The following is a 49,104-nucleotide window of genomic DNA, read 5'->3' as shown; positions in this document are numbered from 1 at the left end:
GTTTTGGCGAGAGGGAAATACCCGGTCCCATTTCGAACCCGGTCGTTAAGCTTCTCAGCGCTGATGGTACTGCCCTGTTGGGTGGGAGAGTAGGTCGCCGCCGGACATCTTTTTGGGGTCGCCCCTTTTGGGGCGGCCCCTTTTTTTGTTGTTGGGGGGTGGGTGTGCCCCGCCCCGTCCGGGGGCTGGCCACCCACTCGTTTGGTCCGCGTGTTTTGAGTGTGGGCTTGTCAAGGGGTTGGTGGCTAGTCGGGTTGGGTTTCTGTGGATAACCCGGCTCGTATGCTCACGCGAACCGCGTGAGAACGCCCCCGGAGCCGGACGCTGAAACTCGGCCCGGTAACGGCCATTGTGGCTGCCGGGGGCCACACGTCTGAACAGGTTCCCCGGGCGGTCAGTTCCGGTAACGACTGACCGCCTCCGGGTGAATGACGAGACGCACCTGGTCCGTGGCCAGCATCCCGGCCAGTTCGTCGGCGCGGACCGGATCGTCGAGATCCCAGTAGCGAGCGGCCAGGCGGGCGCACAGGTCGTGTGCTCCCTCTGTTTCCACCGTGGTGCGGCCGGCGATCGACAGCCAGCGCTCGCGTTCACCCGCTGGGGCGGCGACGACGATCGAGGCGCGGGGGTCGCGGCGTAGGCGCCGTACCTTGAGCGAGTCCGGGGCCGTGAACAGCTGGATCGTGCCCTCGGCCGTGGCCTCGAACCACACCGGCCGGGGCTGGGGCGGGAGTGGTCCTGCGGCCACGGACAGAAATCCATGCAGCGGACGGTGCAGAAATTCGAGATCTTCAGCGGTCAGCCGACCGGCATCGGTGCTCATCACTGCCCTTCTGATAGCGGCGGAACGGTCGTTCGGTCGTTGAACCGGCATCGGCTCGTGGTCGGCCCCAGGAGGCCGGAGCCGCCGGACGGTCATCGCCTCCAGGCGCCCGCCGCCGCGGCCCGCACGACGTAGTCCTCGAAGGTCCGGGGCGCCCGTCCCAGCACGGTCGCGAGGTCGTCCGTCGTCGCGGCGATCAGTCCGCGCTCCATCATCACGAACATCTCGGCGATGTGGTGGGCGTCGTCTTTGCTCAACCCCTCTTCGACCAGCGCGGCGGCGTACTCTGCGGGGGAGATCTGCCGGTAACCGATGGACCGTCCGGACGCCCGGGAGATCAGCTCGACGGCCTCAGCGAAGGTGAGCGCGCGGGGTCCGGTCAGCTCATATGTCCGTCCGGCGTGCCGGCCGGGCTCGGTCAGCACCGTGGCCGCGACGTCGGCGACGTCCTCGACGTCGATGAACGGCTCGGGAACCGCACCGGCCGGGAGCGCCAGTTCCCCCGCCACCAGCGGGGCGTGAAAGACGTCCTCGTCGAAGTTCTGGTTGAAGTTCGACGGCCGCAGAACCGTCCATTCCAGCGCCGAGCCGCGCACGGCGTCCTCGGCCGAACGCATGTCCAGCCCGAATGTGGAGTCGCCCCAGGTGTCGGCGCCGCGCCCGGAGAGCAGGACCAGCCGCCGCACTCCGGCGGCCTCGGCGCGGGCGACGAACTCGTGCATCGGGCCCGGCACGCTCGGGGCGACCAGGTAGGCGACGGCGGCACCCCGCAGGGCGGCGTCCCAGCTACCGGGGTCGGACCAGTCGAACCGGGTCCGGCTCGATCGGGAGGCTGCGCGCACCGGTGTGCCGCGCAGCCGCAACCGGGCGACGATGCGGCGGCCCGTCTTGCCGGTCGCGCCGAGGACGAGAGTGGTGTCGTTGGTCATGCCCCTGATTGAACAGGGCCGACTCGGACAATCCCATGGGCGAGAAGCCGGATCTCCTGGGTATTCGTCTTACCTTGCCGGAGTGGGCGCGTTCAGTGACCTGTTCCGTGGGGCGTGGGTCCACGGCTCGCTGTTCGGTGGTTCGCCCCTGACACCGTGTGGCCGGACGTGCGCCGCGCCTGCCGCACGCCGAACCGGCGGCCCCGTGGACCGTGGCCGCGCTGGTCGGTGCGCCGGAGTGTCGCGTTCCATGCGGACCAGCGAGTCAGTGTCATTCCGGCGTCCACGACGCCGGCCGAGCCGCCGCATGGTGCACGCGCGGTCCCCGAGCCCGCGCCGGAGTATCGCGTAACCTGCGACTGTGCGTTCCGAAGTAGCGGGCGGTGCCCGGTCCAGGAGGGCGGCGGATGCCGTCGCTGAGCCCGGGACACCGCGGTCGTGGTACCGGGAGGCGGTGGTTCCGCCGGTCTGGCGGCACGTCGCGCGGTGCTTCTGGGAGCAGCGCATCGGGCCGGGGGAGTCCAGCTACCCGCAGCGGGTGCTGCCGGACGGCTGCGCCGACGTCCTCGTCGCCCCGTCCGGCCACGCTTTCGTGGTCGGCACCGCCACGGGCGCGACGGTCGCGTACGGGGCACCCGGCAGTGTGGTGCGAGGGCTGCGGCTTCGGCCCTCGGGAGTACGCGCGGTGCTCGGAGTGCCGGCGGCGGAATTGCGTGACCGGAAGGTGCCGCTGGACGCGGTGCTCGGGAGTCCGCTGGCCCGGGAAGCGGCCGATGCCGTTCTCGCGGCGGGTACGCGACGGTCGCGTCGCGTGACCGCGTGGCTGAGCGACGCGATGCCGAAGCCGCGGGTCGCGGCCGCCTGCCGGTGGTTGTGGTGCTCGTCCGAGGTGGACGTCGCCGATGTCGCGGTCGACGTCTCACTCTCCGCCCGGCAGCTACGCCGTGTACTGCGGGACGAGGTCGGCCTGGGGCCCAAGACGTTCCAGCGTGTGGGGCGGCTGCACCGGTTCCTGACGATCGCCGAACGCGCTGGGGAGCCGTGGGCGCTGGTCGAGAGCGCGCTCGCCGCAGGGTACAGCGATCAGGCGCACCTCGGCCGCGAGATTCAGGAGCTGGCCGGGACCACGCCGCTGCGGCTGCTGCGGGAACGCGAAGTGGGCTGGCGGATGGCGGAAACCGTTACCGGCTCCCCTTCGGCCGTCGTCCCGGCGGACCACGGCGCATGGTGATGGCGAGATTTCCTATGCCGTAAAGTGAGAGGGATCTGAGTATCACCCTGCGCTGCTACGGCCGAGTGGCAGCGCTTTTGACTGTTTACGGACGGGACATGACTGACGAAAGCCGATCGGGGGGCCGCGACGGCTCCGGAGCCCGCAATCACGGAGGTCATCGCTCCGGCGGCCGCCCGGGCGGCGGGGGCGACCGGTCCCGGTCCGGCTTCGGTCGAGGCGGGGAGCGCGGCGGTTACCGCGGCGGCTCGGGGCGCGGTGGCTGGTCCAAGGAGGGACCGCGTTCGGACCGGCGTGACGAGCGGGGCGACGGCCGTGGCGGAGAGGGCCGGCGCGACTGGCCGGACCGCCGTGGCGAGCAGCGTCCGGGAGCACGCGACGACCGACGTGGTTGGTCGCGTGACGGTGGGCGTCGGGACGACCGTGGTGGTGGTCGTGACGGGTACGGTCGGCGTGATGACCGGGGTGGTTGGTCGCGTGACGGTGGGCGTCGGGACGACCGTGGTGGTGGTCGTGACGGGTACGGTCGGCGTGATGACCGGGGTGGTTGGTCGCGCGATGGTGGGCGTCGGGACGACCGTGGTGGTGGTCGTGACGGGTACGGTCGGCGTGATGACCGGGGTGGTTGGTCGCGCGATGGTGGGCGTCGGGACGACCGTGGTGGTGGACGTGACGGATACGGACACCGTGACCGCGACGACCGTCCGGAGCGCCGCGGCCAGGGAGACCAGCGGCGCCGTGCGGAGCGCGGTGATCGCGGCTTCCGGGGCGACGACCGGCGGTCCGGAGGGCGGTTCGATTCCGGGCGCGGCCCGCGCCGGGACTTCCGTGGCCGTTCCGAGGAATCGCGTGAGCCCCGGGAGACAGGACCGGCGCTGGCCGACGACGTGACACCCGCCGAGCTGGACTCCGAGGTGCGTGGCGAACTGTCCACCCTGCCGCGCTCGCTCGCCGAGATCGTCGCCCGGCATTTGGTGGCCGCCGGACGGCTGCTGGAGGAGGACCCGGAGCGGGCCTACGCGCACGCCGCCTACGCGCGCAACAAGGCGTCCCGGGTCGGAGCGGTCCGTGAGGCGTCCGGGCTGGCCGCGTACCGGGTGGGGCGCTGGCAGGAGGCACTCGCCGACCTGCGCGCCGCCCGCCGGATGACCGGGCGATCCAGCTACCTGGCCGTCATGGCCGACTGCGAGCGCGGCCTGGGCCGACCGGAACGGGCACTGGAGATCGCCCGTTCGCCCGAAGCCCGCGACCTCGACATCGCGGATCGCATCGAACTCCGGATCGTGGCGTCGGGAGCGCGCCGCGACATGGGCGAGCTGCCGGCCGCGCTGGCGGAGCTGCAGGGGCCCGAACTCAAGGAGCGACGCGCCCGTCCGTGGGTGGCCCGGCTCTTCTACGCTTACGCCGACGCCCTGCTCGCGCTGGACCGGGAGGGCGAGGCACGGGAGTACTTCGCGCGGGCGTCCGCCGTCGACCAGGAGGGCGTGACGGACGCGGACGAGCGTCTGGCCGAAATCGAGGGCATGGAGATCGTCGACGTCGGCGACGACGTCGTGTGGAGCGACGCCGAGGACCCCGACGCGGGCGAGGAGCCGACCCCGCCGGACGCGGAAGCGGCTGCCCTCGTGGACCGGGAAGACCCGGAGGAGGTGTCACCGGCCGCCGATGCCGAGGTGGAGTCCCGCGCGGAGGCGCCGGCACCGCGGACGGAAGCCGAGGAGCCGGAGGCTCCCGCAGCGTCCGAAGGGGCGACCGCAGCGGGCGCGGAGCCGACTCACGACACCGATCCCGGACACCTGGAGCAGCCGTCCCCGGCGAGCGACGCGGGCACGGAGTCCCGCGCGGAGGCGCCGGCCGAGGCGGCGGACTCCGAGGCCGGCCGGGAGGGCGACGGCCGTCCGTGATCCGTCCTGCGGTGGCCGGCAGGTCCGGCCACCGCAAGCGGGCCGCTGCAGGAACCGCAAGACGGCCACGGGGGTGGCGATCCGTGCCGATGATTCGGCCCGCTGCCGGGGGCACACCGGCCCGCACCACCATGTGATCCCGCCGGAGAGCGGTCGTTCCGTACATGCCGACGGCGGCCCGACGGCGTGGGCGCGGGGGCCAGCGGTCCCGGCCGCGCCCACTGCTGATCGGTCGGGGCGGGCGCCTCGTAACCGCTGGAACGGCTACGGGGTCTCCGGTGTCCGGGTTCTTCGTGGCCGATGAACGCCCGACCGGGGACCTCGCTTACTTCCGGTCGCGACACGCCGGTCCTGCCGGACCACGCGGCAGCCCCGGGGTTCCCGGTGCCGTGGCGTGACCCGTGAGCATCAGATCGGGGCGAGGCGGGTTTTGAGCAGGCAGAACTCGTTGCCTTCGGGGTCGGCGAGCACGTGCCAGGGCTCCTCGCCGGTCTGGCCGATGTCGGCGGGGCGCGCCCCGAGTGCCAGGAGACGTTCGAGTTCGGCGTCCTGGCCGCGGTCGGTGGGGTTGACGTCGATGTGCAGCCGGGATTTCCCCTGCTCCGGCTCGTCCCTGCGGCTGAGGATGATCGTCGGCTTGGGGCCACCGAACCCTTCGCGCGGCCCGATCTCCACCGTGCCGTCGTCCTCGCGATCGAGCACGACGAAGTCGAGGACCTCGCACCAGAATCGCGCCAGGTTCTCGGGATCGCGGCAACCGAGCACGAGCTCGCTGATTCGGCATGCCATTGACGGAACCCACTCTCTGCCTGAGAACCGCGGGGCGGGCCACACGCGGATCTCATGGCTCCCAGCGGCGAGAACAAGTCTCGCGATGGTAGCCGAGGAGGCGAGCGGGGGGAAATGATTTCCGGCCGTGCCGTGACCGGCCATCGCGCGGTGGGAGCCGCCCGGGCCGCGCGGCGCTGCGGCGGCACACTCCGCGGCCTGGCGAACGGGCCCGCACCGCCGGCAGGCGGTGCGGGCCGTCGTCGGCTTTCGGGGTCAGATCCGCGGGCCGGCCGGGACCGTCTCCTGCATCAAGGGGGCCAGCTCCTCGGCGTCCAGCTCGGGTTCGGTGTCCAGATCCGCCGGGGGCAGGCCCTGGCAGGTGAGGTCTTGGGGCACCACGCCGTCGACGAGGTAGGAGTCCACGGCGTCGCTCACGCACTCCAGGCCGCCGGGCAGGTAGAAGCCGTGCCCGCCGTCACCGGCGACGGTGATGAGGGGGCCGTCCAGTCGCGCGGCCATGGCGACGCCGCTCGCGTAGTCGGTGTTGGCGTCGAACTCGCCGGCGATGATCAGCGGCTCGGAGTAGCCGTCGCGCTCCAGCTCCACCTGGGGCTCGGGACGGTCGAGGGTGCTGAAGGTGCACGGCTGCGGGAGGGCCCAGTAGGCGCCGACCCCGTACGGGTGGTTCTCCCGGTACTCGCGCGCGTCCGCACGGTACTGGGAGACCCGGCGCGGCCAGGCGGCCTCGCACACGACCGCGGTCATCAGGTCCTCGGTCAGCCCGGTGTCCTCCTCCTCGGCGAGCGCCGTCATCTCGGCGGTGAACTCCGTGGGCAGCGGCTCGTCGCGGACGAAGTAGCCCAGGTACTCGGAGGCGAGGTCCCAGTCCTGCTGGTACCGGGAGAGCATGCCGAGTTCCAGGTCGAACATGTGGCTGTCGTAGACGATGCCGGGGAAGTCGGTGCGCGGTTCCTCGCGCAGCCGGTCCGAAGTGGCGTCGAAGGTCGCGTAGACCTCCTTCTGGGTCGCACCGAACCCGAGGACGTCGTCGTGCTCGGCCGCCCAGGCGGTGTATCGGTCCATGTTCGCGCTGTAGGCGGGGGCCTGCCTCAGGAACACGCCTCGCCAGGTCTCGTCGGGGTGGACCGGTGAGTCCAGGACGGTGCGGTCCAGCCGCTCGGGGAACAGGCTCCCGTAGACGGCGCCCAGGTAGGTGCCGTAGGAGTAGCCGAGGTAGTTGATGGTCTCCTCGTCCAGCGCGGCCCGGATGACGTCCATGTCGCGGGCGGTGTTGGCGGTGGTCATGTGCGGCCGGATGTCGCCCTGGGCCCGCTCGCAGTCGCGCTGGTAGCCGATCGCGGCGCGGGTGGCGCTGGAGATCTCGGCGTCGGTCGGGCGCGTGTAGATGGGCGGGGTCTCGGACTCGCAGTCCAGGCGGGGAGAGGAGCCGCCGCTGCCGCGTGGGTCCATGCCGATGATGTCGTAGACCTCGGTCACCCGGGTGTCCTGGTAGTAGCCGGGGAGGCTGCGCCCGTGGCCGCCCGGGCCGCCGGGGTTGGTGAGCAGGATGCCGCGCCGCTGGCCGGGGTCGGCGGCGGCCGCGCGGCTGATGGCCACGGTGACGCGTTCGCCATCGGGGTCGGAGTAGTCGAGCGGAACCTGCACGTCGGCGCATTCCAGCCCCTGGAGGAAGTCCTCGGTGCAGGGAGCCCACGCGACCTCCTGCTCGTGGAAGTCGGCGAGGGCGGGGTCGTCGGCGTTCGGCCGGGGGTCGGCGGCGGCCGGTGGGGCCGCCGCGAGGGACGCGGCCAGGGCGGTCACGAGGACGCCTGCGGCCATGGTGCGAGCGCATGTTCTGCGCACGGGGGGTCGCCTCCGCATTCTGGCCCGTTCGAGGGGAACGGGATCGGGTGTATGGGGAGAAGCAACCGTACGTTTTGCTCGTATGCCTACGACACTTGCAAATGTCACGTATCGCGCATGTGACCACATACGGTCACATGCGGAGGGTTCGGACTTTCGCGGGTTCCCGTGCACCGCCGGGGGGTGACGATCAGGTGACACACCGCCGGGTGGCATCGGGCGCCGTGGTCGGCGAGACTGGGGGCATGCCCGAGTCACCCGAGGTAGAGGCGGTGCGCGGCTTCCTGGCCGAGCGCGCGGTGGGGCGCGCGGTCACGCGGGTGGACGTCACTGCCGTGTCGGCGCTGAAGACCTACGATCCGCCGGTCTCGGCGCTCGGCGGCCTGACGGTCACCGGGGTGGCACGGCACGGGAAGTTCCTGGATCTCGACGTCGACGGCCTGCACCTGGTGGTCCATCTGGCGCGGGCCGGCCGGCTGCGGTGGAACGACGCGCTGCCGGTGCACCCGCCCCGGCCCGGGCGGGGGCCGCTGGCGTTGCGGCTGCACCTCGATGACGGGTCCGGGTTCGATCTCACCGAGGCGGGAACTCAGAAGCGGCTGGCGGTGTACCTGGTGCGGAACCCGGGCGACGTGCCGGGTGTGGCCGGCCTCGGGCCGGATCCGCTGGGACCGGACTTCGGCGAGGCCCGGTTCCGTGAGCAGCTGGCGGGACGGCGGGCGCGCGTCAAGACCGTGCTGCGGGATCAGGAGGTCGTCGCGGGCATCGGCAACGCCTACTCCGACGAGATCCTGCACGCGGCCCGGATGTCGCCGTACGCCATCGCCGCGGATCTTACGGACGAGCAGCTGCACCGGCTGTACCTGGCTCTGCGCGGGACGCTGGCGGCCGCCGTGGCGAACGCGCGGGGGCGGGCCGCCGCCGACGTCGAGCGGGGCCGGCACGGCGGGCTGCGGGTGCACGGCCGCACCGGTCAGCCGTGTCCGGTGTGCGGGGATACGATTCGGGAGGTGTCGTTCGCCGACTCCGCCCTGCAGTACTGCCCGACCTGCCAGACGGGCGGCCGGCCGCTCGCCGACCGCCGCATGTCCCGGCTGCTGAAGTAGCCGCCCGATCGAGGCCGCCATTTCCGAGAAGTCCTTTCGAGCGCCGCTGAACGGCGCGACCGTCCGGCTCGGGACGCTGCCACCCGTGCACGACTCGGTCGTGGTGCTGCTGTTCGCCGGGGACCGGCCCGTGCTGGTCCGCAACCGGCGGCGCGCCTGGGAGTTCCCGGGCGGCCACGCCGAGCCGGGCGAGACGGTGCTGGACACCGCTCGCCGAGAGGCGCGTGAGGAGGCCGGGGCGGAGCTGGGCGAGGTGCACGTGGCGGGCTACTACGTGCTGGCGAGTGGGCACGTCACGGTGGTCACGCATGCTCAGGTCGCGAGCCGTGCCCCGCTGACCGGACGGTTCGAGACCGTGGAGGTGCGGGAGTTCGAGGTGCTGCCGCCGGACCTGTCGTGGGACGACGGGTTGTACGCGCACCTCCTCAACGTGATCGGGCTGCCCGGGGCGCCGTAGCGGGCGTGGCGGCTACCGCGTGGCGGCGCCGCCGGGAACGGGCCCGGCGGTGAGGGTGAGGCTGGCCGGGATCGCGTCGAAGGCGCGCCGGAGTTCGGCGGCGAGCTCGGCCCGGGTGGCGGAGCCGGGGCGGGACGCCCAGGCGTCGAAGGCACAGTCGGTGGCGGCCAGGAGCATGCCGAGGGCGAGGCGGGGCCGCGGGTCGCCGGCGTCGGGGAGGGCGAGTTTCTGGCGCAGGATCCCGATGGCGCTCTGGCAGGTGCGGTTGCAGAAGTGCAGGCCGTGCGCCTCGATGGAGGGCACCCGCGCGACGAGGCGCCGGCTCGCTCGGACGCGGTCCGTCCAGCGGTCGGCGCTCATCCCCTCCAGGGCGGTGAACAGGGTGTCCTGAAGCTGCTCCAGAACGGGACGGCCGTCGGGTTCGTGTGACCGGAGTTCGTCCAGCACGGCGTTCCACAGGTCCTGGGTAGGGGCCATGGCGACGTCCTCTTTGCTGGCGAACGTGCGGAAGAAGGTGCGCTTGGACACCTCGACCGCGGCGCAGAGTTCGTCGAGGGTCGTGGCCTCGAAGCCGCGTTCGGTGAACATCTCCAGTGCGGTGTCGATGAGCGCCTCGCGGGTGCGCCGCTTCTTGCGTTCGCGCAGCGGCAGCCGTTCGGCGGGCGGGGACATGGGGCTGGTCACCGCCCCAGTGTACGCGCGGTGACTTTTGCTCCTTGTAGGCTTATGCCACTCAGTGGCAAAAACGCCGCGAGCGATGAGGAAGGTGTATGCGGTGCGTGCACTACTGGTCGACCGTTCGGTACCCGGCGGTCTGCGACTCGGTACGGTTCCCGATCCCGAACCCGCCCCGAACCAGGCGCTGGTCCGGGTGACGGCGACCTCGCTCAACTACGGGGAGGTGAGTTTCGGGCCGGAGCACGCGCCTGAAGGCGCCGTGCTGGGCTGGGACGCGGCGGGCGTGGTGGAGCGGGCCGCCGCGGACGGCTCGGGCCCGGAGGTGGGCACCCCGGTGGTGACGTTCGCCCTCGACGGCGCGTGGGCGGAGCTCCGGGCCGTGGACACCGATCACCTCGGCGTCGTGCCCTCGGACGCCGACCTCGGCGCGATCAGCACGGTGCCGGTGGCCGGGGGCAGCGCGTTGCGCGCCCTGCACCGGCTGGGGCCGATCCTCGGCCGCCGGGTGCTGGTCACCGGGGCCACCGGCGGTGTCGGACGCTACGCGGTGCAGTTGGCGCGGCGGGGCGGTGCGTACGTGGTCGCCTCGACCGGCGACCCGGACGCGCACGGCGCCGACCTGCGGAAACAGGGTGCGCACGAGGTGGTGGCCGGGCCGGCCGGCGTCGCCGAGCCGGTGGACGGGGTCATCGAGCTCGTCGGCGGGCCCCAGCTCGTGGACGCCTACGACCGGCTCGCCGCGGGCGGCACACTGGTATCGGTCGGGCACGTGACGGGCGAGGCGGAGCACTTCCCGTTCGGGGCGCTCTTCGGCAACGAGGGGCGGCATGACCGCTCGATCACCTCCTTCTACCTGGCGGAGTGCCCCGGGCTGGCCCGGGACCTCGCCTGGCTGGCGGAGCAGGTGGCACGAGGCGAGCTCGACCCGCAGATCGTGTGGCGCGGCGGCTGGGACCGGGTCGAGGAGGCGACCGCGGCCTTGCTCAGCCGTCGGCTGCACGGCAAGGCCGTGCTGGAGATCGGCTGACCGGCACCGGACCGGGCGGTCCCGGCGCTGTCCGCCGGGACCGCCCGGGTGAACTCAGAGGTCGATGCCGAAGGTCATCTCCAGCGCTTCCTCGACCATCTCCTCGGCGTCGCCTTCGACGACGGCCTCGGCGAACTCGCCCAGGTCCTCGAAGTCGGGGTCCATGGATCCTCCAGGGGGTGAAGTGGTACGGTCGCGGATCCCGTGCGGGTGCGCCCGCCGGGGCCGCCCGCCGACCGCGCGCCTGGAACCGCCCGGGCCGCCGTCGGCTGCGCCACATCTTTGCGCATCCGGGCGCTCGGCTGCACACCGGAACCCGCCGGTTTCGGCGGCGGGTGGCGCGTCTCAACCGGCGCGCGTGTGCAGCACCTCGGTGGCGAACGGCCGGTAGCCGAGGCGGGCGTTGATCGCGAGCATCGGCCCGTTCCCGGCGTCGTTGACGGTGAACGCGGTGCGGACCCCGCGCTCCCGGGCCTGGTGCAGCGCCACGGTCTTGGTGTAGCCGGCCAGACCGCGGCCGCGCGCGGCCGACACGGTCCCGGTGAACGCGGACGCGCAGGCGTGCCGGTCGTCGGTGGTGATGGCGGCCACGCCGACGGCGCGCCCGTCGAGCAGCGCGACCAGGCTCAGTTCGCGATCCAGGTCGGGATCGTCCCACAGCCGGTCGCGCCACACGTCGTAGGAGAGCCCGTCGAAGGAGACGGCGCTGGGCTCGTCCGCCAGGCAGGCGGTCTCGATCTCGTGCAGTGGCCGCGGGTCGTCCGCGAAGTCCGCGTAGCGGAGCAGCCGCACCCCCGCGGGCGTGGGCGGAGCGGGCGGCAGCATGCCGAGGTCGAGCCGCTGGGCGCGCGACTCACCGTGCTCCGCGAATCCGTACCTGCGGGCGAACGCGCGCGAGGTGTCGTCGTCAGCGCCCCACAGCCGCGTCGCCACCGGCTCCAGGACGCGCAGGCGCCTCTCCACCGCGTCCGCGAGGGCGGTGCCCACGCCGCGGCCGCGGTGTTCGGGGTGCACGGCGAGCCGCACGTACGTGTGCCCGGACGCCGCGCTGAACCAGTCGGGTTCGACCGCGGCGTAGCCCGTGACGGTCCCGTCGTACTCGGCGACGAAGGTCGCCGGCAGGTCGCCGGCCGCTCCGGCCGAGAACCGCCGGCGGAAGCCCGCCACGCTGGTGACCACCTGTGGCTGTGCGGCGCGCGCCACCGCCGCGACCGCGGGCGCGTCGGCGGGCTGGAACGGCCGGATCCGAGGAGTCATACCGGGCAGCCTAGCCGTGGGGCCCGCGCGTGGCCGGGGACGGTCCGGAGTCCGGGCGTCCCCGGCCACCCGGTCCACCATGGGGTCAGGACGCGCGGCGGTCCCGGGGGCGTGCCGCGGCGGTCACGGTGATCGCGAGCGTGCCGATCAGCGCGAGCCAGGCCAGCACGTCTCCGGCGGCGCGGTACACCGAGCCGGTGCCGGCGGTCGGGACGTCGGCGTACCAGACGCCCGAGTCGTGGGTGGTGTCCTGGGTCGAGAGGACCCGGCCGTAGGAGTCGAACGCGGCCGACTGCCCGTTGAAGTCCTGCCGCACCAGGTTGTAGCCGTTCTCGATCGCGCGGAGACCGGCCATTCCGGTGTGGGTGCGCCCCATCTCCGGCCAGTCGCCACCGGGGACCAGCAGGATGTCGGCGTCGATGCGGGCGAGGTCGGGGAAGTCCGCGTCAAAGCAGATCACGGTGGCGATGCGGCCGTGGGGCGTGTCGACGACGGGGACGACGCCGTCACCGGGTTCGTAGATCTCCAGCCCGGGGATCGGGCGGGCCTTCTCGTAGGTCGCGAGGAGCCGCCCGTCCGGGCCGAAGAAGTGCGTCTCGTCGCGGCCGTGCGGGGCGTCGGGCAGATAGGTGAGGTCGGCGGTGAGGAGGTAGACGTCCTCCTCGTCCGCGACCCGGGCGGCCTGGGCGAACAGGTCGTCGAGGACGCCCGGCGCGGCGGCCGTCACGGCGTCGTGTTCCACCAGCCGGGGGTCGGTGACCGCGAGGCGGGAGTGCCCGTGGATCTCCGTCTCGGCGTCCATCGCGGCCCGGCTGGGATTGATCCCGGCGACGCGCACGCTGTCCGCCCCGGTGGGCGCGGTGCCGAGGCGGAGCTGGCCGCCCAGGACCGCGAGGCCCAGAACGGCGGCGAGGGCGGCCGTCGACCGTACCGCGAAACGGGTCCGGCCCTCTTCCCAGAGCGTGTTCAGCACGCTCCCCGAGAGTCCGATCAGGAACGCGATCGCGTACGGGCCGGTGATCGCGGTCAGCTGGAGCAGCGAGTTCGCGTCGTGCTGGGTGGCCGCCCGCAGGCCGTAGGCGGTGCCGAACGGCCCGAAGGTGCCGAGGAGGAACTCCACGGACATCAGCGCGGCGGGAAAGAGGAGGATCCGCCCCCAGCGGTTCGCTCGCGGCGCGGCGAGCCGGTCGACGACGTAGGGGAGGGTGTAGGCGATCCCGAACGCGAGGCCGCCGACGGACACCAGCGGGGTGACCGGTACCGCGAGGGCGGCCATCCACCAGAGCACCGAGGCGGTGCTGACGATGGCGATCACGGGCAGGCCGAGCGCCGCCGCCGATCGGCGGCTGAAGCGGAGCAGGAACACCGGTGCCGCCCACGCGAGCAGCGGCAGATCGAAACGGGCGCCGACCGACAGCAGAGCGGCGGCGGCTCCGAGACCGAGCCAGAGGGCCGGGGATCGGTGCCGGAACGCGGTCGTGGTCGAGGGCATGGCTGCGGAACCCCTTCCGGGGAGGAGAGCGAATAGTTCGAGACTCGAAGTATTTGCACCGTAGCATGATTTGAGACTCGAACGAATTGGTAGGGTTCCGGACATGAGCGAGAGCCAGGGGGAGGACCCGCTCGTCGTCGCCACGCGCGCGAACCACGAGATCTTCATGCTGACCAGCAGTCGCCTGGAAGCGTTCCTCGCACGCCACCGCCTGACCTACCAGACCGCGCAGGCGCTGTGGGTGATCGATCCGGACGAGCCGGCCCCGTCGATGAAGGTGATGGCCGACCGGCTCTACTGCAACGCGCCGAACCTGAGCTTCATCGCGCGGCAACTCGCCGACCGCGGCTATCTGGAGCGCGTCGTCGACCCGGACGACCGGCGTTCCCGCGTCCTGGTGCTGACCGACGAGGGGCGCCGGGTGCGTGCCGCGGTGATCGACGCGACGCTGAGCGCCAGCCCGTTCGCGCAATGCGAACCCCACGAACTGCGTGAACTCGCCGCCGCGCTGGAGCGCCTGCGGCGCCGGGCGTCCTGACCCGGGCGCGGTGCGGGGGCGTCCGCGGCCGGGGAGCGGCGGCTCCGTGCGGGCCCGCCGCGCGCGGCCCACAGCGGGCGCGACGGGCCGTCGCCGGTTCCCCGTTCGGGGCTCAGGCCGTCCCGCGTGCCAGCAGCCGGCTGTGGATGCGCGCCTCCGGACTGGTGGCCCGCAGCGCGTCGGCGAGTGCCGTGCCGACGGCCAGCACGTCGTCGTCGGTCAGCGGGTCGAGCGCGTCGATGACGAAGACGCCGCGCGTGGTGGACTCGGTCAGCCGGGTGCGCACGCACTGCCGCCAGTTCCACCGGCGGCAGGTGACGCCCGCGTCGTCGCGCCAGACGACCTCGCCGGGCGCGGGGTGCTCCACGGCGGTCTCGCCGGCGTTCACGGTCTCGAACGTCTCCTCGCCGGTGGCGCGCACCAGCCGCAGCGGCCCGGAGTAGCGGTCGGCGTCCTCGCCGCCGAGCGGGGCCGTGTGCGCGATGGAGACGGCGTTGTAGGCGTCGGTCAGCCGGTTCACGCGGGGCAGGCCGTCCGCGACGCGGCGCAGCAGCGCCTCGACGCTGGTCCGGGTGCGCTGCGGCTTGGCGCCGAAGGCCCGGAAGGCCGCGCGCCAGGCGGCCACGTGCGCAAGCTCCTCGGGCGCGGCGCCGGCGAGACGCCCGCGCGCCTCCTCCTCGGCGTGCGCGAGAAGCTTCTCACTGATGTCGTCGCTGGGACCGGGGCGCAGGTCCTCCGCCACGAGGACGAGGGCGCGGTAGTCGGGCCGCAGGTCGAAGACGCTGTCGTCCACGCGGGCGTGGCCGAGCCACGCCGCGAGGTCCTGGGTCATGGTGCCGCCTTTCGGGATCGGTCACCAGGCTCCACCGGGAGGTGCACGGTCATGACGAACTCGCAGGCCTCGTCGCCGGCGCAGGCGTAGCCGTGCGCCACGTCGGAGTCGAACGTCGCGGTGGCGCCGGCCGGGACGGTCTCCTCGGCCGTTCCGATGATGAGCGCCAGCTCTCCGGACAGCACGGTCACCGTCTCGTGCACTCCGCGAGCGTGCGGCGCGCTGTGGTGACGTTCGCCCGGCAGCATGCGCCACCGCCACACCTCGACCGGCGCGGGCCCGGCGGTGGTGAGCAGCAGCCGGACCTCACCCCCCGCCGGACCGCGCCACAGCGGGGCGACGTCGTCGGCGTGCACGACGCGCAGGCGCGGAGCGCCCGCGGGTTCGACGATCGCCGACACGGGCACGGCGAGCGCGTCGGCGAGCCGTACCAGGGTCGAGAGGCTGGGATTGCCCGCGCCGGTCTCCACGGCGACGAGTGCGCCTTTGCTGATCCCGGCGCGGGCCGCGAGCTGGTCGAGCGAGAGTCCGTGGCGAGCGCGGGCGGAGCGGACGTTGTCCGCGACCACCGCGGCGATGGGCCGGCCCGGCATCGCACTCTCCTCGGTCGTTCTGGTGAACATTCGGTCGTTATGTTGACCGAGTCTAGCGGGGCTCGCCGTACCGGCGTCCGGGCGGGCCCGCCGTGATCGCCAGGGGGCCGTCGGCCGGAGCGCCCGGCCCGGAACGCATGCCCTGCCCGCGCCTCCATCGGTCGTAGCGGATGTCCCTCCGCACGCGGATGTCCAGGGCAGCGACCGACGAAAGCGCCGGCCACGCCACCCCGGAGCGGCAGATCAACGTGAACTCGTTGGCGGCGGTTGGTGGCGGTCGACGGCGACTGGTCTCGGTGATCGTCAGCGGCCGGCGAACGTTCGGCGGGGTGCGTCGACGGGCCGGTGGTGCCGGATCGGGGTGTTGCGGGCAAGGACCCGCTGCCGAGTACCGCGGTGGCGCGCCCGGGATGCCGGTCATCGACCGCGGCCTCTCCCGCCACGGGGAACCGCACGGCGGAACCGCGGGCGGCGGCAACGACGTGCGGTGACCGGGCGCGCAGGTGCCGGTCGCGGGAACTCCCACCAACGATCGGGCTCGCCGTCGAGCGTTCGCGGACGGACCCGACGCCGGTGCGGCAGCGGAGGCCGGCGGCGGCGCCCGCGCGCGGTGGGCGTCCGCGCGGTGGTCAGACCGTGTCCCGTGCGGCGCGCTGGTCCGCCGCCACCCGGTCCAGCCAGTGCGTGATGCCCCTGACGTTGCCCTCCACGCCGCTCAGCAGCTCAAGGACCTCCTGCGAGCCGGCCTTCTCGGGGGGCAGCGCGGGAGTCCGGTAGCGGCTCATCACCCGCTCGCGGACCATGGCGACCGCGTGGTCGAGGTCGCCACCGGTGTCGCGTGCCTCGCGGACCGTCTCCACCCACAGGCGGAGTTCGGTCCCGGCGGAGTCGAGCGTCTCCTCGACCGTGGTCACCGCCCCGAAGTGCGAGAACATCAGGCGCTGCGCGGCGATGTCGCCGAACAGCCGCAGCGACCCGAGCGCCGCCCCCAGGTCGAAGTCGGGCGGCGGTGTCGCGGGCCGCACGTCACCGGTGTCGGGGCGGTAGACACCGAGCGCGTCGCCGACGTACAGGTCGCCGGTGACGGAGTCGGCGAGCCCCACGTGGTGCTTGGCGTGCCCCGGGGCGTAGTGGGTGGTGAGGCGGCGGCCCCCGCCAAGGTCGATCTCGCCGGTCTCGCCGACGGCGCGGATGCGGGCCGCCTCGGCCGGACGCATCTCGCCGAACAGCACGTCCAGCCGGTCGCCCCAGACCTGGCGGGCGCTGTGCATCAGCCGTGCCGGGTCGGCGAGGTGCCGGGCGCCGCGCTCGTGCACGACGACCTCGGCGTCGGGGAACATGGCGGCGACGTCGCCGATCCCGCCCGCGTGGTCGAGGTGGATGTGGGTCACCGCGATCGTGGCGAGGTCGCGCGGCCCGACGCCGAGGGCGGCGAGCGCGTCCCGCAGCACCGGAGCGGATCCGGCGGTGCCGACCTCCACGACGCATGGCCGCTCGGTCCGGATCAGGTAGCTGGAGGTGATGCCCGGATAGCCCGCCATGCGGGTGTCGATGGCGAAGATCTCGTCGCCGAGCGGGACGATGCCCTCCGGGAGTCCCGCCGTGTCCACCGCGTCCTGCACCGCCACGTCTCCTCACCCTCGGACCGCCGCCGCCGGATCGTCCGGCCGATGCCGCCGACCGCCGCCGTCCCGAATCGTGGCACGCCACGGGACGCGGGCGGCGGTGATCTCCGGCCGCATCTCCACGCTAGACGAGGACGGCCGATACCGCCGCCGCGGGGCACCGGTCAGAGCCACCCGGAGGCCGGACAGCGCCGCCACGGTGGCCGCGAGCGAATGGCGGGAGGAGAGCCGGATCGGAGCCCGGCGGCGTGGCCCGCCGGCCGGGAGCCGGACGCGTCGGACGTATCCGGAAAGTCATCTGAGCAGGATGGGCGGTGTCGAATCGGCATCATCGATGCGTGGCGCCCGGTACCCGCCCGGAAGGTTCGCGCCGACTCCACGCGCTTGTGGGGAAGGCGGCCTTCCCGGTGTCCAAGGGGCACTGCTCGAACGCATGCTCCCCACTTCGGCCACCGGAGGAACGGCGGCCCACTCGAAACGCGCCCTCGTCAACGGCGTCGTCCGGCCGGTCTGCTCAGGGGCCGGATGGCCGCGGCGATGTGCCCGGCGTGGCGGCCCGGGAGGACGCCGGGGGCGTCGCCGCGGTGTGCCGGGCGGATGAGCGCGTGGCCCAGGGCGGCCGTGGCCCTCTCGGCTCCGCGGCACCTCACCGCACACGGATCGGGCACGGCCGGGGCGCGCGCTGTGGCACATGGAGCGTGCTGCCGCCCGGACGCGTTCGTCCGGCTCCTTGGGGCGGCCGAGGAGAACGCGGTGACGACTCGCTCTCGGCGCCGGTGACCGGCCTGAGCCTGGCGCCCAGGGAGCAGGCGGGGCGGGGCGTGTGCGTGCCATGACCGGTCATCTCGCCCAGGCCGGAGCGGTTCACCGTCACGCGGGAGGCTCCGCGCATCGGGGTGCCGTCCATCGACCGCGGCCTCTCCCTTGGGCGCGCGGCACGCCGATCTCCCGGGGACGGCCCGGCGGTAACAGTGACGCGACCAGGCGACACTCCCGGTGACCTGCACTGATGCGAGTTATCCACAGGCGGAGGATTTGGCTTTCCGAGGAGGACCCCGCACCCCGATCCTGGAAGCGGAAAACGGCATTCCGCCGGCGCCGCGGGTGCTACCGACTCATCACCGGAGGTCCAGCATGCAGCAGTCCAGCACCGCCCCGTCCGCTTCTCCCGTCACTCACTCCGCTTCCCGTACCCCTTCCCGCACCGCCTCCAGCACCGTCTGCCGTCCCACGTTGCCGGGTCTGGCGCCGCCCCCGGTGTCCGGTGGCGGGGGCCGGCCCGCCCGGCGGCAGGCGGTGAGCCGGGTGGCCGACGGCCACCTGCACCGCAATGAGGTGCTGCTCGTCGGCCGGGTCACGGCCGAGCCGTCGGTGCGCGAGCTGCCCAGCGGCGACCAGCTCGTCACCTGGCGGGTGTCGGTGAGCCGGCCGCCCGCCGAGCAGCGTCCGAACCAGGCGGCCGATCCCGTCAGCTGCGTTAGCTTCCAGCCCGCCATCAAGGAGGCCACGCGCGACTGGCGCATCGGCGACCTCGTCCGGGTCAGCGGATCGCTGCGGCGCCGGTTCTGGCGGGCGCCCGGCGGGTCGGCGAGCGTGTTCGAAATCGAGGCCCGGACGGTCGCGCGCGTCGCCGCCGTACCGGACGACGGCCGTACCGCTCCGGCGCCGGATCACCAGCCGAGCTGAGCCAGCGGCTCCCGCAGCCGCGCCTGGTCCACGGGCTCCGCAGTGGACCAGGCGGCGGCGCAGAGGGCGCGCAGCCCGTCCAGCCGGTCGCCGCCGCCGGTCAGTTCCAGCCGGCCGGCCCGCGCCAGCGCGGTCCAGCCGCCGCACCGTCCCCGGCCCGCCTCGGCATCGGTCCGGGGATGCAGCAGGTTCAGTCCGCCGAGGTCGTACGCCAGATAGGAGGGACGGTGCCGTGGCCCGGCCAGCAGGAGTTCCGCGGGCGTCGTCACTCCCGAGAGCACCAGCAGGCTGTCGGCTCCCCGGTTCGTGGCGCCCTCGATGTCGGTGTCCAGCCGGTCGCCCACCACGAGCGGGTCGGCGGCGCCGGTGCGGCGCACCCCCTCCTCGTGCAGCGGGCGCTCCGGCTTGCCCGCCACCAGCGGCTTGGTGCCCGACGCCTGCGCGATCACCCGCCCGAACGAGCCGTTGCCCGGCTGGACGCCCCGATCCAGGGGAGCGGTGCGGTCGGCGTTGGTCAGGACGAACAGCGCACCGGCCATCACCGCCAGCGCTCCCTCCACGAGCAGGTCGTGACCGAGCCGCGGCGAGTAGCCCTGCACCACGGCCACCGGCCGCTCGGCGGCCACCGTGACCGGGCGCAGACCGTGCCGGCGCAGCGCCTGGCGGAGCCCGGTGTCACCCACGGCCAGCACCGCCGAGCCCGCCGGGAACCGCTCGGCGACCAGGCGGGCCGCCGCCTGCGCGGACGTCACCACCTGCGCCGCCGTCGCGGGAACGCCCATGCGCGTGAGCCGCTCTGCGATGGCCGCCGGCGTGCGGGAGGCGTTGTTCGTCACGAACGCCACCTTCATCCCGCCGGCCTGCGCCTTCTCGACCGCCTCGGGCGCGGCCGGCACCACCCGCCCGCCGATGTAGACGACACCGTCCAGATCCAGCAGCGCGGCGTCGTAGCTGGCGTGCAGCGGCTGGTCGGCGGCCTTCAGCGGGACGGCGGTCATGGGGTACCTCCGGGCGGGACCCGCCCGTGCGGGCGAGGAGAGAGCGGACTCCGGCGTGATGGGAAAACGACAGCGGGCAGCCGGCCCGGGCACGGCCGCACCGACCGTCCGCCGGATGGGCGCGGGCGAACACGTGCGCCGCGCGTCTCGCCTGGACCCGGCCCGAGGCCGCCGCCGGCACGGATCGAGCGCGGGCCGCACGGCCGTGTGCCCCTGCGGGGACGGGAACCGGCCGGTTCAGCGGGTAAGGCCGTCACCTGCCGGGCCCCTTTCGACGGTGCAGGAGGGTGCGGGTACCGCCCCGGGACCGGCGGACGGCACCGGCGCGGCGTCTGCGCCCGGGGCGTCGGCACCGGAGGTCCCGGTGTCCTCACAGCAGGGTACGCATGACCAGCCCGGTGCGCGGCTTCGGGCCGAAGGAGGTCGACTTGCGCGGCGTGAGTTCGCCCACGGCGGTGACCGCGTACACGTCCGCCACGCTCAGCGCCGGCAGGATCACGGCGCTGTCCCGGTCCGGTCGCAGCGCCGCCACCGCTCCCGCGGGGTCGTCGTGGACCAGCCGGGCCGTCTCGTCCGTCCGGTTCCACAACGGCAGCAGCACGCGGGTCAGCACCGCGGTGGGGAGCGCCCGCCAGGCCGGGGACCGGCCCGGCATGGCGGCGGCCAGCCGGCCGGGATCGAAGCCGTGCAGCAGATGGCCGGCGCCGCCACCGACCAGCAGCATGGCCGGGCCGTCCGCGGCGGCCTTGGCGAGGCGGCCGAGCGCCGCGCGCAGGCTGTCGTCGCCATCGACCTGGACCGGTTCGACCTCCGCCACGGTGCCCGCCGCCCGGGCGGCACCGGCGGCATCGAGATCGGGGAGCACCCGGTGAATGGCGCCCACCCGGGGCGGAGTGGCGTCGGAGTCGACGAGGAGCGCCAGGCCATGGTCCCACGCCCCCGGCCCCTGCTGGGCGGCGCGCAGGCGCTGGTAGGCGGCGTAGCGGTGGTGGCCGTCGGCGATCAGCGCGGTCCGGGTGGCGAAGTCGGCGGCGATGTCGGCCTGGAGGCGCGGGTCGGCGATCGCCCACACCCGGTGGGTCACCTGGTCATCGGTGGTGGTGCGGACCAGCGGCGTGGTGGTGGAATCGGCCACCGCGTCGACGGTCCGCGACGCCAGGCCGCGCTGCGCGCCCGTGCCACCGCGATACAGCAGGAAGATCGGCTCCAGGTTCGCGTGGGCGGCGGCCATGAGCCGGGCGCGGTCGGCCACCGGCTCGCTGAGCACGTCCTCGTGCGGCCGCACCGCCGCACTGCCCGGCCGGGGCAGCCGAAGCGCGCCGACCAGCCCGCGCTGCCGGGTGCCGTCGGGTGCCGTCTGCTCGTAGACGTACAGCAGGGGCTCGCTGTCGCGTACCAGGACCCCGTCGTCGATCCAGCGCTGGAACGTCGCCGCCGCCCTGGCGTAGCGATCCGGACCGGCCAGTGCCCGGGTGGACCCGTTCGCCGCGGTGGCGGCGGGCGGGACGGTCAGGCGTACGGCGTTGTGGGGTTCCGCCCGCATGAGGCCGGACACGGCCGCCGCGTCGAGAACGTCATAGGGCGGCGCGAGCGCGAGCGCGATGTTCGGCGGGGGCGGGTCGACGGCCGGCCGGGCGCCGGGGGTCGCGTACCGCAGCCCCCGGAAGGGGGCCAGCTCCAGGGCGTCATCCGCGATGTCTCCCACGACCGAACGATACCCGCCGGGGCGGCCACGGCGCCGGTGATTCGGGACCGCGCCGCCGCAGCGGTCGGGGCGATGCGCCGGTCAGAGCAGCTTGCGCAGCCGCATCATGTCGCCGAAGCTCGCGTCGAGCTTCACCCGGCCGGACAGCAGCGCCTTGCCGAAGTCCAGGCGCTCCTCCGCCATGTCGACCAGGTCGTCGCTGTCGGCGGTGATGCCCACCTGCGCCCGGGAGCCACCGGCACCGTCCGCCCGCTGAGAGACGTCGACGAGCCCGTTCAGCGTCAGCCGCATGTCGAAGACGGTGTCGAGGTCACTGACCTTGACACTCACCGAGCGTTCCACGATGTGCTTGCGCCGACGCTCCTCGTCGAGTTCGAGTATCCGGTCGGACACCCGGTCGATCGCCGCGCGGCATTCTTCGATGCTGGCCATGTTCCCATGATGCCCTAATCGTCCGACCAGGGACGTCAGCCGCGGCACGGTGGTGCGTCACCGCCCGCCGTGCCACCGGCGGTCGGCACGTGCCCCGCTCGCGTCGACCAGCCGCGCGGCGACGGCGATGCGGGTACGGTTTCTGCTGGGGTCACGCACGGTGGTGGCGCGCGGCCACCGGCCCGTACCGGCGCCTGCCCGTTGCCAGGCAGCCGTCCCTTTCGTACCTGACTTTCGCGAGGAGCACATTCGATGGTCGTCGACGCGGTCCGCACCTATCTCGATGCCGCCAGCGGCTTCACGGAGCTGACCCGAAAGCGCGCGGTGGCGGCGGCCAAGACCCTGCTCAAGGAGAGCGACGAACGTTCCGGCGGCGCGCTCACCCGGGCCGGGGACACCGCCCGTTCCACCATGGAGAGCGTGGAGAGTTCGGTGCGGCGCACCCGGGTGGGGCACAACATCCAGTCGCTCGCCGCCGACCTGCTGGAGACGAGCAGGGCCAACCGGGCCGCGCTGAGCAGCCTCGTCGAGGGCGAGGTCGAACGCTTCATCGACCGGCTGGACCTGGTGCGCCGCGACGAGCACGACCGCCTGCTCCGCCGGGTCGCCGAGCTGGAACGCCGGCTCGCCTCGCAGTCGGCGGCACAGCGGACCACCCGGCGCGCGGCCACCGCCCCGGCCACGGCCGGGCCCGCGGCACCCGCCGGACCCGCGGCCGAGGCGCCGGCCGCCGCCTCGGGCCCGGCTGTCCCCGCCGACCCCTCGACCGCCGAGGCCGACGGAAGCCGCGAGACCGACGTCCGGCTCCCCCCGAGAGTCACCGGCGACGCCCCGCCCGCGCGGCCGGACGAGGCCCCCGGCGACTCGGCGATCGCCGCGACCGAGCCGTCCCCGGCAGGCGAGCCCCCCGCCGCCGATGACCGACCGGCGGAGGCCGCCCCGGCACCGGCCGACGACGCCGCCCAGCCGTCCGGCGGCGCGGCCGAAACGGCGGCGTCCACCCCGGCCGAGCCCGCCGCCCCGGCCGAGCCCGCCGACCCCGCCGGGTCGTCCGATCCGGCCGGCCAGGAGCCGACCGCGGCCCCCGAGAAGAAGCCCGCGGCCAGGTCGGGACGGTCGAAGCCGACCGGCACCCGGACCCGCAGCGGCGGCAAGAGCGGGACCAAGCGGACGGGCGGCCGCAAGACCGCGGCCAAGAAGGACGGCGACGAGAAGTAACGCGCGGGCCGACGGCCGGACAGCCCGAGGGAGCGGCCGATCCGCACGGCGCCCGGTCGCCGCGATCGGCCAGGAGGCCCACCGACCGCGGGACCTCCCGCCGCCTTGGCGGCAGCCCGGCTACCCTGCCCGACAGGGACGCCACGGCGGACTCCCCGGTGACGGACGCCTGCACGGCGCGGAGCCGCCCGGCCCCGAGACACCGCCCGGCACCCGCCCGGCCGTACCACCGACGACCGCGGTCTCCACGGAGGTATCCCCATGACGAACGGACACCCGTCGCCCGCGGACCTCGACCGGCCCCGCCCGGTCCCGGCTCCGCCCGGAGCCGCAGACGACGGCCTGGCCGACCGCACCGTCGCCCAGGTGCGGGCCCGGCTGGCCGAACTGGACGGTCTGGAGACGGCGGACCACGTCGCCGTCTTCGACGCCGTGCACCGCGAACTGGCCGACGTCCTCGGCCGCCTGGACCGGGACCCGGAACCGGGCGGCCCCGGCGGGAAGCGCTGACCGGCCCGGCGACCCCGGTCGCGATGCGTCGGCGTTCGGCCGAACGCTTCGCCCTGGCGACGGGCCCGATCCGCCCGGCCGGTGGCGGACCGTCCCCGGCGCCGTCAACTCGCGCGTCACTCGTTCCGAACCGGTCGAGGCTCCGCTCGGGGGCCGCCCCACGGACCGGCCGGCACATCACCGGACGCCGCAGGTCACGGCGGCCTTTCACGCCGGGCTCGGCCGAGTGGCCCCGCCATCGGCGAGACCTCGGCGTACCCGGAGATCCCGGCGGGCTCCGGCCACCGTTCGATGACGGCGCGTGCCGAGAGCAGCGGCGCGACCGGTGGCACGCCGCCGAAAGTGGCCGACCCGGCGGCGATCGCCCCCAAAGCCGCGCCGCCCGCGAGGCGACGGCGGCACCCGCCGAGCGTCATGCCGGTCGAGCCGAGCGCGAGCGGATACCGGCCGGCGCCCGAACACGTCGCGAACCCGCACCGTGGTCCGAGGCGGCACGTTAGGGCCGCGGCCGTGCAGAGCACGCCTCCGGCCGGCGGTGAGCGGATGCGCGCAGCCGCTCTCGGCGGGCCCCTCACGCGGGGAGCCACGCGCCGGGTGGGTGCCGTCGGTCGACGGGATGCGCGGTTCGCTCCGTCGAGCTCGGCGTCGGCCGGTGTCCGCGACCGTCCCTCAGGGGGCAGGCCCCGGGGTGCCTTCGGCGGCCGATGGGCGTCCTCGATCGCGCAGCCGTCCGTTTCCGGCCGTCCGGTACTCCGCGGCCCGGCCGTGACGGCGTACCATCGCCCGCCGATCCGCCGTCACCGCTCCGGCGCCGTGCGGCCGTGCGCCGGGACCGTACCGCACCCCCGCCGACCGGTGTCCGCGCCGGTGGCTCCCGGCGGACCGGCGGAGAATGGGAGGTGCCCGTTGCCGATAACATCGCGGGCGCCGCCCGGGATCTCGCGCCGGGCGGGTGCACGCTTCTCCGAGACGGGCGGATCTCACCACCATGGCCAAACGCACTCGACTGGACGCCGAACTGGTCCGGCGCGGCCACGCGAGGTCTCGCGGGCAGGCCGCGGAACTCATCGCGGACGGGCGGGTCCGGGTGGCCGGGGCGGTGGCGACCAAGCCCGCCACGCAGGTCGGGACCGACCAGGCCATCGTCGTGGCCGAGGTCGACACCGACCCGGGCTACGTGTCCCGGGGCGCCCACAAGCTCGTGGGCGCGCTCGACGCGTTCGGAATCGACGTCTCCGGCCGCCACTGCCTGGACGCCGGTGCCTCCACCGGTGGCTTCACCGACGTGCTGCTGCGCCGCGGCGCGGCCCGTGTGGTGGCCGTCGACGTCGGCTACGGCCAGCTCGCGTGGTCGCTGCGCAGCGACGAACGCGTCGACGTGCGGGAGCGCTGCAACATCCGCGACCTCACTCCCGACCAGGTGGGCGAGCCGCTGCCCGGCCTGGTCGTCGGCGACCTCTCCTTCATCTCGCTCACCCTGGTGCTGCCCGCGCTGGTGCGCTGCGCCCGCGCCGACGCCGACTTCGCGCTGATGGTCAAGCCGCAGTTCGAGGTGGGCAAGGAGCGGGTGGGCGCCGGCGGCGTGGTGCGCGACCCGGAGCTGCGGGCCGACGCGGTGCGGTCGGTGGCCGCGCACGCGCGCACACTGGGCCTGGGGTGCCGGGGGGTGACCGCCAGCCCGCTACCCGGACCGTCGGGGAACGTCGAGTACTTCCTGTGGCTGCGTGCCGGGGCGCCCGCCCTGGAGGAGGCGGACCTGCGGCGCGCGATCGAGGAGGGCCCGCGCTGACCGGCCGCGGCCGGTCAGCGGCCTGCGGGCGCTCCGGCCGGCCACACACCCGCGAGCTCGACCTCGCCCGGGCCGTCGGGCGGCGGCGCGAAGGCCGGTGGCTGCGGGCGGCGGGGAGGGGCGAGTTCGGCGGCGATCCACTCGGCCGACGCCGCCTAGATCGTTGATGGGAAACAGTGGGTGCTGCTCAGTGGTCGTGGGCCACGAGTGAGTGCTTGACGGGTGCTTCGATGAGCCGGTTGTGCCGGATCGCGGTGTTGAGGGCGGGGATGCGCCGGTAGGTGCGCGCCCAGAGTCCTTCGGTGGTGCGCGTCTGGTGGCGTTGCGGGCCGGGCTGGTTCTTCGGCGTCCGGATGACCGCCTCGATGCGCATGTGCGGCCGGCCCGGGTAGACGCCGGGGGCGTCCTGGTCGCGGCGGGCCGGGCGGATGAGCACGTGGCCCAGGCCGGCGGCGGCCTTCTCGATCCCGGCCCCGGCGAAGCCCGTGCCGTACACGATGGGGGCGCGGCCCCGGCGCCCACGGCTGCACGTGGAGCGGGTGCACCGCCTGCGCGCGCTCGTCCAGCTTCTTGGGGTCGGCCAGGGAGAACGCGCGTACCGCGCCGTCTGTGGTGGTGACCAGGAGGAGCTTGGCGCCCCGGTGGAAGGCGTGGTGGGGCTCGTCCGTGCCGTGCCCGGCCTCTTCGTCCAGGCCGGAGCGGTTCACCGTGACGCGGGAGGTTCCGCAGCGCACCGGGGGTACGTCCATCAACCGGAGTTTCCTGGTAGGCGGGGGTGGTGCGGGCCGGCCACAGGACCACCGCGAAGAGCACCGGGGCCGGGGCGGGCAGGTGCCGGTTGTCCTCGGACCGGCAGGGCGGGCGCGGGGACGGGTGCCCGATCCGGGAGGGGGCCGCGCGCGGCCGGTGGTGCTCGGTATCGCGGCGCGGTGGAATCTGGGCGGTGGCGACTTGGACGGGTTCGGCGTTGGTGAGCAGGTGGGGCCGCCCGGGTCTGCGCACCGATTGGCGGGAGGGCGGGACGTGGTCGTCGATTCGGTCCGCAGGCGCCGCAAACCCGTCCCCGCTCGGCTGCCCGCCGACACCGAGCCGGCCTGCGTGGCCGTGGCCCAGCTCCTGCTGAGCCGCGATCCCGAACGCCGGTGGCCGCGCCCGGCCCCGGGCAGGATCGGCCACCTCGCCCCCGCCCGCCCCGCAAACCGGAGTACAACCGGCACCCGCACGCCCTGGCCCCCCGTGCTCCTCGCCGCCGCACAACGGCAGCCCCGGGCACCCCCCACCCGGCGCGAGAAGCCGCGCCTGATGGACGGCACCCCGCTTCGCCGCGAAGCCTCCCGCGTGACCGCGAACCGCTCCGGCCCGCGCGAGATCACCGGCTACGGCACGCGTAAGTCCCACCACGCCTGGCGGTCATCCGGACGCGGAAGAACCAGCCCGGCCCGCAACGCCACCAGACGCGCACCACCGAAGGACTCTGGGCGCGCACCTGCCGGTGCATCCCCGCCCTCAACGCCGCGATTCGGCACAACCGGCTCATCGAAGCGCCCCTCAAGCACTCACTCGTGGCCTACGACCACTGAGCAACCCCCATCAACGATCTAGGCCGACCGGTACTGCGGCCACCCGGGTGAGGTCGCGGGCGGCGGGGGGGCGATTCCCGCGACGGCGATGGCGGTGGCCTCCGCGACCGCCCGTACCGTGCCCACCGCCCGGGTACGCCGAACAATGGCGTCGGCCAGCCGGCGGCCACGCCGGGCGAGGACGCGGCGCTCGGCCCGCTCGCGGCCGAAGGCGCGCACCACCTGGCCGCAGCCGATCCGCTCCACGGCGTGCGCCGCCACCCGCGCTTGCCGGGACCGGGCGGCCCGGTCGGCGGCGCGCAGCCAGGACGACGGCCCCACCGAAGCGGGCCGTTCACCGGCCCGGCATTGCAGCCGGGGTTTCTGGACGCCGGTGGGAGTGGTCGTGATCGGTGAGCGCTGGCGCGCGTCGCCGGTGGCGCGGCGTCCATCAGCCGGTCGCCTTCGCGGGCACGGGCCGTTTCCGCACGGACGCACGGGCCGCGAAGGCGGCGCGCCCGGCGATCCGGTCGGCCGGGCGACCGCGCCGCCCGTCCCGGCGTGGCCGGTGTCCGGCCCGCGAAGGTGAAGCCGATCCGCCGCCCGCGTCCGTCCCCGGCCGGAACAAACCCCGACGCGCGACCGTTGTCCCGGTCGCGCGCGTCCGGTGTGACCGGTGTGGTGCGGAACGGCCCGGCGGAGCGGCGGTTCCGGTAGCGTGACCCGGCCGGAGCCGTTCCGGTCGGTCAGCCAGGACGCCATCGCCATGCGCGTGAACGGACTGACGAGGAGGACGTGTCCATGACCAGCGCGGGCGGAGGCGCCGTGAGCACACCTGTCGGCAACGGGGACCGCAGCATCCTGCTGCTGGCCCACACCGGCCGTCCCGCCGCCGTCCGGAGCGCGCAGCTCGTCCACGAGAGCCTGACCGCCGCGGGGCTCACCGTGCGGATGCTCGCCCACGAGGCCGACGCCTTGAAGCGGGCGGGCACCGACCTGGAGCCGGTGGACATCGTGCATGTGGCGCCCGAGGGGGCGCGCGGGGTCGAGCTGGTCATGGTGCTGGGCGGCGACGGCACTCTGCTGCGTGCCGCGGAGATCGCCCGCTCGGCCGGGGCGCCGCTGCTCGGCGTGAATCTGGGGCACGTCGGGTTCCTCGCCGAGGCCGAGCGCGAGGACCTCAGCGCGACCGTCCGCAGCGTCGTCGACCGTGACTACGCGGTCGAGGAGCGGATGACCATCGACGTCGCCGTGTACAACAACGGACGCAACGGCGGCTCCCCGCCGGTGCGCACCTGGGCGCTGAACGAGGCGACGCTGGAGAAGGCGAGCGCCCGCCGCATGCTGGAAATGGTGCTGGAGGTCGACGGCCGCCCGCTGTCGCGCTGGGGATGCGACGGAGTGGTCTGCGCCACACCCACCGGTTCCACGGCGCACGCCTTCTCGGCCGGCGGGCCGATCGTCTGGCCGGAGGTGGAGGCGCTGCTGGTCGTGCCGCTCAGCGCCCACGCGCTGTTCGCCCGGCCGCTGGTGGTCTCGCCCGACGCCACCATCGCCCTGGAGGTGCTGCCGGACACCACCGACGGCGTGCTCTGGTGCGATGGACGCCGTATGGTCGAATTGCCGGCCGGGGCGCGGATCGAGGTTTCGCGTGGCCACACGCCGGTACGGTTGGCCCGCCTGCAGCGGGCGCCGTTCACCGACCGGCTGGTCGCGAAGTTCGGTCTGCCCGTGGCGGGCTGGCGCGGGCGCGCCGAACGTCGCGACGGCGGTCGGTGAGCCGCGGTACGGTCCCCGCCGGGCTCCGATCCGGAGCCCGGCGGGGACCGCGCCGCTGAACGCGCGGCAGACCACAGTGGCGGTAGCAGGAGAGGGTTCGGTGCTCGAAGAAGTCCGCATCCAGGGTCTCGGAGTCATCGACGACGCCGTTTTGGAACTCTCACCCGGGTTCACGGTGGTCACGGGCGAGACCGGCGCAGGAAAGACGATGGTGGTCACCGGCCTGGGCCTGCTGTTCGGCGGTCGCGCCGATCCGCAGCGCGTCCGGCCCGGGGCCGAGCGCGCCGTCGTGGAAGGCCGCCTCACCGTCCCTCCGGACGGGAGGGTGGCCGAGCGCGTCGCCGAGGCCGGTGGCGAACTCGACGACGACGTTCTCATCCTCACCCGCTCGGTGTCCGCGGAGGGCCGTTCGCGCGCCACGCTCGGTGGCCGCTCGGCGCCGGTCAGCCTGCTGGCCTACCTCGCCGACGACCTCGTGGCGGTGCACGGCCAGTCCGACCAGCAGCGGCTGCTGCGCACCGACCGCCAGCGGGCTGCCCTGGACCGCTACGCGGGGGAGCGGCTCGCCGCCACCGCCGGCGGCTATGCCGCGGCCTACCGTCGGCACCGGGAGGTGGCCGACACGCTCGCCGAGCTGACCACCCGGGCCCGCGAGCGCGCCCAGGAGGCCGACCTGCTGCGGTTCGGCGTGGAGGAGATCACCGCCGCCGACCCCAAGCCGGGCGAGGACGCCGAACTGCTCGCCGAGGAGACCCGGCTGGCGCACGCCGACGCGCTGCGGGTCGCCGCGACCACCGCGCACGAGGTGCTGGTCGGTGACCCGGCCAGCGACGTGGAGATCGACGTCACCGCGCTGCTGGCCTCGGCCCGCCAGGCGCTCGCCGCCGTCCGGGAGCACGACCCGGCGCTGGCCGCGGTGGCCGACCGGCTCGACGAGGTCGGCTACGTGCTCAGCGACGCCGCCACCGAGCTCGCGTCCTACCGTGAGTCGGTCGACGCCGACCCCGCGCGGCTGGCCGCCGTCCAGGAGCGCCGCTCACTGCTGACCCAGCTCGGCCGCAAGTACGGGCCCACCACCGATGACGTGCTCGCGTGGGCCGAGGACGCCGCCAAACGGCTCGCCGAGCTCGACGGCGACGACGAGCGGATCGAGGAGCTGCGCGAGGAGGAGGCCGCGCAGCGCCGGCGCATGACCGAGCTGGCCGACCGGCTCACCGAGATCCGCACCGAGGTCGCCGAGCGCTTCGGCGCCGCGGTCACCGAGGAACTGACCGCGCTCGCCATGCCGCACGCCCGGGTCAGCGTCCGGGTCACCACGGGCGAGGAGTTCGGGCCGCATGGCCGCGACGACATCGAACTGCTCCTCGCGCCGCACCCCAGCGCGCCGCCGCTCCCCCTGAACAAGGGCGCCTCCGGCGGTGAGCTCTCGCGGGTGATGCTCGCCATCGAGGTGGTGTTCGCGGGCGCCGACCCCGTTCCGACGTTCGTCTTCGACGAGGTGGACGCCGGCGTCGGCGGCAAGGCCGCGGTGGAGATCGGCCGGCGGCTGGCCCGGCTGGCCCGCCGCGCCCAGGTCATCGTGGTCACCCACCTGCCGCAGGTGGCCGCGTTCGCCGACGCCCATCTCGTGGTGGAGAAGTCCAACGACGGGATGGTGACCGCGAGCGGGGTCACCCGGCTCGACCGTTCCGGGCGGGTCCGGGAGCTCTCACGTATGCTGGCGGGACTGGAGGACTCCGAACTGGGCCGGGCGCACGCGGAGGAGCTGCTCACCATCGCGGCGGCCGACCGCCCGGGCGACACCGGGCGGCACTGAGCGCCACCGGGCGGCTCCAGGGCCGCGCACGCCGGACGCTCGGCCGCCGGCGCCGCCGCACCCCTCGCGCGGCCGGTTCGGCCGTTCGACACGGGAGCGTGCACCGTGGGACGTGTTCTTGGGGGGCCGGCCCGCCGCGGCGGCCCGGAGCCGATAGCACCGGCTCATGCCGCCCCTGACCGCGCAGGCACCGGCACCGGGCACACAAAAGTGACCCAGTGTGAACACGCCGGTACCGGTCGTGTTGTCCACGAAGCGCGGCGGGCTCTGGCAAGATGCAGGCAATGAAGGTCCCGACGGCGCTAGGCGCCAGATTCCCGAAACTCCGTCGTGCCAGGCTCGACGGATCCGTCGGCGTAACCGCACCCGCCAGATCGGACCGTCGGACCAAGAACCTCACCAAACGGCTGCGCCCCGGCGAGATCGCCATCATCGACCACGTCGACATCGACCGTGTCAGCGCCGAGGCGCTGGTCAACTGCGGGGCGGCCGCGGTGCTCAACGTCGCCAGCAGCATCAGTGGCCGCTACCCCAACCTCGGCCCCCAGCTGATCCTGGCCGCCGGCATCCCCCTGGTGGACGACGTCGACCCCGAGGTGTTCGCGCGGGTGCGGGAGGGGGAGGAGTTACGGCTGGAGGGCGGCACCCTCTACCGCGGTGACGAGGTGCTGGCCAAGGGGGTCGAACAGGACGCCGCCTCCATCGAGGCGGCGATGGCCGAGGCGCGCGCCGGCCTGTCGGTGCAGCTGGAGGCGTTCGCCGCCAACACGATGGAGTACCTCAAGCGGGAGCGCGAGCTCCTGATCGACGGCATCGGCGTGCCCGACATCCGGACCCGGATCGAGGGCCGGCACGTGCTGATCGTGGTGCGCGGCTACCACTACCGCGAGGACATCGCGGCGCTGCGGTCCTACATCCGCGAGTACCGGCCGGTCATCATCGGGGTGGACGGCGGGGCCGACGCGCTGATGGAGGCCGGCTACCGGCCGGACATCATCGTCGGTGACTTCGACTCCGTCTCCGACAAGGCGCTCACCTGCGGCGCCGAACTCGTCGTGCACGCCTACCGCGACGGCCGTGCCCCCGGGCTGCAGCGCGTCACCGACCTCGGCCGCGACGCGATCGTGTTCCCGGCCACCGGGACCAGCGAGGACGTCGCCATGATGCTCGCCGACGACGCCGGGGCCAGCCTCATCGTGGCCGTCGGCACCCACGCCACCCTGGAGGAGTTCCTGGACAAGGGACGCGCCGGGATGGCCAGCACCTTCCTCACCCGCCTGCGGGTCGGCAGCAAGCTCGTCGACGCCAAGGGCGTGAGCCGGCTCTACCGCAGCCGGATCTCCCCGTGGACCCTGCTCGCCATGGTGGCCGCCTCCCTCCTCACGATCGTGGTGGCCGCCTACAGCTCCCCGGCCGGGCAGGTCTACCTGAACTTCCTCGCGGCCCGCTGGGACGCGTTCCTCTACTGGTTCACCGGACTGGGCTCGTGATCGACTTCCGCTACCACCTGGTTTCCATCGTCGCCATCTTCCTCGCCCTCACCGTCGGGATCGTCCTGGGCACCACCATGCTCCAGGACCCGCTGCTGAACACGCTGCAGTCGGAGACGTCCGACCTGCGCGAGCAGAGCGAGGAACTGCGCGCGCAGAAGGACATCGCCGACCAGATCAACGCGGGCGACGACCAGCTCATCGGCGCCTTCGCCGACGAGATGCTGGCCGACCAGCTGAACGAGGCCCGCGTCGTCATCGTCGAGACCCCGGGAGTCGACGACGAGATGCGCGCCGGGCTGACCGCGCGGATCGAACAGGCCGGTGGCACGGTCCCGGGGCGGCTGTCGCTGACCGACAGGTTCCTCGACCCCGAGCAGTCGGCCTTCGTCACCGAGCTGACCGACCAGCTCGCCGAGGGCGTCGAACTGCCCCGCGGCAACGCCTACGAGCGCGCCGGGGCCGAACTCGCCCAGGCGCTCATCGCCGCGGACCCGGAGGCCGAGGACGCGGAGCCGGCCGACGACGAGCGGCCCGGCGACGGCGACGAGGAGAGCGAGCGGGAGCCCGCCCTCGACCCCGAGGCGGTCCTGGCCGGGTTCGCCGAGGGCGGGTTGCTCACCCAGCAGGGCGAGCCGGCCCAGCGCGCCGACATCGTCCTGGTGCTCGCGCCCGCCGAGCCGTTCGCCGCGGCCGCCGACGGCCAGGCGCAGGGACAGGAGGACGACACCGCGGCGACCGGGAACGCCGCCGTGCTCGCGTTGACCCGCGCCTTCGACGCGGAGGCCGGCGGCGCCGTCCTGGCCGGCGGCACCAGCGCCGTCGACGCCGGGGGCCTGCTGGCCCAGGCGCGCGCCGAGGAGGTCGGCTTCACCACGGTCGACACGGCCGGCAGCACCTCCGGGGACGTGGTGACGGTGCTGGCGCTCGCCATCACCCTGCAGGGCCGCAGCGGGCACTACGGCATCGGCGAGGGGGTCGACAATTACCTTCCCGACCCGCTGCCGCAGCCCAGACCGAACGACTCCCAGGAGTCCGGCCGGGACTCCGGTGCGGACACGGACGCGGATTCGGAGTAGCCCCCATGCGATTCCCCCGTTCTCCACGCCTCGCGTGGTTCTCCCGCCGTCCCGCCGCCGAGGCCGCGTGCTCGCCGGTCGCGCTCGCCGCGCCGCGCCGCGGACCGGTGTGGGGCGGGCTCGCCGGCGCCGCGATCGGAGCCGTCGCGGCGCGCACGCTGTACTCGGCGCTGACCCGGCCCGGGGCGGACCAGGCGCGCGACGACGTGGTGCCCGCCCGCCGGGTGGCCAGGGAGACCTGGAGCCGGACGAACTTCCGCGGCGAGCCGGTCACCCTGCTGGAGGGCCCGGCGCTGGCGGCCGGCACCTGCGCCGCCGCGGTCCTGGCCCCCGGTCTGCCGGTCCGGCTGCGCGCCGCGACGGCCATCGCCGCCGCCGGGGCGGGCGCGTTCGGCGCCTACGACGACGTCGCCGGGTCCTCGGGATCGCGCGGCTTCCGGGGGCACCTGGCCGCGCTGCGGCGCGGCGAGGTCACCACCGGCGCGGTGAAGATCCTCGGCATCGGCGCCACCGGCCTGGCGGCAGCCGCGGCGCTGCCCGGCCGCCCGGCGGACGTGCTGATCAACGGCGCGCTCATCGCCGGCTCGGCCAACCTGGTCAATCTGTTCGACCTCCGTCCGGGGCGCGCCGCCAAGGTGGGGCTGATCGCCGGCACCCCGGCGCTGGGCGACGCCACCGCCGGTGCCGTGGCCGGGCCGGTGCTCGGCGCGACCGCCGCGCTGCTGCCCGAGGACCTGGGGGAGCGGGCGATGCTGGGCGACGCCGGGGCCAACACCCTGGGCGCGGTGCTGGGCGTGGCCGCGGCGGCCCGGCTGCCCAGAGCGGCCCGGCTGGGGCTGCTGGCCGGAGTGGCCGGCCTGACCGCCGCCAGCGAGGTGGTCAGCTTCACCAAGGTCATCGGCGCCACGCCCGCGCTGCGGTGGCTGGACGAGCTGGGCCGCCGGCCGGCCGCGGACGGTGGTCAGAGCCGCCCGCTGCCCGCCGACCTGCTCGCCGAGCCGCTGGTGCCGCGTTAGCCGGGCGGCGACATCGGGGGTCCCGCAGCGGGCCCCGGTTCCCTCCCACAGGGTCCGCTCCGGCCCGCCGTCCCCGCGTGGTCCTCCCACGGTGCGGGACGGCCGGCCGTGGTGGCCCGGCGTGTGGTTCGGGCGGCGCCTGGACGGCGGTCACTACCCTCGAACACGCAGGTCCCCCCCCACGTGAACCCACGCAGTACATCTGGAGCAGCCAACCCGTGACTTGGGAACGCATCCGGCGGCTGAGCGCCGGGGTCGCCGGAGCGGCCGTGCTCATCGCCGCGGTCACCCTGGTGGCGCGCGTGGCCGGGTTCGGGCGGACCTTCGTGTTCTCCCAGACGGTCGGGGACAACTGTCTGGGCACCGCCTACTACACCGCCAACCAGCTGCCCAACGTGCTGTTCGAGATCGTGATCGGCGGCGCGCTGTCCGGGATGGTGGTGCCGGTGCTCGCGGCCGCCGCCGAGCGGGGGGACCGGGCGGAGGTGCGGCACACGGCCTCGGCGCTGGTGACCTGGGTGGTGCTGCTCGCGGTGCCGCTCAGCCTGCTGCTCGCCGCCGTGGCGGGACCCGCGATGGACCTCATGCTGGGCGGCGCCGCTGGCTGCGACCCCGCCGCGCTGCGGGCGCTGTCGGTGCGGTTCCTGCTGGTCTTCGCCCCGCAGATCGTCTGCTACGCGCTCGCCGCGGTGCTCTACGGGATCCTGCAGGCGCATCGCAGGTTCCTGGCCCCCGCGCTGGCGCCGCTGCTGTCCAGCCTGGTGGTGATGGCGGCCTACATCGTGTTCGTCCCGCTGAGCGAGGGGCGGCGCGACGATCTGGCCCGCCTGCCGACGGCCGCCGAACTCGCGCTCTCCGTCGGCACGACCGCCGGTGTGGTGGCGCTGCTGCTCACTGCGCTGGTGCCGGCCGCCCGGCTGCGGCTCGGGCTGCGGCCGAGGCTCACCTTCCCGCCGGGTGTGGCGGCGCGGGTGCGTTCGCTCGCCTTCGCCGCGCTGCTGCCCCTGGTGGCGATGCAGCTCAGCCTGCTGCTGGCGGTGGCGCTGGCCAATCGCGGCGGTGGTGGTGGCGCCGTGGTGCTGTACCAGTACGCCTGGAGCCTGTTCACGCTGCCCTACGGCGTGATCGCGGTGCCCATCGCCACCAGCGCCTTCACGGCGCTGTCGGTGCGGCACGCTGAGGGGGACCGGGACGGCTACACGTCGGTGGTCGCGGCCACCTCGCGCGCGTGCCTGGTCAGTACCGCGGCGGTGGCGACCGCCCTGGCGGCGGCGGCCGGGCCGCTCGCCGAGGTGTTCGCGGGTGGCGACCCGGCGGCCATGCGGCGGGCCCTCCTCGCCTTCGCCCCCGGCATCGTCGGGTTCGGGCTCGTGGCGTTGCTCAGCCGCGCGCTGTACGCCTCCGGCCACGGCCGCCCGGCCGCCGCCGCCCAGGTCGCGGGCTGGCTGGTGGTGATGGCGGCCGGCGCGGCGCTGGTCGTCCTGCTCCCGAGCGGCTGGGCGGTGGCCGGCCTCGGGGCGGGTACCTCGCTCGGGCTGTCGCTGGCGGCGGCGCTGCTCGCCGCGGCGGTCGGGCGGGCGCACGGGCGGGCGGGATTCGCCGGGCTGGGCCGGGCGCTGCTCGCGGCGGCGGCCGGCGCGGCCTGCGGCGGGGCGGCGGGAATCGCGGCGGCGAGCGCGCTGGACGCCGTGGGCGTGTGGGCGAACGCGGGCGTGAGCGTGCTGGCGGGCGCGGCCGGCATCGCGGTGTACGGCGCGGTCGCCGCGCTGATCGACGGCAGGGCGGTGCGCGCCGCGCTCACGCGGCGTGGCGCGCCGGGCTCCGGAACGCGGAGCGACACACGAGGGCACGAGGTGGAGGACGCATCCCATGGGTGACCTGCGGATCGCGCTGGTCGTCGCGACCAGCGGCGGAGGTGTCGGCAACCACGTGCGGTCGCTGGCGGGCGGGCTACGCTCCCGCGGCCACCGGGTGGCGGTGGTCGGCCCACCCGCCACCGAGCAGCGGTTCGGTTTCACCGGCGCCGGGGCGCGGTTCGCGGCGGTCGACGTCGGCGCGCGGCCGCGGCCCGCCAGCGACCTGGCCGCGGTGCGGCGGCTGCGGCGCCTGCTCGCCGACGTCGACATCGTGCACGCTCACGGCATTCGCGCCGGGGCGTTGTGCGCGCTGGCGCAGGCGTCGCCGCTCATCGTCACGCTGCACAACGCGCCGCCCGTCGTGGCCGGCCCCATGCGGATGGTGTTCCCGGCCCTGGAGCGGGTGGTGGCCCGCCGTGCCGACCTCGTGCTCGGGGTCTCCGCCGACCTGGCGCAGCGGATGCGTGATCGCGGCGCCCGGGCGGTGGAGCGGGCTCTGGTGACCGCGCCGCCCATGGGACCGCCGCGTCGCTCCGCGGCCGAGGTGCGCGCCGAACTCGGCGCCGGTCCGGAACGCCCCCTGCTGCTCGTCGTCGCCCGGCTGGCCGCCCAGAAGGGCCTGGACGTGCTGCTGGACGCCACCGCGCGGCTGGCCGGGCGCGACCCGGCCCCGCTGGTGGCGGTCGCCGGTGACGGCCCGCTGCGGGAGGGGCTGGCGGCGCGGATCGCCGCCGAGCGTCTGCCGGTGCGGCTGCTCGGCCACCGCACCGACATCGCCGACCTGCTCGGTGCCGCCGACATGTTCGTGCTGCCGAGCCTGTGGGAGGGGCCGTCGCTGGTCATCATGGAGGCGCTGCGCGCCAACCTGCCGGTGGTGGCCACCCGGGTCGGCGGCATCCCCGACCTGTACGGCAAGGTGGCGCTGCTGGTGCCGCCGGGGGACGCGGACGCCCTGGCCGGCGAGGTGACGCGGGTCCTGGACGATCCCGCGCTGGCCGGGCGGATGCGCGACGCGGCCCGCCTCGCGGCGGTCACCCTGCCCACCGAGGACGACACGGTCGAGCAGGTCCTCAGCCTCTACCGGCGCCTCGCCGCGCACGACGGCGTGCTGCCCTGACCCGGGGCGGGCCGGCCGGGCACCTGTCCGTGAGGTAGAACACACCTTCCGGTATGTGGATCGTACCGTTCAGTGGGTGTACCCGGCCGGATTCGGATGGCATCATGGACCCGGATCCCGAATGCCGAGCGTGTAGATCGGCGTGCGCGGGGTCAAGACAATCAGTGAGGGGAGTATCCCTTCGCGGCGGTGTCGTCATCACGGATCGCGATGAGGCGAACCCGGTGCCGCCGGTCCACGGTCACGGCCGTGGGCGGGAGAGACCTCCGGTAGCGACTGTGCCCGTATCCCCACGGGCTGGCCCGGCAACCGGAGGAGAGTCCTTATGGACGTCCCCATGTGGGTGTGGCTTGTCACCATCGGCGCGATGGTGGTGATCCTGGCGGTCGACCTCGCCATCGTCGACCACCCCTGGAGCAAGAAGAGCGGTCCCAAGGAGTTCGGCCTCAAGCAGGCCGGCTGGTGGGCGGCCTTCTACATCGGCATCGCGATCATTTTCGGCTTCGGTCTCTGGTACTTCGCCGGAGGCACGGTGGCGGGCGAGTACTTCGCCGGATTCGTCACCGAGAAGAGCCTCAGCGTCGACAATCTGTTCGTCTTCTACCTGATCATGGGCAGCTTCGCGGTGCCCAAGCGGTACCAGCACGAGGTCCTGCTGGTCGGGATCGTCATCGCGCTGGTCATGCGCGGTTTCTTCATCGCCATCGGCGCGCAGGCGATCAACGCCTGGAGCGAGGTCTTCTACCTCTTCGGCGCCTTCCTCATCTACACCGCGATCAAGATCGTGCGGGACCACCTCAAGGGCGCCGAGGAGCAGGAGGACTTCACCGAGAGCTTCGCGGTGCGCATGGTCAAGAAGGTCTGGCCGGTCACCGACGACTACCACGGCGCCCGGCTGACCGTGGTGCGGGACGGCCGCCGGCACGTCACGCCGATGCTGATGGTGATCGTCGCCATCGGCGTCACCGACCTCGTCTTCGCCGTCGACTCCATCCCGGCGATCTTCGGGCTGACCCAGGACGCCTACATCGTCTTCACCGCCAACGCGTTCGCGCTGCTCGGGCTGCGGCAGCTGTACTTCCTGCTGGCCGGGCTCATGGACCGGCTCGCCTACATCAGCTGGGGGCTGGCCGCGATCATGGTCTTCATCGGCATCAAGATGTTCCTGCACGCGCTGCACGAGAACGGTGTCCACGTTCCGGAGATCAGCATCGGCCTCTCGCTCACCGTGATCCTGGGTGTGATGACCATCACGATCATCGCCAGCCTGCTGGCCCCCCGGCCCAAGGAGGCCACCGCCGCCACGGGCGGCCCGGCCGGCGTCGACGGCCCCGGGGAGGGGCACCGGGAAGCCGGGAGCGAGCACCCCGAAAGCGTCTCCCGGGGATCGTCACCGGACTAGCCGATCTCGAACAGCTGTTCGGTTATAGTTGGAGCGTCCGCCGGTCACCGGCGGACGCTCTCCTTGTTTCCGGGCCGGAAGTTTCCGCTGCCCGGAGTCGTTAATGTAAGAGGTCGAACGCCGCGCGACGACCGACGCCACCGCGTCCCCTCAATCGTCCGGCGCTGGCCACATCCCGCAGCGGGGCACGCCACACCGTGAGGTCCAGGCGCGCCGCCGCACGCGCGCCGATGCCGAAGGGGCTGGTTGACACATGGCCGAACAGCTGGTGATCCGGGGGGCCCGGGAGCACAACCTCAAGGACGTCTCGGTCGACCTTCCGCGGGACTCCATGATCGTGTTCACCGGCCTGTCGGGCTCGGGCAAGTCGTCGCTGGCCTTCGACACCATCTTCGCCGAGGGGCAGCGCCGGTACGTGGAGTCGCTCTCGGCCTACGCACGGCAGTTCCTCGGCCAGATGGACAAGCCCGACGTCGACTTCATCGAGGGGCTCTCACCGGCGGTCTCCATCGACCAGAAGTCCACCAACCGCAACCCGCGCTCCACGGTGGGCACCATCACCGAGGTGTACGACTACCTCCGGCTGCTGTGGGCGCGCATCGGCAGGCCGCACTGCCCGGAGTGCGGCCGCGAGATCGCCCGGCAGACGCCGCAGCAGATCGTCGACCGCGTGCTGGAGCTGCCCGAGGGCACCCGCTTCCAGGTGCTCGCGCCCGTGGTGCGCGGGCGCAAGGGCGAGTACGTCGAACTGTTCCGCGACCTGCAGACCAAGGGGTACACGCGGGCGCGGGTCGACGGCGCGCTGGTCCGGCTCGACGAGGCGCCCGCCCTCAAGAAGTACGAGAAGCACGACATCGCGGTGGTCGTCGACCGGCTCACCGTCAAGGAGTCCGCCAAACAGCGGCTCACCGACTCGGTCGAGACCGCGCTGCGGCTGGCCGGCGGCACCATCATCCTGGACTTCGTCGACCTGCCCGGCGACGACCCCGAGCGCGAGCGGGTGTTCTCCGAGCACCTGTTCTGCCCCTACGACGACCTCTCCTTCGAGGAGCTGGAGCCGCGCTCGTTCTCCTTCAACTCCCCCTACGGCGCCTGCCCCGACTGCACCGGCCTGGGCACCCGTATGGAGGTCGACCCCGAGCTGGTGGTGCCCGACCCCGCCAAGACACTGGCCGAGGGCGCCATCGCCCCCTGGTCCGGCGGCCACGCCAGCGAGTACTTCGGCCGCCTCATGGAGGCGGTCGGCGACGCCATCGGGTTCGACCTGGACACCCCCTGGGAGAAGCTGCCGCGGGCGGGACGCAAGGCACTGCTGAACGGCCACGAGACCCAGGTGCACGTCCGCTACCGCAACCGGTACGGCCGCACCCGCTCCTACTACACCTCCTTCGAGGGCGTCATCCCCTGGGTGCAGCGCCGGCACTCCGAGAGCGAGAGCGACATCAGCCGCGAGCGCCTCGAAGGCTACATGCGGGTGGTGGCCTGCCCGTCCTGCAACGGGACCCGGCTCAAGCCGGTCGTGCTGGCGGTCACCGTCGGCGGCAAGTCCATCGCCGAGGTCAGCGCGCTGCCGCTGAGCGAGTGCGCCGAGTTCCTGCACCGGCTCGACCTCAGCGACCGCGACCGCGCCATCGCCGCCCAGGTGCTCAAGGAGATCAACGCCCGGCTCGGCTTCCTGCTCGACGTCGGCCTGGACTACCTGAACCTGGGGCGGGAGGCGGCCTCGCTGTCCGGTGGCGAAGCGCAGCGCATCCGGCTGGCCACCCAGATCGGTTCGGGTTTGGTCGGCGTGCTCTACGTGCTGGACGAGCCCTCGATCGGCCTGCACCAGCGCGACAACTTCCGGCTGCTGGAGACGCTGCGGCGGCTGCGCGACATCGGCAACACGCTCATCGTCGTGGAGCACGACGAGGACACCATCCGCGCGGCCGACTGGGTCGTGGACATCGGCCCGGGGGCGGGCGAGCACGGCGGCAACGTCGTGGTGTCCGGGCCGGTCGAGGAGCTGCTGGCCTGCACCGAGTCCAGCACCGGCGACTACCTCACCGGGCGCCGCTCGATCCCGGTCCCGGAGAAGCGCCGGCCGCGGGTCAAGGGCCGCGAACTGGTCGTCAAGGGCGCGCGGGAGAACAACCTGCGCGACCTCGACGTCGCGTTCCCGCTCGGCGTCTTCACCGCGGTCACCGGGGTGTCCGGGTCCGGCAAGTCCACCCTCGTCAACGAGATCCTGTACAAGGCGCTCGCCCGCGAACTCCACGGCGCCCGCTCGGTGCCCGGCCGGCACACGCGGGTCAACGGCATGAACCAGGTCGACAAGGTGGTGCACGTCGACCAGAGCCCCATCGGCCGCACCCCCCGCTCGAACCCGGCCACCTACACCGGCGTGTTCGACCACATCCGCAAGCTGTTCGCCCAGACCACCGAGGCGAAGGTGCGCGGCTACCAGCCGGGCCGCTTCTCCTTCAACATCAAGGGCGGGCGGTGCGAGGCGTGCGCCGGCGACGGCACCATCAAGATCGAGATGCAGTTCCTCCCGGACGTCTACGTCCCCTGCGAGGTGTGCCACGGCGCCCGGTACAACCGCGAGACGCTGGAGGTGCACTACAAGGGCCGCACCATCGCCGACGTCCTGGACATGCCCATCGCCGAGGCGCTGGAGTTCTTCGAGCCCATCTCGGCGATCCGGCGGCACATGCAGACGCTCAACGATGTCGGCCTCGGCTACGTCCGGCTGGGCCAGCCGGCCACCACGCTCTCCGGTGGTGAGGCGCAGCGGGTCAAGCTCGCCTCGGAGCTGCAGCGCCGCTCCACCGGCCGCACCGTCTACGTGCTGGACGAGCCCACGACCGGCCTGCACTTCGAGGACATCCGCAAGCTGCTCGGCGTGCTCGGGCGGCTGGTCGACAGCGGCAACACGGTGATCGTGATCGAGCACAACCTCGACGTGATCAAGACCGCCGACCACATCATCGACATGGGGCCCGAGGGCGGCTCGCGCGGCGGCACGCTCGTGGCGTCGGGCACCCCCGAGGAGATCGCCGCCATCGAGGAGAGCTTCACCGGGCAGTTCCTGCACAAGATCCTCTGACCGGCGCGCGAGCCTTCGGTGGGCGCCGGGCGGTCGCGCTCGGTATCGTCGGTCCATCGCGCGGGACCGCGCGCCCCATCCCCATCCAGAAAGCCGCCCTCCTGATGAGTTACCCCCCGCCCTACCACGACGGTGGCCGCCCGCTCGGACCGCACGCCCCCGGCGGCGGCTGGGCGGGGCCGCCACCCATGGGCGGTCCCGCCCAGCCGGCCGGCCCCTACCCCGGCGTCCCTCCGCCGGGCGACGGCCAGTGGCCGTCGCCCGCCCCCGGCGACCCCGGGGACCCCGGCGGGCTCCAGCCGGCCGATTGGCGGTCCCGGGCGCTCGCCCGGCTCCTCGACGCCGCCATCGTGGGCCTGCCCGCCGTCATCATCGCGGCGATCGTCGGAGCGGCCTGGGTCGGCGGTCAGGTGGTGCTCAGCGAGACCGGGCTGAGCAGCGGGGGCCGCAACTTCGGGATCATCTTCGGCATCGTCCTGTTCCTGCTCTTCGTCGGCTACGACACGGTGTGCATCCGCCGCTGGGGACGCACCCCCGGTAAGGCGGCGCTGCGGCTGCGGGTGGCGGTGCCCGGGGGAAGCGGCCTGCCCGGGGAGGTCTCCATCCCGCAGGTGCTCGTGCGGGCGGGCGTGTTCCACCTGATCAACCTCTTCATGTGGACGCACGCCGCCATGGAGACGATTCTGGGCGGCCTCTTCCTCGTCTTCATCGTGCTGTGGCCGCTGTGGGACCAGCCGCTGCGCCAGAGCGGGCACGACAAGATCGCCCGGACGGTCGTGCTCCGGGAGCCGTGAGGCCGCCGGCCACCTCATCGGCGCCGGAGGGTGCCGCCGCCATCGAGGCGAGCCGCACCGGAAGGTGACCGATACAAGATCTTCTGACCTGTGCGGATTCCGGTGCGTGCCGGGTGGGCATGCTCGGTATGCGCCACCCGGTACCGCGCACTCTTCCGTTCTTTGCCAGAAGGTCATCACCTCGATGAGCCATCCCCCGCCGCACGATGACGGTTCGCCCCCCTCTGATCCGTGGCCGCGCAGGCATGGGCGGCCCCGGCGCGCCCGGACCGTACCGAACAGGGCCGTTCCCGTCACCCGCCGGTGGACCGTGGCAGGCGGGCGCGTTCGGCGGCCTGCGGCCGGCCGATTGGGGTCCCCGGGCGGTCGCCAGGCTCATCGACTTCGCCATCGTCGCCATCCCCAGCGCCCTGATCGGCGCGCTCATCGCGGCCATCTGGGTCGGCGGCCAGACCGTCCTGTACGGCGGGACGAGCAACAGTGCGCGGAACTTCTGGATCGTTTACTCCATCGTCGGGTACCTGCTCCTCGTCGGCTATGACGCGGTCTGCCTGCGCTGCTGGGGATGCACCCTCGGAAAGGCCGTGATGAAGCTGCGAGTGGCCGTGGTCGGCGGGCGGGGGCACCCGGGGGAGATCCCGGTCCGCCAGGTGATCGCACGGGCGGCCGTGTTCTACCTGGTCAACCTGTTCGGCTGGGTGAACGTCATCGCGCTCCTGCTCCTCTGCGTACTCGACCTGGTCCTGTTCGGGCTGTGGCCGCTGTGGGACCGGCCGCTGCGCCAGGGGCTGCACGACAAGATCGCCCAGACGGTCGTCCTCCAGGATTCCTGAGGCCGCACGGCCCTGGGCGACGCGTGCGACACGCCCCGTGCCGCGCCTCACGGGAACCTCGGCCACCTGTGCCGATAATGGGACGGCCCAGGTCAGCGAGCGTTCGACCACCGTGAGGTGCGCCAGCCCATGAACCATCCACCGCCACCGGACCGGCCGCGCGACCAGGGCGGCCACGGAGACGAGGAGAGCGGCCCGCCGCCGGGTGGCGCGACCCCGCGCGGATACGGCGCGGGCGGCCCGCGGCCGTCCCCGGAGCCCGCGGCGTCCGAGGAGCACCCCCCGGAGGAACGCGAGCGCGGGCCGGGCCGGCTCGCCGAGTGGTGGCAGCGCCTGGTCGCCCGCATCATCGACACCGTCATCGTCGGCATCCCGTACGTCATCGTGCTCGCCGTCGTGCTGTTCGCCTTCGCCAACACGGCCGCGGGGGAGTACGGGACGGAGACCTACGGCGCGCAGCCCACCGGGGACCTCGGACTCGGCGCGCGGGTGCTCGGGGCGGTGATCGGATTCCTCATCGCGATCGCCTACGAGGCGCTGATGCTCGCCGCCTACGGGCGGACGGTCGGCAAGATGGTGATGCGGCTGCAGGTCATGCCGATCATCGGCCCGGCGCCGCGCCTCCCGGCGAGCACCGCGCTGCTGCGGGCGCTCACCTGGTACCTGCCGGCCTTCCTCAACTGGATTCCCGTCATCGGCTGGCTGATCGGCCTGATCCCGATTCTCAACGGGCTGTGGCCGCTGTGGGACAAGCCGAACCGGCAGTCCTTCAACGACAAGCTGGCCGGAACGGTGGTGGTGACGACCGCCTGACGGCCGGGTCCGCGGGGTCCCGTACGCGCTGCTCCGAGCCACTACTACAGTGCGTAGTGGAAATCTCGGGACAGGTCGAAGGGAGCCTCGTGATGAGTGCGGGGGCGTCGTGTGCGTGCGGACTGAGCCGGCGGAGGCTGCTCGGTACCGCGGGAGCGGCCGGGGCCGCGGCGCTGGGGGCGAGCGCGTGCACCCCGCCGGAGGACCGGCCGCGGCCACAGGACAGCCTGCACGGCCAGGTCGTCGCCCAGACCACGGACGTGCCGGTCGGCGGCGGCCATCTGGTCATCAGGGGCAAGCTCGTGATCACCCAGCCGACCGAGGGCGAGTTCCGGGCGTTCAGCGCGGTCTGTTCCCACGGTGGCTGCACGGTGCAGGAGGTGACCGACATCATCCACTGCCTGTGCCACGGCAGCGTGTTCGCCATCGCCGACGGCGCGGTGCTGCGCGGACCGGCGACCGAGCCCCTGGAAGCGTTCGAGGTGACCGTGGACGGCACGGACATCACGCTGGTCTGACGGCCCGGGCCCCGAACGCGGGCGGCGCCGCGCGGATCACCGCACGGCGCCGCCCGCCGGAGCGAGCGGGTCAGCCGGCCGCGTCGGCGCCGGTCTCGCTGTCCGGCCCCTTGCGGGCCGAGTCGCCGGCGGGCGAACTCACGGGCTCCGGGGTGCGCTCGCGGGAAGCCGTGGCCGGCCAGATCACCGCCTGCGGTTCGGGGCTCTCGCTGGTGAACTCGGTGCGGTTGCGCGGCAGCGACTCCGGGAAGTTCCGCCGGATGTAGTCCACCAGGTGCTCGCGCAGGTCGCAGCACAGGTCCCACCGGGCGTCGGAGTCGGCCGTGGTGACCACCGCCCGAAGCTCGATGAGCCCGTTCTCCAGCACGTCGGTCGCCTGCAGCGACCAGCGGCGGCCGTCCCACAGCGGGTGGTCGCCGACGAACTGGCCGACCTCGGCGCGAAGCTTGTCGATCGGCACTTCCCAGTCGACCCGGAGCATGACCGCGCCGGTGATCGAGGTGCCCTGCTTCGTCCAGTTCTCGAATGGGTTGTTGGTGAAGTGCGAGACCGGCAGGACCAGCCGTCGCTCGTCCCACAACCGCAGGGTGACGTTGGTGAGGCTGAGCTCCTCGACGCGCCCCCACTCGCCGTTGAACACCACGATGTCGTTGATCCGCAGCGAGTCGCTGAAGGCGAGCTGCAGCCCGGCGAACAGGTTGCCGAGAGTGGACTGGGCGGCGATACCGGCGACGACCGAAATGAGGCCGGCGGAGGCGATCAGCCCGGCCCCGAGCGCGCGCACGGCGTCGAAGGTGAACAGGACCGCCGCGACGGCGAGGAACCCGATGACGGTCGAGACGACCCTGCGCAGCAGCTTGACCTGGGTCTGCAGCCGCCGCGAGCGGCGGTCGGCGTCGGCGCTCTTCACCGCGAGCCGGATCAGCACGGCGTCGGTGACGGCGTAGGCGACCGTGACCGCGAGCCAGACGATCGTCCCGATCATCGCGATCTGCATGGCGTGCTGGATGATCGAGTAGACCGCCCGGCCGACCTCGTCGCGGGCCGGCAGCGCCAGGTTCGCGCCGATCACGGCTCCGGCGGCGTAGGCGGAGAAGCGGCAACGCTGGACGAGGGGCTCGGCCAGCTGCCAGACCTTGGAGAGCTGGTGCGTCAGCAGCCAGTGCATCACCGTGACAAGGAGCACGGAGATCGCGACGGAGACGCCGATGGCGACCCACTGTGCGACGTCCACGGAATACGGGCCTTTCACGAGGGGGCTGCGGGAGTTCGGGTGGTTCTCGACGCCGGTCCCGCTCGGCCAAGGGGAACCGGCCGCCCGGTGTCAGACACAACTTAGAGTATGCGGCTACCGAAACATGGTGTTTTGCCCGCTCGGTCGTGGCCCAGGCCGCGCCCACCGTAGCCGCTCGCGGGTTCCCGCGGCTCCGGGCGGATGCCGGCCGATGACCGGGGCGAGGCGGCGTTCCGCGAGCGCAGGGGGACGGCCCCGGCGAGACCCAGATCACGGCTCCGGGATGCGAGTTGTCGGTCCCCGTGACCACAATGGGCGTATGGCAGCCCAACCCCACCTGCGACCGAAGCCCGGCTCCATCCCGACCGCACCCGGGGTGTACCGGTTCCGCGACGAGCACGGCCGGGTCATCTACGTGGGCAAGGCCAAGAACCTGCGCGCCCGCCTCTCCTCCTACTTCCAGGACTTCGCCAACCTGCACCCGCGCACCCAGACCATGGTCGCGACGGCCACCGACGTGGACTGGACGGTCGTGGGGACCGAGGTCGAGGCGCTGCAGCTCGAATACTCGTGGATCAAGGAGTACGACCCGCGCTTCAACGTCCGCTACCGGGACGACAAGAGCTACCCCTACCTGGCGATCACCCTCAACGAGGAGTTCCCGCGGGTGCAGGTCATGCGGGGCGCCAAACGCCGGGGCGTGCGCTACTTCGGGCCCTACTCGCACGCGTGGGCCATCCGCGAGACCGTCGACCTGCTGCTGCGGGTGTTCCCGGTGCGCACCTGCTCGTCCGGGGTGTTCCGGCGGGCCCACTCCAGCGGCCGGCCGTGCCTGCTCGGCTACATCGACAAGTGCTCCGCGCCGTGCGTCGGACGCGTCGACCCCGAGGAGCACCGCGCGCTGGCCGAGGAGTTCTGCGCGTTCATGGCCGGCGACACCGGACGCTTCATCCGGCGCCTGGAGCAGCGGATGCGCGAGGCCGCCGCCGACGAGGAGTACGAGCGCGCCGCCCGGCTCCGCGACGACGTCCAGGCGCTGCGCACCGCCCTGGAGAAGCAGGCCGTCGTGCTCGGGGAGAGCACCGACTGCGACGTCATCGCGTTCGCCGAGGATCCGCTGGAGGCCGCGGTGCAGGTCTTCTATGTGCGCGGCGGCCGCATCCGCGGGCAGCGCGGCTGGGTCGTGGACAAGGTGGAGGACATCGGCACCGGCCAGCTCGTCGCGCAGTTCCTCGCGCAGAACTACGGCGGCGCGGAGCCGGCCGACGGTGGGGACGGCGCGGCCGGGACCGCCGCGGCCATCCCCCGCGAGGTCCTGGTCTCCGCCGAACCCGCGGACGCCGAGGCGGTCGCCGCCTGGCTGAGCGAGCACCGCGGCGCGCGGGTGGACCTGCGAGTGCCGCGGCGCGGCGACAAGCGGGCACTGCTGGAGACGGTCGAGCAGAACGCCCGCCAGGCGCTGGCCCGCCACAAGACCCAGCGTGCCAGCGACCTCACCACCCGCAGCCGCGCGCTCGGCGACATCCAGGAGGCGCTCGACCTCGACCAGGCGCCGCTGCGCATCGAGTGCTATGACATCTCCAACCTGCAGGGCAGCCACGTGGTGGCGTCCATGGTGGTGTTCGAGGACGGCCTGGCCCGCAAGTCGGAGTACCGCCGGTTCAGCATCCGCGGCACCGGCAGCGGCGGAGCGGAGCAGAACGACGTCGCCGCCATGGCCGAGGTCATGACCCGCAGGTTCACCCGCTACCTGGAGGAGAGCCAGCGCTCCGGCGAACTCGCCAGCATGGGCGGCGCCGCGGAGGGCGGCCCCGCGGCGGACCGGGCCCCCGCGCCCCGCGAACCCGAGGCCGGTGCCGGAGAGGAAGCGGCCCACGTCACACCGCGCAAGTTCGCCTACCCGCCTAACCTGGTGGTCGTGGACGGCGGCCGGCCGCAGGTCCAGGCGGCCAAACGCGCCCTCGCCGAACTCGGTATCGACGACGTCGCGGTGTGCGGCCTGGCCAAGCGGCTGGAGGAGGTGTGGCTGCCGGACGAGGAGGACCCGGTCATCCTGCCGCGTACCAGCGAGGGGCTGTACCTCCTGCAGCGGGTACGCGACGAGGCGCACCGGTTCGCGATCACCTACCACCGGCAGCGGCGCGCCAAGGCGCTCACCTCCAGCGTCCTGGACGAGGTGCCGGGGCTGGGCCCGGCACGCCGCACCGCCTTGCTGAAGCACTTCGGCTCGGTACGCCGGCTGGCGGCCGCCTCGGTGCAGGAGATCAGCGAGGTGCCCGGTATCGGTACGCGAACGGCGGAAACCATCGCGGCGCGGCTGGCCGGCGGGAATACTGGCGGCGCGCAGAAGTCACCGGACGAGGGCGGACAAGACAATGGGGGATGAGCAGGTGATGAGCAGTCTCGGCGGAGAGCTGCCGCCGGAGATCGTGATCGTCACGGGCATGTCGGGGGCAGGGCGCAGCACGGCGGCGCGGGCGCTGGAGGACCTCGACTGGTTCGTGGTCGACAACCTGCCGCCCGGCCTGCTGCCCACGATGATCGACCTCGCCGGCCGCACCCAGGGCGCCGTCCCGAGGGTCGCCGCCGTCGTGGACGTGCGCAGCATGGCCTTCACCGAAGACCTGCTCTCGACCGTCGAGGAGCTGCGGCGGCGCGGGATCGCGGCCCGCGTGCTCTTCCTGGAGGCCGGAGACGAGACGCTGGTCCGCCGGTTCGAGGGCGTGCGGCGCCCGCACCCACTGCAGGCCGACGGCCGGCTCACCGACGGCATCACCCGCGAGCGCGAACTGCTGCGCGCCATCCGGGGCGAGGCCGACCTCGTCATCGACACCTCGCAGCTCAACGTGCACCAGCTCAAGGCGCGGGTCGTCGGTTTCTTCGGCGAGGCCGACGAGTCGCACCTGCGCGCCAACGTGGTGTCCTTCGGCTTCAAGCACGGCCTGCCGGTGGACGCCGACCTGGTGATCGACTGCCGCTTCCTGCCCAACCCGCACTGGGTCCCGGAGCTGCGCCCGATGAACGGCCGCGACGCCCCGGTGCGCGAGTACGTCCTGGCCCAGCGCGGCGCCAAGGAACTGCTCGACACCTACACCGAGGTGCTCCGGCTGCTGGTGGCCGGCTACCTGCGGGAGGGCAAGCACTACATGACGCTGGCGGTCGGGTGCACCGGCGGCAAGCACCGCAGTGTGGCCATGGCCGAGCAGTTCGGCGCCCGGCTTCGCGAGGAGGGGCTGGAGGTCAACG

41 protein-coding genes, 1 rRNA gene and 1 pseudogene (1 of these 43 cut by a window edge) are annotated in these 49,104 nt (G+C 73.7%); 27 read left to right on the top strand and 16 right to left on the bottom strand.

Annotated elements, in window-relative coordinates:
- Positions 1 to 106, top strand: a 5S ribosomal RNA gene (rrf, locus tag ACFQRF_RS22960); the annotation flags it as partial.
- Positions 107 to 394: 288 nt separating this feature from the next.
- Here rrf and ACFQRF_RS22955 read toward each other — a convergent pair.
- Both ACFQRF_RS22955 and ACFQRF_RS22950 read right to left on the bottom strand, forming a co-directional pair.
- A complete protein-coding gene (locus ACFQRF_RS22955; protein WP_379873230.1) occupies positions 395 to 823 on the bottom strand; it encodes a pyridoxamine 5'-phosphate oxidase family protein in 429 nt (142 codons plus the stop codon).
- Between the two features lie 92 nt (positions 824 to 915).
- Positions 916 to 1,752, bottom strand: coding sequence for an NAD(P)H-binding protein (locus tag ACFQRF_RS22950; RefSeq protein ID WP_379873229.1), 837 nt, complete (start codon positions 1,750 to 1,752; stop codon positions 916 to 918).
- Positions 1,753 to 2,206: 454 nt separating this feature from the next.
- Between ACFQRF_RS22950 and ACFQRF_RS22945 the strand changes: the two genes are divergently transcribed.
- The 3 genes from ACFQRF_RS22945 to ACFQRF_RS22935 all read left to right on the top strand — a co-directional run bounded on the left by ACFQRF_RS22945 (position 2,207) and on the right by ACFQRF_RS22935 (position 4,887).
- On the top strand, positions 2,207 to 2,983 hold the full coding sequence (locus ACFQRF_RS22945) for a DUF6597 domain-containing transcriptional factor (RefSeq protein ID WP_379873228.1): 777 nt from the start codon (positions 2,207 to 2,209) through the stop codon (positions 2,981 to 2,983).
- 351 nt (positions 2,984 to 3,334) lie between these two features.
- Complete coding sequence (locus ACFQRF_RS22940) at positions 3,335 to 3,874, top strand: hypothetical protein (RefSeq protein ID WP_379873227.1); 540 nt, start codon at positions 3,335 to 3,337, stop codon at positions 3,872 to 3,874.
- Entirely contained in the window at positions 3,871 to 4,887 is a 1,017-nt protein-coding gene (locus ACFQRF_RS22935; protein ID WP_379873226.1) for a tetratricopeptide repeat protein, read from the top strand. The genes ACFQRF_RS22940 and ACFQRF_RS22935 overlap by 4 nt, the downstream gene beginning before the upstream one ends.
- Before the next feature lie 408 nt (positions 4,888 to 5,295).
- Here the strand turns inward: ACFQRF_RS22935 and ACFQRF_RS22930 are convergent, their stop codons facing one another.
- Together ACFQRF_RS22930 and ACFQRF_RS22925 are read right to left on the bottom strand one after the other, a co-directional pair.
- A complete protein-coding gene (locus ACFQRF_RS22930) occupies positions 5,296 to 5,676 on the bottom strand; it encodes a VOC family protein (protein ID WP_379873225.1) in 381 nt (126 codons plus the stop codon).
- A 255-nt stretch (positions 5,677 to 5,931) separates the two neighbouring features.
- Positions 5,932 to 7,497, bottom strand: coding sequence for an alpha/beta fold hydrolase (locus ACFQRF_RS22925; protein ID WP_379873224.1), 1,566 nt, complete (start codon positions 7,495 to 7,497; stop codon positions 5,932 to 5,934).
- A 269-nt stretch (positions 7,498 to 7,766) separates the two neighbouring features.
- Between ACFQRF_RS22925 and ACFQRF_RS22920 the strand changes: the two genes are divergently transcribed.
- Positions 7,767 to 8,627, top strand: a complete 861-nt coding sequence (locus ACFQRF_RS22920) for an Fpg/Nei family DNA glycosylase (RefSeq protein ID WP_379873223.1) — start codon at positions 7,767 to 7,769, stop codon at positions 8,625 to 8,627.
- 85 nt (positions 8,628 to 8,712) lie between these two features.
- Entirely contained in the window at positions 8,713 to 9,084 is a 372-nt protein-coding gene (locus ACFQRF_RS22915; RefSeq protein ID WP_379873222.1) for an NUDIX domain-containing protein, read from the top strand.
- Positions 9,085 to 9,096: 12 nt separating this feature from the next.
- Here ACFQRF_RS22915 and ACFQRF_RS22910 read toward each other — a convergent pair whose 3' ends face one another.
- Positions 9,097 to 9,768, bottom strand: coding sequence for a TetR family transcriptional regulator (locus tag ACFQRF_RS22910; protein WP_379873221.1), 672 nt, complete (start codon positions 9,766 to 9,768; stop codon positions 9,097 to 9,099).
- A gap of 91 nt (positions 9,769 to 9,859) precedes the next feature.
- On the opposite strand from ACFQRF_RS22910, the gene ACFQRF_RS22905 reads away from it, so the two are divergent.
- Positions 9,860 to 10,789, top strand: coding sequence for a zinc-binding dehydrogenase (locus ACFQRF_RS22905; RefSeq protein WP_379873220.1), 930 nt, complete (start codon positions 9,860 to 9,862; stop codon positions 10,787 to 10,789).
- 345 nt (positions 10,790 to 11,134) lie between these two features.
- Here ACFQRF_RS22905 and ACFQRF_RS22900 read toward each other — a convergent pair whose 3' ends face one another.
- Entirely contained in the window at positions 11,135 to 12,046 is a 912-nt protein-coding gene (locus tag ACFQRF_RS22900) for a GNAT family N-acetyltransferase (protein ID WP_379873219.1), read from the bottom strand.
- An 85-nt stretch (positions 12,047 to 12,131) separates the two neighbouring features.
- Complete coding sequence (locus ACFQRF_RS22895) at positions 12,132 to 13,538, bottom strand: nitrilase-related carbon-nitrogen hydrolase (protein ID WP_379873218.1); 1,407 nt, start codon at positions 13,536 to 13,538, stop codon at positions 12,132 to 12,134.
- 103 nt (positions 13,539 to 13,641) lie between these two features.
- On the opposite strand from ACFQRF_RS22895, the gene ACFQRF_RS22890 reads away from it, so the two are divergent.
- Entirely contained in the window at positions 13,642 to 14,076 is a 435-nt protein-coding gene (locus tag ACFQRF_RS22890) for a MarR family winged helix-turn-helix transcriptional regulator (RefSeq protein ID WP_379873217.1), read from the top strand.
- 112 nt (positions 14,077 to 14,188) lie between these two features.
- Here ACFQRF_RS22890 and ACFQRF_RS22885 read toward each other — a convergent pair whose 3' ends face one another.
- The 3 genes from ACFQRF_RS22885 to ACFQRF_RS22875 all read right to left on the bottom strand — a co-directional run bounded on the left by ACFQRF_RS22885 (position 14,189) and on the right by ACFQRF_RS22875 (position 17,123).
- A complete protein-coding gene (locus ACFQRF_RS22885) occupies positions 14,189 to 14,908 on the bottom strand; it encodes a B3/B4 domain-containing protein (RefSeq protein WP_379873216.1) in 720 nt (239 codons plus the stop codon).
- Positions 14,905 to 15,531 (bottom strand): helix-turn-helix domain-containing protein, encoded by a 627-nt coding sequence (locus ACFQRF_RS22880; RefSeq protein ID WP_379873215.1) that lies wholly within the window; start codon positions 15,529 to 15,531, stop codon positions 14,905 to 14,907. Before ACFQRF_RS22880 ends, ACFQRF_RS22885 begins: the two co-directional genes overlap by 4 nt.
- 599 nt (positions 15,532 to 16,130) lie before the next feature.
- Positions 16,131 to 17,123 (bottom strand): MBL fold metallo-hydrolase, encoded by a 993-nt coding sequence (locus tag ACFQRF_RS22875; RefSeq protein WP_379873243.1) that lies wholly within the window; start codon positions 17,121 to 17,123, stop codon positions 16,131 to 16,133.
- Between the two features lie 1,137 nt (positions 17,124 to 18,260).
- Between ACFQRF_RS22875 and ACFQRF_RS22870 the strand changes: the two genes are divergently transcribed.
- Positions 18,261 to 18,812, top strand: coding sequence for a single-stranded DNA-binding protein (locus ACFQRF_RS22870; RefSeq protein ID WP_379873214.1), 552 nt, complete (start codon positions 18,261 to 18,263; stop codon positions 18,810 to 18,812).
- Here ACFQRF_RS22870 and ACFQRF_RS22865 read toward each other — a convergent pair.
- The 3 genes from ACFQRF_RS22865 to ACFQRF_RS22855 form a co-directional block, all read right to left on the bottom strand.
- A complete protein-coding gene (locus ACFQRF_RS22865; protein ID WP_379873213.1) occupies positions 18,797 to 19,810 on the bottom strand; it encodes an HAD-IIA family hydrolase in 1,014 nt (337 codons plus the stop codon). The genes ACFQRF_RS22870 and ACFQRF_RS22865 overlap by 16 nt on opposite strands.
- A 370-nt stretch (positions 19,811 to 20,180) precedes the next feature.
- Positions 20,181 to 21,515: a DUF1015 domain-containing protein gene (locus tag ACFQRF_RS22860; RefSeq protein WP_379873212.1), complete on the bottom strand. Its 1,335-nt coding sequence runs from the start codon at positions 21,513 to 21,515 to the stop codon at positions 20,181 to 20,183.
- Positions 21,516 to 21,596: 81 nt separating this feature from the next.
- Entirely contained in the window at positions 21,597 to 21,947 is a 351-nt protein-coding gene (locus ACFQRF_RS22855) for an SCP2 sterol-binding domain-containing protein (protein WP_379873211.1), read from the bottom strand.
- A gap of 252 nt (positions 21,948 to 22,199) precedes the next feature.
- Here ACFQRF_RS22855 and ACFQRF_RS22850 point away from each other — a divergent pair, with 252 nt between their 5' ends.
- From ACFQRF_RS22850 to ACFQRF_RS22840, 3 genes are all read left to right on the top strand, one after another.
- Positions 22,200 to 23,165, top strand: coding sequence for a coiled-coil domain-containing protein (locus ACFQRF_RS22850; RefSeq protein WP_379873210.1), 966 nt, complete (start codon positions 22,200 to 22,202; stop codon positions 23,163 to 23,165).
- 261 nt (positions 23,166 to 23,426) lie between these two features.
- The gene (locus ACFQRF_RS22845) at positions 23,427 to 23,675 is read left to right on the top strand and encodes a P-loop NTPase family protein (RefSeq protein ID WP_379873209.1); all 249 of its coding nucleotides are present in this window, start codon (positions 23,427 to 23,429) and stop codon (positions 23,673 to 23,675) included.
- A 988-nt stretch (positions 23,676 to 24,663) separates the two neighbouring features.
- Positions 24,664 to 25,464 carry a TlyA family RNA methyltransferase gene (locus ACFQRF_RS22840; RefSeq protein WP_379873208.1) on the top strand — a complete coding sequence of 267 codons (801 nt, stop codon included), beginning with the start codon at positions 24,664 to 24,666 and terminating at the stop codon, positions 25,462 to 25,464.
- A 187-nt stretch (positions 25,465 to 25,651) separates the two neighbouring features.
- Here the strand turns inward: ACFQRF_RS22840 and ACFQRF_RS27745 are convergent.
- Both ACFQRF_RS27745 and ACFQRF_RS22830 read right to left on the bottom strand, forming a co-directional pair.
- A pseudogene (locus tag ACFQRF_RS27745) lies at positions 25,652 to 26,499 on the bottom strand (IS982 family transposase).
- 563 nt (positions 26,500 to 27,062) lie between these two features.
- A complete protein-coding gene (locus ACFQRF_RS22830; RefSeq protein WP_379873206.1) occupies positions 27,063 to 27,365 on the bottom strand; it encodes a 6TM ABC transporter family protein in 303 nt (100 codons plus the stop codon).
- A gap of 483 nt (positions 27,366 to 27,848) precedes the next feature.
- Between ACFQRF_RS22830 and ACFQRF_RS22825 the strand changes: the two genes are divergently transcribed.
- The 13 genes from ACFQRF_RS22825 to ACFQRF_RS22765 all read left to right on the top strand — a co-directional run bounded on the left by ACFQRF_RS22825 (position 27,849) and on the right by ACFQRF_RS22765 (position 44,624).
- Entirely contained in the window at positions 27,849 to 28,802 is a 954-nt protein-coding gene (locus tag ACFQRF_RS22825) for an NAD kinase (protein WP_379873205.1), read from the top strand.
- Between the two features lie 100 nt (positions 28,803 to 28,902).
- Entirely contained in the window at positions 28,903 to 30,618 is a 1,716-nt protein-coding gene (recN, locus tag ACFQRF_RS22820) for a DNA repair protein RecN (RefSeq protein WP_379873204.1), read from the top strand.
- A 284-nt stretch (positions 30,619 to 30,902) separates the two neighbouring features.
- Positions 30,903 to 32,108: a putative cytokinetic ring protein SteA gene (gene steA, locus ACFQRF_RS22815; RefSeq protein ID WP_379873203.1), complete on the top strand. Its 1,206-nt coding sequence runs from the start codon at positions 30,903 to 30,905 to the stop codon at positions 32,106 to 32,108.
- Positions 32,105 to 33,187: a copper transporter gene (locus ACFQRF_RS22810; protein ID WP_379873202.1), complete on the top strand. Its 1,083-nt coding sequence runs from the start codon at positions 32,105 to 32,107 to the stop codon at positions 33,185 to 33,187. The genes steA and ACFQRF_RS22810 overlap by 4 nt, the downstream gene beginning before the upstream one ends.
- 5 nt (positions 33,188 to 33,192) lie before the next feature.
- Complete coding sequence (locus ACFQRF_RS22805) at positions 33,193 to 34,203, top strand: hypothetical protein (protein WP_379873201.1); 1,011 nt, start codon at positions 33,193 to 33,195, stop codon at positions 34,201 to 34,203.
- A gap of 218 nt (positions 34,204 to 34,421) precedes the next feature.
- The gene (gene murJ, locus ACFQRF_RS22800) at positions 34,422 to 36,080 is read left to right on the top strand and encodes a murein biosynthesis integral membrane protein MurJ (protein ID WP_379873200.1); all 1,659 of its coding nucleotides are present in this window, start codon (positions 34,422 to 34,424) and stop codon (positions 36,078 to 36,080) included.
- A complete protein-coding gene (locus tag ACFQRF_RS22795) occupies positions 36,073 to 37,176 on the top strand; it encodes a glycosyltransferase family 4 protein (protein ID WP_379873199.1) in 1,104 nt (367 codons plus the stop codon). The genes murJ and ACFQRF_RS22795 overlap by 8 nt, the downstream gene beginning before the upstream one ends.
- 325 nt (positions 37,177 to 37,501) lie before the next feature.
- Positions 37,502 to 38,578 (top strand): TerC family protein, encoded by a 1,077-nt coding sequence (locus ACFQRF_RS22790; protein ID WP_379873198.1) that lies wholly within the window; start codon positions 37,502 to 37,504, stop codon positions 38,576 to 38,578.
- 253 nt (positions 38,579 to 38,831) lie between these two features.
- Positions 38,832 to 41,666, top strand: coding sequence for an excinuclease ABC subunit UvrA (uvrA, locus tag ACFQRF_RS22785; RefSeq protein WP_379873197.1), 2,835 nt, complete (start codon positions 38,832 to 38,834; stop codon positions 41,664 to 41,666).
- Positions 41,667 to 41,770: 104 nt separating this feature from the next.
- Entirely contained in the window at positions 41,771 to 42,460 is a 690-nt protein-coding gene (locus ACFQRF_RS22780) for an RDD family protein (protein WP_379873196.1), read from the top strand.
- 245 nt (positions 42,461 to 42,705) lie between these two features.
- Entirely contained in the window at positions 42,706 to 43,293 is a 588-nt protein-coding gene (locus tag ACFQRF_RS22775) for an RDD family protein (protein WP_379873195.1), read from the top strand.
- Between the two features lie 129 nt (positions 43,294 to 43,422).
- Positions 43,423 to 44,106, top strand: a complete 684-nt coding sequence (locus ACFQRF_RS22770; protein ID WP_379873194.1) for an RDD family protein — start codon at positions 43,423 to 43,425, stop codon at positions 44,104 to 44,106.
- 92 nt (positions 44,107 to 44,198) lie between these two features.
- Positions 44,199 to 44,624 carry a Rieske (2Fe-2S) protein gene (locus ACFQRF_RS22765; protein WP_379873193.1) on the top strand — a complete coding sequence of 142 codons (426 nt, stop codon included), beginning with the start codon at positions 44,199 to 44,201 and terminating at the stop codon, positions 44,622 to 44,624.
- Positions 44,625 to 44,694: 70 nt separating this feature from the next.
- Here ACFQRF_RS22765 and ACFQRF_RS22760 read toward each other — a convergent pair whose 3' ends face one another.
- On the bottom strand, positions 44,695 to 45,858 hold the full coding sequence (locus tag ACFQRF_RS22760) for a mechanosensitive ion channel family protein (protein WP_379873192.1): 1,164 nt from the start codon (positions 45,856 to 45,858) through the stop codon (positions 44,695 to 44,697).
- Between the two features lie 319 nt (positions 45,859 to 46,177).
- Between ACFQRF_RS22760 and uvrC the strand changes: the two genes are divergently transcribed.
- Together uvrC and rapZ are read left to right on the top strand one after the other, a co-directional pair.
- The gene (gene uvrC, locus ACFQRF_RS22755; RefSeq protein ID WP_379873191.1) at positions 46,178 to 48,244 is read left to right on the top strand and encodes an excinuclease ABC subunit UvrC; all 2,067 of its coding nucleotides are present in this window, start codon (positions 46,178 to 46,180) and stop codon (positions 48,242 to 48,244) included.
- Between the two features lie 4 nt (positions 48,245 to 48,248).
- Positions 48,249 to 49,104 carry the 5' portion of an RNase adapter RapZ gene (gene rapZ, locus ACFQRF_RS22750; protein WP_379873242.1) on the top strand. Its footprint extends 29 nt past the window's final position, so 856 of the gene's 885 nt are visible here — the first part of the coding sequence; it begins with the start codon at positions 48,249 to 48,251; the stop codon falls past the right edge of the window.

The sequence above is a fragment of the Marinactinospora rubrisoli genome (assembly GCF_042664915.1).
Lineage (GTDB): Bacteria > Actinomycetota > Actinomycetes > Streptosporangiales > Streptosporangiaceae > Marinitenerispora > Marinitenerispora rubrisoli.
This window is presented reverse-complemented; position numbering and strand designations above follow the sequence as displayed.

Coding starts and splice junctions, on each gene's coding strand:
- steA (WP_379873203.1), top strand. CDS start 30,903: ATGAAGGTCCCGACGGCGCTAGGCGCCAGATTCCCGAAACTCCGTCGT.
- ACFQRF_RS22880 (WP_379873215.1), bottom strand. CDS start 15,531: ATGTTCACCAGAACGACCGAGGAGAGTGCGATGCCGGGCCGGCCCATC.
- ACFQRF_RS22895 (WP_379873218.1), bottom strand. CDS start 13,538: ATGCCCTCGACCACGACCGCGTTCCGGCACCGATCCCCGGCCCTCTGG.
- ACFQRF_RS22765 (WP_379873193.1), top strand. CDS start 44,199: ATGAGTGCGGGGGCGTCGTGTGCGTGCGGACTGAGCCGGCGGAGGCTG.
- ACFQRF_RS22770 (WP_379873194.1), top strand. CDS start 43,423: ATGAACCATCCACCGCCACCGGACCGGCCGCGCGACCAGGGCGGCCAC.
- ACFQRF_RS22850 (WP_379873210.1), top strand. CDS start 22,200: ATGGTCGTCGACGCGGTCCGCACCTATCTCGATGCCGCCAGCGGCTTC.
- ACFQRF_RS22870 (WP_379873214.1), top strand. CDS start 18,261: ATGCAGCAGTCCAGCACCGCCCCGTCCGCTTCTCCCGTCACTCACTCC.
- uvrA (WP_379873197.1), top strand. CDS start 38,832: ATGGCCGAACAGCTGGTGATCCGGGGGGCCCGGGAGCACAACCTCAAG.
- uvrC (WP_379873191.1), top strand. CDS start 46,178: ATGGCAGCCCAACCCCACCTGCGACCGAAGCCCGGCTCCATCCCGACC.
- ACFQRF_RS22845 (WP_379873209.1), top strand. CDS start 23,427: ATGACGAACGGACACCCGTCGCCCGCGGACCTCGACCGGCCCCGCCCG.
- ACFQRF_RS22855 (WP_379873211.1), bottom strand. CDS start 21,947: ATGGCCAGCATCGAAGAATGCCGCGCGGCGATCGACCGGGTGTCCGAC.
- ACFQRF_RS22930 (WP_379873225.1), bottom strand. CDS start 5,676: ATGGCATGCCGAATCAGCGAGCTCGTGCTCGGTTGCCGCGATCCCGAG.
- ACFQRF_RS22795 (WP_379873199.1), top strand. CDS start 36,073: ATGGGTGACCTGCGGATCGCGCTGGTCGTCGCGACCAGCGGCGGAGGT.
- ACFQRF_RS22790 (WP_379873198.1), top strand. CDS start 37,502: ATGGACGTCCCCATGTGGGTGTGGCTTGTCACCATCGGCGCGATGGTG.
- ACFQRF_RS22885 (WP_379873216.1), bottom strand. CDS start 14,908: ATGACCCAGGACCTCGCGGCGTGGCTCGGCCACGCCCGCGTGGACGAC.
- ACFQRF_RS22890 (WP_379873217.1), top strand. CDS start 13,642: ATGAGCGAGAGCCAGGGGGAGGACCCGCTCGTCGTCGCCACGCGCGCG.
- ACFQRF_RS22900 (WP_379873219.1), bottom strand. CDS start 12,046: ATGACTCCTCGGATCCGGCCGTTCCAGCCCGCCGACGCGCCCGCGGTC.
- ACFQRF_RS22840 (WP_379873208.1), top strand. CDS start 24,664: ATGGCCAAACGCACTCGACTGGACGCCGAACTGGTCCGGCGCGGCCAC.
- ACFQRF_RS22950 (WP_379873229.1), bottom strand. CDS start 1,752: ATGACCAACGACACCACTCTCGTCCTCGGCGCGACCGGCAAGACGGGC.
- ACFQRF_RS22780 (WP_379873196.1), top strand. CDS start 41,771: ATGAGTTACCCCCCGCCCTACCACGACGGTGGCCGCCCGCTCGGACCG.
- ACFQRF_RS22805 (WP_379873201.1), top strand. CDS start 33,193: ATGCGATTCCCCCGTTCTCCACGCCTCGCGTGGTTCTCCCGCCGTCCC.
- ACFQRF_RS22925 (WP_379873224.1), bottom strand. CDS start 7,497: ATGGCCGCAGGCGTCCTCGTGACCGCCCTGGCCGCGTCCCTCGCGGCG.
- ACFQRF_RS22865 (WP_379873213.1), bottom strand. CDS start 19,810: ATGACCGCCGTCCCGCTGAAGGCCGCCGACCAGCCGCTGCACGCCAGC.
- ACFQRF_RS22955 (WP_379873230.1), bottom strand. CDS start 823: ATGAGCACCGATGCCGGTCGGCTGACCGCTGAAGATCTCGAATTTCTG.
- ACFQRF_RS22920 (WP_379873223.1), top strand. CDS start 7,767: ATGCCCGAGTCACCCGAGGTAGAGGCGGTGCGCGGCTTCCTGGCCGAG.
- ACFQRF_RS22775 (WP_379873195.1), top strand. CDS start 42,706: ATGGGCGGCCCCGGCGCGCCCGGACCGTACCGAACAGGGCCGTTCCCG.